Here is a 57,671-nt window from a genome sequence, read left to right as displayed (position 1 = left end):
CGGCATAGTAGGCTATACCGTCTAAGGCATAAGAGATAAGTAGTACCAAGTTAAGTAATACCGCGTTGGCAGCAACTACATTATCGCCCAAAGCGGCGCCTTTAAATGTCATAAATGTGAAGGTTAGCTGCAGGCATAGACTGCGAATAAAAATATCGCGGTTGAGGCCGAGCAACTGCCTATAACTATTGAAATTAAGGCTGCGATAAAGCCGATCTAAGTTAAATCCACCTTGTTTAGCGATGACGCGATACACCATAGTCGCTGCAACAAGAAAGCCAACGATATCGGCGATCACAGATGCCAATGCCGCTCCCTGAACGCCCCACTGCAAGCCAATAACAAACAGCAAATCGAGTCCGATATTGGTCAGATTGGCCGCAATTAACTGCCACATGGCTGCCTTAGGTTGCTGCCTGCCGAGCAGCCAGCCTAAAAGTGCAAGATTAAGCAGGGCAAATGGTGCCGACCAGATCCGAGTCTGAAAATAGACTAGACTGTAGTGTTGTACCTCTGTGCTGGCATCGGAGAGGTGACTAGCGAGCATCATAATTGGCGTTTGTAACAAAATAGCGAAGACGCCTAAGCACAGTGCTAGGCTCGCGGACTGCAGCAGTAATCGATATTGCTTTTGGATGTCGTTAGCGCCAAAGGCTTGAGCAACTAGTCCCGTGGTCGACATGCGCAGAAAGCCAAGTAACCAAAAAATAAGAGTAATTATCGTTGACCCGACGGCAACTCCCCCTAAATAATAAGCATTACTTAAATGTCCAATTACAGCGGTATCCACCAAGCCTAATAGTGGAACTGTGATGTTCGATAAAATCATTGGTAAAGCGAGCGCGAGTAACTGCCTGTTTTTTTGCTTATCGAACAGTAAATGGCGTGATGACATAGACTCTCAGAGGTTAATCAATATGTTGAAATCGGTTTTATTTACATTGCTGTGCTGTATGAGCCTATCGGCTCAAGCTGTGGTGATTTTACAATACCACCATGTTGCTGAAGATACACCCAAAGTGACCAGTGTTACGCCTGCGCAACTGAGCCAGCAGATGGCTTATTTGCACGATAATGACTTTAAGGTGATCCCGCTATCTGAAGTGGTTGAATCGATCAAACAGGGCAAGGCGTTGCCTCCTAAAACCGTAGCGATCACTTTCGATGATGGTTATAAAAGTATTGCTGAAAATGCTCAGCCAATTTTAAGTCAATATGGCTTCCCTTACACCATCTTTATCTCGGTAGAGCCGATTGAGCGTCATTTTCACAGTATCATGGATTGGCAGACACTGAATCGTCTAGTCGAAGGCGGGGCGGAATTAGCCAACCATAGTTGGGGGCATGAACATCTAATCCGTGTATTAGACGGTGAAACTGAGGAGCAATGGCTAGCGCGCATCGAGAAAAACTTATTGAGCACTGAAGCTGCAATTAAAAAGCAAACGGGGCAGAATCATAAGATGTTGGCTTACCCCTACGGTGAGTACAACGTGAAGCTAGAAGCCTTGTTGCAAAAACATGGCTTCGTTGGCTTTGGCCAACAGTCTGGAGCAGCGGGGCCTTACTCGTCTTTAACGGCATTACCTCGTTTCCCTGTGGCGGGTGCTTATGCGAATTTTTCCAGCCTGAAGGTGAAGATAAACAGTTTGAATATGCCTGTGCTTGAAATGTCTCCGCTTAACACTCAGCTTGCCATGGGAGAGTGGCGTCCCGAGATGAAAGTTAAATTAGATATGAGTGACATCAACGCCAGCGAAGTGACTTGTTATATTTTAGGCCAAGCGGTAAAACCCACTTGGATTAGTGCTGATGAATTTAGTGTGCAGGCCGATAAAGATTTACCTGCCGGGCGTTCACGTTATAACTGTACGGCGCGCAGTAAAAGTAAGGGGCAATATTATTGGTACTCTCAGGCTTGGGTTCGCACTAAAGACGACGGAAGTTGGATTAAAGAATAACTATCAGTCGGTAATCGTGTTGATAATAGGGGAGCGAGGTTAAATCGCTCCCTTTTTATTTGGGTCTAACCTTGTGCCTGATAGTAGTGGTTGAGCTTGTCGATATCGCCAACCAGATTGGTGATGGATATTTGCGGAATATCGCCTATCTGGCCCGCTTTAGGTTTAATCGTGGCGTAGCGATGACCCGCAGGGGAGATCAGTACCATAGACGCACTGTGATCCACTTGATAATTCTCTCCTTCTCCCACCATGGAATAGACCATTCCCAGTTGTCTAGTTAAAGGTAAAACTTGTTGGTGAGGCCCTGTTGCTGCGACAAATTCAGGGTTAAAAAAATTGATGTAATCCAACAGTTTTTGTTGGTTATCTCGGTCAGGGTCGACAGAAATAAATACCACTTGTAGATCGACTTTATGGTCTAACATTTTATAAGCCGAGGCCAACTTGGCCATGGTGGTTGGGCAGACATCGGGGCAGGAAGTATAGCCGATAAAAATCAGGCTCCATTTGCCTTGTAATCGTGCGTTATCGAAGCGATTACCATATTGATCGGTTAGTTCAAATGGTGCCAGACTACGCTGCTTTGGATAGAGAAAGCTAGTGGCCAACGTAGGAGGCTCAGAGGAGGAAGAATGATAGCCGATAGCGACCAAGCTGCCTAAAATGCCAAACAGTAGCATTGCTGCGACTAAAAGCTTTTTATTCATATAGCTCCCTTATCTTCTTTAATTGCATAACCTTCTCTAGTTCCATAAATAGTGGTCGAGCAACAATACAATAAACAGTGCCATTAGGTGATAAATAGAGAAGCGAAATACCTGCATTGCCAATCCGGGTTTATCACGATATTTCAGCTGCCACGCCTTATAAATAAAGCCACAGCTCAGCAGAGTGGAACCGACTAAATATAGCGGGCCGCACATTGCCACCAACACAGGATAGAGACAAGCAATACTCAGTAATATGGTGTAAAGCAAGATACAGGTTTTAGTAAATTCAACCCCATGGGTCACCGGAAGCATAGGCACATCGACTTTGGCATATTCGGTTTTTCTATGGATAGCCAGTGCCCAGAAGTGCGGTGGAGTCCAAGCGAAAATAATGATCACCAGTAGTAGGGCGTGGGGATGAAATTCTCCGGTGATTGACGTCCAGCCTAACAGTGGTGGCATGGCGCCGGCCAGCCCACCAACGACGATATTTTGCGGTGTTGCTCGTTTTAAATAGGCGGTATAGATCACCGCATAACCTATCAAGCTGGCAAAGGTTAACCAGGCTGTTAGCGGGTTTACAGCAGTATATAAGAGGACAAATCCGATAATTGCCATGCTGGTGGCAAATATCACCGCGCGAGTTAATGAAACGCGTCCCTTGGGGAGAGGGCGATTATAAGTGCGAGCCATTAATCCATCGATACGGCGATCGATAAGGTGATTATATGCCGCAGCGCTGCCAGCCATCATGCCAATCCCCACGAGTCCTGCCAATAAAGGCTGTAACGGCACCACGCCCGGTACGGCTAAGCACATGCCGACTAATACGGTTAATAACATCAGAGCGACGACTTTAGGTTTGGTCATCTCCAAATAGTCACGCCACAGCAAGCTACTGCTTTGTTCGGTCAAGATGAGAGGTTTTTCCATTGCCTTGTCCCGCCTATGCTTTTCGCCAAATGGCGTAATTGATGAAGACTAGGGTCAGCAGCAGTAGTGCGGCCCCTGCGTTGTGTGAAACGGCTATCCCCAAAGGTAAATTTAAAACAACATTACTGATCCCTAATGCGACCTGCGCGATGACTAAGCCAATCAGCAGCCAGGCACTGCGTTTCATGAGTCCCGATTGCGATAACATTAACATTCGATAGGCGAGCCAGAGCAATACCGTGGCAGTGATTATTGCGCCGAACCTATGACTGACGTGTATCGTCATCCGTGATGGATAATCCAATATGCCAAACTCATAACTGTCATCGCTGAGGTGTAGAGGATAAAAGGCATGGCTGGGTTGCAGATTGTTAATCCAGTCGCCTTCACAGAAAGGCAGCTCGGTACACGCCAATGCCGCATAGTTAGATGACGTCCAACCCCCAAGCATGATCTGTATAACAAGGACCCCAAGGCCGATTAATGCCAATGGTGCCAGCTTTCGTAGCTTAGGGTCACCGCCGGGTATGCGAAGTGGCTTAGTGCGCAAAAATAGTAATAACAGTAGTGAGATTAACGCCATGCCTCCAAGAAGATGCGACATTACTACGATGGGCATCAATTTCATTGTGACGGTCCACATACCGAGCGCCGCCTGAAATAGGATCAAGATGGCAATCGCGCTGGGGAGTTTCTTCGGCGCCTCTTGCTGCTTGAAACTGATAAATAGGATATAGACCACTAAGAGTCCGAGTGTTCCAGCAATATAGCGATGGATCATCTCTAACCAGGCTTTTTCAGGCTCGACCGTATGTTCTGGAAAGTGTGTCTGTGCATGGGAGAGTTCATGATGCTGAGTAGGAACCTTGATCATGCCGTAACAACCTGGCCAGTCGGGGCAACCTAGGCCTGCATCGGAAAGCCGAGTGTATGCCCCCATCAAAATGACACAGAGAGTAAAAACGATGGTGAGTTTTAGTAGTGGAGATAGTTGCATTAGCCGACCCTCGATAACTTCAACATTTTACGCAGGTCGGCGACCATGGCCTTGCCCAATAAAATTTGCTGTTGTTTATCATCCACTTGTTGATAACGCATCACTAAGGCGCCAAGAGGATCGACAATGATCAATTGTTGTTGTGCCATTAAGCCTGCCAGTTGAGGGCTAATATTGGCGGTGTTGAAATCGAATGAACCGAGCGCACTGATATCACTGTCTTGTTGCAGTAAGATAATAGGAATGACTCTGTCTTGATCTCGTCCAAGCGCAATATGACTCTGATGGAGGATATAGAGACGATTTTGACACTGACTATCGCACTGCTTGGGTAATAAATAGATGATTTGCCAAGATTTAGGTAGTGGATTAGTCATAGCAAGGCTTTGGTAGCTAGTGTTGGGATCTAACAGCTCCCCCTTATTTGTCGCCCCGCCATGATACAGGTTCATGCTGAGCACCACTTTGGCACCGATAACAGGTAATACAAAAACCAGTAACAGCAGTAATAGTGGTTTGGTATTTTTGTATTTCTGGGAGTTCATGCGCGCTCCTCTTATTGATCACTAACTTGCAACCTAGGGCTACAAATTGCCAACTTCCCGGAACGGCTAGGAAGCGTTAACTAACGTCTATTTTATCTGTGTTTAAACTTTAACCTACAAGGTCTGTTCTCTTTAAGCAACTGCTTACTATGGCCATATTTACTCCAATGTGTGTTTGTTTTTTATTTTAATTATCAAAAGGTAAATCATTAAAATTAGAAAGGCGCCTGCCATCGAAAACCATTGCACTGCATAGCCTTGATGTTTTTCTGCTGCCATGGGAATTGGCTGCCATGGCCGAGGTAATTGGTTTAAAACCTTGTCGCCAATACGTTGTGGTTGCAGCACTGCCGGAGCCAATGGACGCTGCAGTAATTGTGCTAGTTCAGTCAGATTGAGATTTTGAATTCGTAGTGGATTACCGGTTTCTGCCAATAGATGTTCGCTTAGAGGATTTATCGATTTTTGATATAAACGACCAGAGAGTTCTTGGGTACCCGTTAAGCCGTCGATGCGCGGCAGAATACGTCTATCTTGGGTGCCGGAGATAAAACCGAGTTCGATCAGCAGCCAGGGCTGATTTGCGGTGACCTCTACCGCTTGAAAGGCAAGATAGCCAACGACGCCCTGATAGACTTGGTTATCAAGCAGAATGATCCGTGGGTCTTTTGCGTTGACTTCGAGGGATAGTCGGTAACCAGTAAGGGGGTCTTGCGCCTTTGCCTTGAGCACTTGCTGATATCTTAGGGGCATGGTTTGTTGCCGAACGACCAGAGCTTGCTGTAACTGCTGCTTTTCGGTGGCTCTATCGAGCTGCCAAAAACCAAGCTTGACCAAGATGCTAAACACCAGCACAGTAATACAGACAAGTAACAACATGGTCCACGACAATCCCTTTTGAGGAGACTGTATGACAGGTCTACTGCTATTTAAGTCTGTGTTAGTACTGCTACTACTTTTCATTATTTTTAATTTAGGCCGCGCTTTAGTGGTGTTAGTAAAAGGAGACTCCAAAGCCCCCATGAGCCGTTATCTTGGGCGACGAGTGTTGTTCTCTGTGCTAGTAATTTTGCTGTTATTGCTGGCCTTAGGCTTAGGGTTAATGACTCCAAACCCAAGACCATATTGATGGTGTTAGAGTACGTAAACGAAGACGAATAAGCACAGCCATACCACATCTACAAAATGCCAATACCAGCTACCGGCTTGGAAGGCAAAATGCTTGTCTGCACTAAAATGACCCTTGAGCACCCTAAAAAATAGTACTAATAGGAAAATGGTTCCTAGGGTGACGTGCATACCGTGGAATCCGGTTAACAGGAAGAAGGTATTTCCATAAACCCCCGATGAGAGTGTCAGCCCCATTTCTTGATATGCGTGGGCATATTCTTCAACCTGCAAAAGTAGGAAGGACAAGCCTAATAAAATGGTAACGCCTAGCCACAATGTCAGTGCAGTTCGTTTACCTTTTTCCAGGCTGATATGAGCAAAATGCAGTGTTACTGAAGAGGTGAGTAATATGATGGTGTTATATAGGGGGAGCCCTGTCCAACCCATTGCCTCGGTTTTGCTGCCATCGGGAGTGGTAACTAAGGGCCAAACTGCCTCGAAACCCGGCCAAAGCACTTCATGGGTCATGGCATTATTTGAGGCTCCACCCAGCCAAGGTACGGCAATGGTGCGCGCGTATAATAGGGCGCCGAAGAAAGCAGCGAAAAACATCACTTCAGAGAAGATAAACCAGCTCATTCCCTGGCGAAACGATCGATCCATTTGTTTAGAGTAGAGTCCCGACATGGATTCATGGATAACGGTTCTAAACCAGCCAAACACCATATAGATGATAACGGCGATACCTGCGATAAGAATGTAGCCGCCGCTAGTATGTTCGGTTTCTAATTGTTGTACATAACTGCCGGCACCAAATGCGATTAGAAATAATCCTATAGCGCCTATGATGGGCCAAGCACTTTGTGCTGGCACATAATAGTGTTCATGTTTTGTAGTCATTTTGCTGCTCCTTGTTCAACAGCACCAACGTATCCCTTATCGGTGATATTGTAGAGAGTATAGGAAAGTGTCAGCGTCGATATCGATTCAGGTAGGTCGGGATCGACATAAAAGATTAACGGTAGCTGCGCATCGGCATTTGCTTCTAACAGCTGCTGGTTAAAGCAGAAACACTCAGTCTTGTGGAAATAAGCCGCACCTTGACCGGGGGAAACCGAGGGTATGGCTTGTCCGACAGTAAGGGCTAATGAGAGGTTCTTAGCATTGAAGTTAGTGCGGATTAATTCTCCGGGATGAACCTGGATTTGGTTCACTTCAGGAGTAAATTTCCACGGCATATTCTGTTGGGTTTGTGCTATGAACTCCACCGTCACTGTACGTGATGTGTCGATTGTCATAGGTTCATAAATGGTCGCCGTTGACTGGGTTTTGCCATTGATACCTAACTGCTGACACAGCACATCGTAGAGTGGTACCAAGGCAAAACCGAAGCCGAACATACCCACTGACCCCGAAATAAGCCACAAGATCAGTTTTCGATTCGATTTTACACTTGGTTGGTTCATTGCTATTTCACCTCGGGAGGCGTAGAGAATGAATGATAAGGTGCCGGGCTGGGGATGGTCCATTCCAGTCCCTCTGAGCCATCCCAAGGTTTGGCCGGCGCTTTTTCTCCACCTCTTATACATTTGATCACTACTGCCAAGAAGATTAGCTGTGATAGACCAAAAGCAAACCCGCCAATAGACACAATTTGATTTACATCGGCAAATTGAATCGCGTAGTCGGGAATACGTCTTGGCATACCAGCTAACCCCAAGAAATGCATAGGGAAAAATAGCACGTTGACGGAGATGACCGAGCACCAGAAGTGGATCTTACCGAGTTTCTCGTCATACATATGCCCCGTCCATTTAGGTAGCCAATAATAGGCCGCAGCCATAATCGAGAAGATGGCACCAGTCACTAATACATAATGGAAATGAGCCACCACGAAGTAAGTGTCGTGATATTGGAAATCCACAGGAGTGATGGCTAGCATCAAGCCAGAGAAGCCGCCTATAGTGAACAAGATAATAAATGCCAGTGCGAATAACATCGGCGTTTCAAAAGTGAGTGAACCACGCCAAAGTGTCGCGACCCAGTTAAATACTTTCACGCCGGTTGGAACAGCAATCAACATGGTGCAATACATGAAGAACAGCTCGGCAAATACTGGCATCCCTGTGGTAAACATGTGGTGAGCCCATACCAAGAATGACAAAATTGCGATACTCGCTGTTGCGTATACCATGGAGGCATAACCGAAGAGTGGTTTACGGCTAAATGCGGGAATAATTGCCGAAATGATACCGAATGAAGGCAATATCATGATGTAAACTTCGGGATGACCGAAGAACCAGAATATATGCTGGAACATCACAGGATCGCCACCGCCCGCGGCATCAAAGAAACTGGTGCCGAAGTATTTATCGGTTAATACCATAGTGACTGTACCAGCGAGTACGGGCATCACGGCAATTAGCAGGAATGCGGTGATTAGCCAAGTCCACACAAAGAGCGGCAGCTTCATCCAGGTCATTCCCGGCGCTCGCATATTGACTATGGTAACCACCACGTTGATTGCGCCCATGATTGAGCTGATCCCCATGATATGAATGGCAAAGACAAATAAGGCTGTACTGTCCGGGCTATAGGTTGTGGAGAGTGGGGCATAGAAAGTCCAACCAAAGTTAGGCCCACCACCCTCCATAAATAATGAGCTCAAGAGAATGGCGAAGGCAAAAGGTAAAATCCAAAAGCTCCAGTTGTTCATTCTTGGTAGCGCCATGTCCGGCGCGCCAATCATCATTGGGATTAACCAGTTTGCCAGCCCAGTAAAGGCTGGCATTACCGCACCAAAGACCATGATCAAACCATGCACTGTGGTCATCTGATTAAAGAAGTTCGGCTCTACCAGCTGTAATCCTGGCTGAAATAGCTCGGCGCGAATGACCATAGCCATCGCCCCGCCGATAAGGAACATAATGAAACTGAACCAAAGGTAGAGCGTGCCAATGTCTTTATGGTTTGTAGTAAATAGCCAGCGTTTTATGCCCGTTGGATGTGCCTCGTGGTGAGCATCAACTTGAGTGGCATCGATATTTTGTTCACGCGTTATTGCATTCATAATGCCTCCCTATTTTCCATGTTGATTCACATCGGCAGCTTGAACGGTATCGCCGGTATTGTTACCCCAAGCGTTACGCTCATAGGTAATAACAGCGGCGAGTTCTTGTGCACTTAATTGATTAGCGAAGGCTTGCATCGCAGTGCCAGCTGTGCCGTGAAGTACTATTTCCAAGTGGGCATCAATAGGACCTGTGGCAACCGGGCTGGCTTTTAGGGCGGGGAATACACCTTGCAGACCCATTCCATTTGGCTGGTGGCAAGCGGCGCATCTCGCCATATAAATTTGTTCGCCTTGTTGCATCAATTCTTCCATGGAAAGGGTTTGGCCGAGTGCTGCTTCTGCTTGAGCAGCGGCAGTATTGGCTTGTTGTTTTTGCTCTTCAACCCAGATATCAAAATCTGCTTCACTTAGTACTTCGACTACTATGGGCATAAAGCCATGATCTTTACCGCACAGTTCTGCGCATTGTCCGCGATAAGTTCCTGGTTTATCTATGCGTGTCCATGCCTCGTTGATAAAGCCAGGGTTAGCATCTTTCTTAACTGCGAAGGCGGGAACCCACCATGAATGGATCACATCTTCCGAGGTCATCAAGAAGCGGACTTTCTTATTTACTGGCAACACCAGCGGCTTATCGACCTCAAGTAAATAGTGTTCGCCTTTGCTCTCGGTACCTTCTATTTGTTCTCTTGGGGTGGTGAGTAAACTATAAAATTCGATGTCCTTATCGAAATAGCTGTAATGCCATTTCCATTGTGAGCCGGTAATTTTGATCGTGAGATCGGCATCGCTAGGGTCTTCCATGGCGATGAGGGTCTTAGTGGCGGGAATCGCCATAATAATTAAGATAACAAAGGGGATAATGGTCCAAGCTATTTCCACTTTGGTACTTTCGTGGAAATTGGAGGCGACGGCACCTTTTGAACGTCTGTGGTTAATGATGGAATAGATCATCACGCCAAACACAACGACACCGATGGCACAACAGATATAAAAGATCGTCATGTGCAGTCCAAACACTCTGCCGCTGATCTCTGTTACCCCTTTGGTCATATTTAGGGGCATATCGGTTGCTAACAGGTTCGGCGTGTACAATAACGCCAGCAAACAATACAACAATTGCTTCACTAGACTTCTCCTCTGTCAATTGCGAAGGCAACTACAAAGAAGAGCCACACAGTATGTCTCTGCTCTATGCAAACTCTTCAGTTCCCAAAAAAGCAACGATGACTTCAAAGTGCGCTGGTGGTGTATATATTGTTATTGCTACTGATGTCCACACTTGCACTTACGGCTGAATATATCAGGCGAATTTCAGCTTCGTTTGGCGAGGATGTACAGGTGTTCACCGTGAAAAGCCGACAACTAAATTGTTCGGATATAACAAATAATCGTTGATATCTGTTACTAACTTAATCTGTGTTCAAATATTGATCAAGATCACTTTAGTTAAATATCTACAAATAAAATAGTGACTAAAAAGCCCCTTACGGGGCTTTTGTATGGAAAGAGATGCGAGGATTAGTGATAAGCGCTGAAGTGTGTTGCTGGTGGTAAGTTCATCTCTTGTTGTAGGTGAGTCGCTATATGTGGCTTATCACCTTCGATAACTAAACCGAGTGCACGAGAACTTTTGGCGACCAGTTGTAAGCGGCGGTTATCTCTGGCATCAAGCGATTGAGTCCAGCTAATGACGGCGCTAGAGGTTCCACTGGTGAGCGCTTTTTCCATGGCCCACATAGCTTCCACTTCATCTTTAGTGTGTACCAAAAGAATACGATCCATGCGTACACCGGCATCGGCTAACATCTGTTTATAGCCAATATTCGGCGGGCTAATGAGAACCACCCATTGGCCTTGTTGGCTTAATCTGGCTAATTGTGGTGTCAGTGCCTGCAGCTCTTTCTTACCTTGCGTCGCACTGGATACACTAGTCACTGTATGTTGAGAAGCAGACTTGAGTTGATTGTCCATGTCTACCCATAAACCCGGATGACGCGGTGCATTACCGATTAAGTTGTTCATTGCCAATCTCCATTTCGAATTACACCAACAGCCAATCCTTCAATACTTAAGCTTTGGGTTGCGAGGTCAACGACGATAGGGGAATACTCTTCATTCTCTGCATGCAGATAGACAGTACTGCCTTTCTTTTCGAAACGCTTTACCGTGACATCATCTTCTACACGGGCAACAACAACTTGGCCATTTCGAGCCTGCTCCACTTTATGTACTGCGAGTAAGTCTCCTTCGAGGATGCCAATATCTTTCATACTGTCACCACGTACACGTAGAAGAAAATCCGCGCTGGGTCTGAACATGTTCGGGTCAACTTGGTAGTGTTGCTCTACATGCTCTTGGGCAAGGATAGGTTCTCCTGCGGCGACTTGGCCAATAAGCGGCAGGCCTAACTCTTCGACTTCATCTTCTTGAGTTAATTTGATGCCTCGAGAAGTGCCGGGCATGATTTCGATACAGCCTTTTTTTGCTAATGCCTTTAAATGTTCTTCGGCGGCATTTGCGCTTTTAAAACCTAAACGGCGAGCAATTTCGGCTCGAGTCGGCGGCATACCCGTTTCGGCAATGTTACGTTTGATGAGATCTAAAATCTCAGCTTGTCTTGGGGTTAAGGGTCTCATTACTTATCCTGTCTTTCCATACAGTAACTGTTAGTATATACAGTATTTTATGCAGTGCAAGTATTAACCAAGTTTTTGTCGCTCTGATAACGACTTTACTGATAAATATTTACCTAACCTATTGGTTAGTTTGAAGTTGTGTCAGTAATTGGTGATAGTCATCGATGGCAGGAAAGTCGGTAAAGGTTTTGTGGGATTTCTGGCTGTCAGGATTACTGATCCCTAACAGATAACCTACACCGGCTCTTTTGGCTGCATGTAAGATGGCTTCACTGTCATCGATAAATAGACAGCGACTGGGGATTATTTCAAAGCGACTAAAAAGCGCTAGCCAAAACTCTGGGTCCTCTTTGGCGAAACCCGTTTCATGGCTGGAGAGAATATGATCCAGACCCGTTTCCAGCTCAGTGTGTTCCAACTTGAGCGCTAAGCTTTTTGGATGAGCATTAGTGACTAAGATGCGAGATTTACCCACATCGCCCAGAGCTAACAGAAATGGCATGCTGTCTTGACGCATCTGAATTCTGTCAACAATAGTGCGATGCAGGGCGGTGATATCCAGTTGTAACTCTTCAGTCCAATAATCTAGGCAGTACCAGCTGAGGGTACCAAACACTTTTTCGTAGGCGGCTTCGACTCGATCATGTGCTTGCTGCAGCGGTATCCGTAATTGCTGGCTCAGGGTTTGTGGTACCACACTCAACCAGAAATGATTGTCGAAGTGTAAGTCGAGTAGTGTGCCGTCCATATCTAGCAGCACAGTATCTATGTTATTCCAAGGAAACATATAGGGTGTGAAAAAATTCCATAGTCGGAGTTGTGGATTAAGCACATCATAGTAAGATTGAGTGGTGAAGCAAATGCCATTTTTATCAGGGACATTCATGTCGGACAAGAAGCCAGAAATTTTACATACCGAAGTGGTTGCTCAGAGTCGTCTGTTTCAGATTGAACAAGTGCATCTGAAATTTTCAAATCAGGTTGAGCGTCAATATGAGCGTATGAAAGGCAATAATCGCGGTGCCGTTATGGTTGTACCCGTATTAGGCGATAATTTGCTTCTTGGCCGCGAGTATGCCGCGGGCACTCACAGTTACGAATTGGGCTTTCCTAAAGGCTTAGTCGATCCCGGTGAAACCGCGATCGAAGCCGCGAATCGAGAGCTACAAGAAGAGATAGGCTATGGTGCTAAAAAGTTAACTCATCTTATGGAGCTGAGTCTGGCACCGGGTTATTTTGCCAGTAAGATGCAGATTTTTGTCGCCGAAGATTTGTATGAAAGCCGCTTAGAAGGTGATGAACCTGAGCCAATAGAGTTGGTTAGCTGGCCCTTATCTCAATGGTTCGAGCTGCTATCTGAGCAAGATTTTTCTGAATCGAGAAGTGTTAGTGCCTTGTTTTTAGCTCAGAAACATCTAAAACTAAAGTAATAAATACAAGTTATTATATCGACATTGGCTGTTTTTAAGTTGTTGGAGTTGTGATGAACCCAGAAGATTATGTGGAGCAGGCTATCTCAATTGCCGTTGAAGCAGGCGTCGCGATTAAAGATATTTACCTCAAAGGCAGTTTTAAAAAAGAGGTTAAATCAGATAATACGCCTGTGACTTCTGCGGATCTCACCGCCCACAATATCATTACTTCAGCATTAAAAACGCTTACTCCTGATATCCCCATTCTTTCCGAAGAAGACGCCGATATTCCTTTCGAGCAGCGTAGCCAGTGGCAACGTTATTGGCTGGTCGACCCTTTAGACGGTACCGGAGAGTTTATTGCCGGAAGTGGTGATTTTTCGGTGATCATCGCCTTGGTTGAACATAATCGTCCGGTTATGGGAATTGTTTATGTGCCGATGACTGAGGTGATCTATTACGCCATTGCTGGGCTAGGAGCTTATAAACGTTCAGATAAAGGCGAGCTGAGGATCTGTAGCCGTCAGTTAACGCCGGATGATACGCCTTCACTGCGTTTAGCGGTCAGTCGTCGTCAAGATCCTCATTCAGTTTTAAAATTGTTTAATCGCAACAGCCATTGTGAACTGATTGTCTTAGGTGGGGCTGCATTAAAAAGTTGTCTGGTGGCCGAAGGTCGTGCCGATTGTTATGTACGTATTGGGCCGACAGGTGAGTGGGATACTGGCGCCGCGCAGATCATTATCGAAGAGGCTGGCGGTCAGGTGATGGATTTAGAGTTGCAGCCGCTGAGCTACAATGAGCGTGAAACTCTAGAAAACCCCAATTTTATCGTAGTGGGGTCACCTCAATTAGCTTGGGATGAGCTACTGATCAGTGAATAACCCTGGGGCAATAACCATTTGTGCTGTCGGTAAGCATCAGCTTGATGCCGTATATCGACTAGAGCAGCGCTGTTTTGGTGATCATTGTTACCCCGATTTCTTCTTTCGCCAGAGTTTCGATTGTTGGCCAAAAGGCTTTTGGGTGGCGCTCGATGGCGAGCAAATCGTGTTAGGTTATCTGTTAATGACCACAAGTGAGCAAAGCGATTGTGGCTGAATATTGTCTGTGGCAGTGGATTCTCAGTATCAAGGACAAGGGTTAGGTAAACGCTTAATCACAACTGCGCTTAATAATCTGCCGGACTCGGTCACTCAAGTAAAGCTGACGGTTGCACCGACTAATCCGGCTAAACAACTGTATTTGGCCTTAGGTTTTACCGAGCAGGATCTTGAGGCGGATTACTTTGGTGTTGGGGAGCCTCGGGTGCTGATGTGTTATGACCGAAAAAGCCAGTTAATAAATTCAGTGCTTAAATATTAACAATTGGAAATACACAGACGGACATGTTGTTAACCAGACGTTTTTTACCCTATTTCGTGACCCAATGTTTGGGCGCATTAAATGACAATATTTATAAGAATATATTGTTGCTTATGGTGACTTATAGTCAGGTTGAGTCTTTACCGATAGGCGTTAATCTGTTTGTGAATCTTGCTGCTGGGGTGTTTATTTTACCCTTCTTTTTGTTTTCCGCTCATGCGGGCTTGTTGGCCGATAACATGGATAAGGCCAGATTAATCCGCAATCTTAAACTGCTCGAAATGTTCATCATGTCCTGCGCGACGATAGCAATATTAAGCCAAAGCTATTTGGTGATGTTGCTGTTGTTATTTCTCATGGGTAGTCAGTCGGCATATTTCGGTCCGGTGAAGTATTCATTATTGCCACAGGCCTTATTCGAAGATGAGCTAGTTAAGGGTAATGCTTGGGTTGAGACTGGCACTTTTTTAGCAATTTTGCTGGGTACATTAATGGCTGGGTTACTGATTGCTAATCGAGACGGTGCAGTAGTAGCCGCGGCATTAGTCTGGTTATTATCATTTTTGGGTTATGTTGCAAGTCGCTATATTCCGTCGCTGCCGGCACAAGGGCTCGTGAGAAAACTTCCTTGGAAGCCTTTTTGGGGAACATGGCGCACGATTAAACAAGTGAGAACCAAGCCCAGTATTTGGATGGCGATTGTAGCTATTAGTTGGTTCTGGTTTCTTGGCGCGACATATTTGACTCAATTTCCCAACTTTGCCAAGTTGCATTTGCATGCCGATGCCAGTGTGGTGTCATTACTGCTGGCACTGTTTTCCATTGGGATTGCCATGGGCTCACTATTAAGCTCGCGTCTTTCCTGCGGTCATGTTGAGCTGGGATTACTGCCTTTCGGGCTGATGGGACTAGCGTTTTTTGGTCTTGATCTGGTTTGGGCTGTGCCCTCTGCGGTAGCCTCACCTGAATCAATTTATGGCATAGTTAGTTTTATTAGTGAGCCTCAACATTATCATTTGATGTTTGCTTTGCTGATGATAGGAGCCAGTGGTGGGCTGTTTATCGTTCCTTTATATGCCTTTATTCAGGCTCGGTCCCAAAGAGGAGAGTGTGCCCAAGCGATTGCTGCCAATAATATTGTTAATGCATTATCTATGGTGTGTTCGGCGTTATTAGCTATGGCGCTGCTGGAAGCCTTGGGCTGGAGTATTCTACAGTTATTTATCTTGTTAGCTCTGCTGAATCTGTTAGTTGGCCTGTTTTTATATTACAAGGTCGCTGAATTTAGGCTGCGATTCGTCAGTTATCTCCTGCGTCATAGCTTGTTTAAGTTAACGATTTCTGGGGAAGAAAAGCTGCCAAAGCTCGAGGCGGGCATCTTGGTTTGTCAATTTATGGGTTATCTATCGCCATTATTTGTTCTGGCAACCTCGAGTCGTAAAATCCGCTTCGTGTTGCGTCGTTCGCAGCTTAATCCGTCTTTGCTGCGATTACTTTTTTCTGAGACAGACCTCATTGTCGTCGATGATACCGCTGAAAATGAGTCAAGCCTCGAGTCGGCGTATCAGCAGATCCATCAAGCCTTAGCTAATAATGAATTAGTGTGCCTGTTTACCGATGAGGCCATCACAGAAGAACGCCCACAAATAAATGTTGAACGTTTATTGGCGAACGGTCCAGTTGCGGTTATCCCTATGCTACTGTGCCAAGCATCAGCTCAGAGAGCCGTCAAGACTGGGCGCCAGAGCCGTAATTTACGAACGAAAATAGTGCTCAGCATAGATGATGCTTTGATCGATCAAGCTATCGATGATGATATTGTGCAAGCAAAAATCAGCACTTTGCTACAGCAGCATTAATCTTGTGGCGGCTGGTTTATTGCTAAATCATCTAGCCATTGATGCATTGCCCGATGGTCGCCGCGAAACAGAATGCGCTCAGCTTTTTTATTGATCTGGTATTGATACATAGGGTCGTAATATTTGCACAATAACAGGCTAATCCATTCAAGGTGAGCATGGGTATCGCCGCGACTCTGCTGCGCTGATAATGCACTATCGATGAGAGATTGAATTTCATCGTGCTGTTTTCCGCCGAGACGTTTCTTAATGCCGTTGACGCTTTGACTTAAGTACTCGGCAAACGCGATAAAGCCTTGTTCATCACCTAGACGCTGGCGGAAACCTTTATCCATCTTGTGAACATACTCGTTCAGCAGTCTATCTAAACGGCTATCGAGAGTTTCTTCCAGCACGACAATATTAGCCATTTGCATGCCTTTATAGAAAGCTTGCGGCAAGGCAGAGCGTCCTATGAGGTAGCTTTCATCTTCGAGAAGTAAGTGTTTGGCATCAGTGTGTTGATGTTTCAGAAGCGCGACGGCCAAACTATTTTCGAAATTGATCTGAGTGGGTTGTGGTTCATGATAGCGCCCAAAACTGGAGCCTCTGTGGTGAGCTATGCCTTCAAGATCGACCGCTTCAGTTCGTTGCAAAAGAAACTCGGTTTTACCACTGCCGGTAATGCCACTGATAATCAGCATCGGCTTGACCTGTGGCGCGGTATCTATGGTGTCAATTAAGAATTGACGCATCGCTTTATATCCCCCTTCGATAAAGGGAATATCTAACCCAGCTTCGGCGAGCCATTGTTGGGTGAGTTTAGAGCGTAAGCCGCCGCGAAAACAATAAAGGTAAGCGTTGGGATTGGCTTTAATGTAATTCGCCCAGGCTTCGATGCGTTGTTGTTTAATACTGCCGCAGACTAAAGAGTGACCTAAAGCAATAGCTGCATCCTGGCCCTTTTGTTTGTAACAGGTGCCCACTAGACGCCGCTCTTCATCTTGCATCAGCGGATGATTATGGCTGGCTGGAAAGGCGCCTTTATTAAATTCTACCGGTGCGCGAACATCCATAATCGGATGATCGCTGATAAAGAGTCGCGCATAGTCACTTTTAGGAACAACTTGAGTCATGCCGCTTGTTAAAACCATTACAGTAGTTCCACAAGATGAGTCGTGCTAGATTGCGCCACCATTTGTCCAATGCTGATAGGGGCAATATCGTTCGCGCTGAGTAGTTCTATTAATTGCGCTTCGCCTGCAGGTGAAACGGCAATTAATAAACCGCCGCTGGTTTGCGGATCGCAAAGTAGCGCTTTTTGCTCATCATCGAGTTCGGCTAAATGCTCGCCGTAACTGTCATAATTACGATGAGTGCCACCGGGAATACAGCCCATTTGCAAATAAGACTTAGCTTTGTCGAGTAAGGGCAGGGCGTCAATATCGATTGTGGCCGCTAATTCTGCTCCCAGACACATCTCTATTAAGTGTCCGGCTAAACCAAATCCGGTGACATCTGTCATAGCGGTCACGCTAGGGATTTTGGCGATAGCGGGGCCGAGTTTATTTAACTGACACATGGCATCAGGGGCGATATTGAGATCGGCTTCTGCGAGCTTTTTTTGCTTCTGCGCTGTGGTGAGAATGCCTATACCAAGAGGTTTAGTGAGATAGAGTTTGTCACCCTCTTGCGCGGTATTGTTCTGTTTTAGTTCGGTGAGTGGTATTTGTCCTGTGACCGCTAGCCCAAAAATGGGTTCAGGGGCATCGATACTATGCCCGCCAGCTAGCATGATTCCGGCATCTTTACAGGCTTGACGTCCGCCGTCGACCACTTGTTGAGCGACCTCTGCAGGTAAACTATTTACTGGCCAGCCAAGGATCGCGATGGCCATCATGGGGGTTCCGCCCATTGCATAGATATCACTAATTGCATTGGTCGCGGCGATGCGGCCAAAAGTAAAAGGATCATCGACAATTGGCATAAAGAAATCTGTGGTGCTGATAATGCCTGTTTCGTCATTGAGTTTATATACGGCGGCATCGTCTCGGGTGCTATTGCCAACGATAATATTGGGATCATCAAATTGAGGTAGCTGTGAGGCTAGAATTGTGCCGAGGACTTTAGGTGAGATCTTACAGCCACAGCCTGCGCCATGACTATATTCGGTAAGCTTGATAGTAGAGTTTGACATCGACAGCTGGATTCTCAAATGGGATCAATAGCCGTCATAATAGACCTATCTATTAGGCACATCAATCGGCTCTACCAGTCTGTGTGATGGCGAAATTTATATATAGAAGCCTGATGTTTATCAAGCGAACGGCGGCCAAAGAAAAGGCCACTGTGATGTGGCCTTTAAATTTGCTAGCAGAGCTAGATTAATAATTGGCGGTCAACAACTTCCAATTTTTCTTACGCATAAGCAGATCTTGTTGTAGTTGTTCAACACGCGTCATCAACTGTTGAATACAAATCTGTTTACGGCGAGCCTCTATTAACTCTTTTTTGGCTTGATAGTATTCACCAATATGGGTTTTTAACAGTTCATATTCATGGTGCAGTTTTTCAAGCACTTCTTCATAATCGGCACGCTGTTGGATCTTGTGCTGGGTTTGCTTAAGTTGCATCTGCAATTTGGCGCTTTCGATACGCTCTTGTGGCGTTACGCGTCGCTGGCTGGCTAAGCCGGTCCATGCCATCGCATTGATTAACCATTTAGTTGGATCGTAATGCCACCATCTAATGCCGTTACGGTAGTCATTTTCGAAGATATGGTGGAAGTTATGATAACCCTCACCATAGGTAAACAGCGCCAAAATACCATTATCACGCGCGGTATTCTTATCTGTGTAAGGTTGCTTACCCCAAATATGTGCCAGTGAGTTAATAAAAAAGGTGCAGTGGTGAACTACAACTAATCGCAATAACCCTGCCATTAATAGCATCGCCCACACGTCACCATTTAACCAACCTAAAAACATCGGTAAGCCGATATTCATAATGATCAGCAAGGGCAGATAGTATTTATGCTGCCACATCACAATTTTTTCATTTTGTAGGTCACGTACGTTCTTATAATCGTGGTATCGCTGCGCTTGATACTCGCGAAGCATCCAGCCGATATGGCTATACCAGAAACCCATGTTCGCTGAATAGGGGTCTCGATCATTGTTATCAACATGCTTGTGATGCACACGATGATCTGACGACCAATGCAAGGCACTGTTTTGTAATGCTAAGGCGCCACCAAGGGCGAAAAGAAAGCGCATTGACCAATGTGCTTTATAGGTTCTATGGGACCATAATCTGTGATAGCCAGCAGTAATAGACAGGCCACTGGCAAAAGCTAAGCCGACAAAGGCAACCCATTCGGTTATTCCATAACCATAGGTAATTCCGTACCAAGGAACTAAGATGACAGCACCTAAAAAGGTGGTGGCAAACAGAGTAATATTGGTCCAGATGAGGGGTGGTTTTTTCATTATAATATCCAACAACTGAAATTGAGCGTACATCTGTACGCAAATTTACCTTGCTAGATCACATTGGTCAAGACAGGCTGCGTTTTTCGATCAAAGCAGGTATCATCTTGTGCATATGTTTATTTAGTGGATTCATAATGATGGGCATCAGAGCACAGCAAAAAGAAAAAACTCGGCGGGCATTAGTCGACGCCGCTTTTAATCAATTGAGTGCTGAGCGCAGTTTTTCTAGCCTGAGTTTGCGTGAAGTGGCCCGTGAAGCCAAAATTGCTCCGACTTCTTTTTATCGTCACTTTAAAGATATGAACGAGCTGGGCCTAACTATGGTCGATGAAGGCGGTTTAACGTTGCGGCAGATGATGCGTAAGGGACGTCAGCGTGCAGAAGCGGGCGGGAGTGTCATCCGTATTTCAGTCGATACTTTTATGGAAGTACTCGAATCGAACCCTAACGTATTTCGTATTTTGCTACATGAGCGTTCAGGCACTTCGGCACCGTTTCGTGCTGCAGTTGCCCGTGAAATAGAGCATTTTATTTCTGAGCTGGCTCATTACACCGAGGCGACAGCCAAGCGCACTCCAGAATTGGCTAGAGCGCAGGCCGAAGCGTTAGTCACATTAGTGTTTAATGCCGGTGCAGCAGCGTTAGACATGAAGCGGGTTGATAGAAAAATATTGGCCGATCACCTAGTGATCCAGCTGCGTATGGTCGCCAAAGGGGCTGAGTCACTGCAGCAAAAAATGGAAAAGCGTTAATTGTGACATTGATGAATTTATAGCAATAAAAAAGGGCCATTGGCCCTTTTTTACTTTTTGTAGATTATCCGAATACTGGTTTATCAGACTCGTTTTTCCAACAACACCCCAGACTCCATGTGGTCGGTAAAAGATTAGCTGATTCCAACGGTGTCCATTAACGTTCGTTACTGTTTGGTAACCAAATGATATATATGCACTATTTAAAATTTAGTGTCCATTAGCGTCTTTGGTTGTACAATAAAAACTGAAACGACGCCGTACCCCACGCCGTACCCAGAATGGAGAATCGCTTGTAATGAAAGACCGAATAAATAGTAATGCTACATTACAAGCGCTGCGTCCGCGTGAGAGAGAATATCTTGTCCCAGATAAAAAAATTGAGGGGTTGAATATTCGAGTTAGGAAAACAGGTACCATGACTTGGACATTTCGTTTTCAAATTGGAAAGAAACACGAAAAAATTTCAATGGGACGCTATGTTCAGATAAAACCTGAGACTGGGATGACATTAGAGCAGGCAAGAAAGGAGGCTGGCCGTTATCGTAGTTGGTTGGAAAATAATAAGAACCCCAAGCAGGAGCTTGAAAAAGAGAAGCGAGAAAAAGAAGAAGCTAAGACTTTTAATGACGCATTTAAGAGTTTTGATGAGAAACGATTATCTAAGCAGTTGCGTGGAGAACAGTCACGGAGTATCTACCACAGAGACATAAAGCCAGTGATTGGCGGTATTAAGTTAGTTGACTTAAACATAGCTGATCTTAATAAAGTATTTGATGCCAAAGTAGATAAAGAAGGGAGGCGCATGGCAGGTGCTATAGGTGTTTGCCATAGAATCATCAATCAAGTGATTAATCACGCGTTGGCGTTAAATATGTTGCAGGTTCACCCTGCGCCGCTGTTGAAGGCAAAAGATGTTGGCGGTGGTTCCAAAGTTTCTAAGCGAAACTTGAGTTTTTCTGAGCTGAAGATATTGCTATCCAGTTTGAATGATTGGCGTACCGATCCTATTTATATCCGTTTGATGCGTTTTTTATTAGGGTGTGGGCAACGGATTAGTGCTGTGCTTGAAATGCGCTGGAGCGAGTTAGATTTAGAGGAAGGGGTTTGGTTGTTACCGGCGAGTTCTGAAGAACGTCATACCAAGAGTCCTGAAAGTCGTAAAATTCCACTGAGTGATTATCTTGTAGAGTTATTAAAAGAGCAGCGAAAGAGCGTACCGACAAAGTGGAAATTAGTGTGGCCGCAAATTGGTTCTGATAAACCTCAAGAAGCCTCTGTGGTACGCACACTGATTAAACGAAATTTACCTGCAGGTGTTGAGCATTACTCGCCGCATGACCTACGTCGTACATTCATTAGCCGGTGTAATGAAATGAGGCTAGATATTGTTGCAATAGAAAAAGCTGTAGGCCACCAGCTGCCTGGTATGTTGAAGGTTTACAATCACCATGACTACTTTATCGAGCAGCGAGAAGTATTGCAGGAGTGGGGGCAGAAATTAAATGCTTTAGCTATTGAGAATGTCGTGCCCTTTGAGAGCGCAAAAAGTAGTTAACAAGAGGTTGTTCAAATTTCTCTGGGGCTTACCACATAGCTACCCTTGCTGGTTTTCTAGTTGAGTTAGCTTTGCCTTTATCTGTAGATAGATTTTTTTTTCTTTTTTATTTAAAAGAGATGACGCCCTTTGAATTAAGTTTAAGAGTTCATTATTCAGATTTTCTAGCTCACCAAGCCTTTTTTTTAACTCATTAATTTCTTTTTCTTTTTTGATTATTACGTTATTTAAATTTATGAGGCTGTAATTTTCTGGAGTATTTTGTTGATTTTTGTTGCTCTTCGGTAATTTTTCTTCCTGTAATTTGGAGTAATTGCCATCAATCAGAGATTCTAGCGTTTTATTTATCGGGGTACCTTTAGTAGATGCTAATTTTCTTAGCTGCCTATTGTGTGTTGAGCTAATCGAGTGGGTGATAGATACCCTGTTTTTGCTCAGGTTTGACTTTCTTTGAAGAACGCCACGCCAAGCATCTTTCATATTTCTAACTAATAGCAGCTCGTTACCATATGACGCTTTGTATATATCGAGCCCTTGTTGAAATGATGTTGAATTTAAAGGCTCCTGAATTAGGACCCCCTTCTCTAAAAAGTACTGTTTAGCCCATTTCACCATCTCTTTGTTAGCGAAATTTATCCAATCGAAGGGCCCTCTGGTTTTGCGTGTCATAGGTCGTCCAATTTTCATTAAAGTAAGTACTACTACTATGTATATTAACTTAAATCTGTGACTTAGCAATAAAGCTTAGGTGTGTTACTTAGTCACGTACTTTAATTAATACGTATTTATTGATATCTTAAATTTGATTTACTACCAACAGACTCAAAGTTATATGTACTTAAATGCCATCTGTATTGAGCTATCTTTGCCTAAAGAATGTCATCTTGTAAAAGGTGGTTATAAGGGGCGGTTTTTCGCAAAACCAGAGTTGAAATTTTTCTTTATTAGACTGATATACCGATATGAAATTAACGAAATTCGAGAGTTGAGTGTTAACGAGTTAGCGAATGGTTTAGGCGTATCGAAAAATACTGTTGTTGAGGGAATGTTATTGCTATGTCAGATAGGCTTCTACAGCAAGTCATTAGGCAAAGTTGATAGTTCTTATACTAAAGGTCGGCCAACATGTGTTTACATTCCTACGGATACATTGAAGGAGTTATTACAGCGAGAGACGTCAGAATGTTATTGGAAGGTGTTAATTGATGACTTGTTAGATGATTGTGGCAAAAAGAATGATGAATCGCGACGGCATTCATTAAAATTGGCAAACCGATTATTACTTGTCGTCCTGTTGTTCCATGCTGATAAAGGTGCGCAAGTGTGTAATCTTGGGTATTCACAATTGAATAAACTCACTGGTATGTCCAAGCAGCAATTGGCCTCACAACGGAAAACGTTAAGCCGTCTGGATTACATTAAAGGCTATGAGCCAGGTTCGTTAGAAAACACAGAGCAGAATTTCACACACCGTAAAAGCACGTATTCAATAAACACCGGTCTTACAAGATACCCTGCGATAACAAGAATGCCCCCAAAATCTTTATTTTTGAGACATTGGGAAGTGAATCCATTTATGTTACTTGAGTTAGCCGGGGCAATAGAGACAGCTAAGCGAAATGTAAGTCTGAGGCTTTGTGGCGATTCAACCATTTCCGAAAAGTCTTTAGCTAAAGTGGAGTATTTAGATATATGTTCTGAGTTTAGTAGTCTCATTGGCTACAAAAATGCATGGATGTGTTCTGGTTTTTATTATGAAAACTTCAGAGCTAAACAGAAATTTGAAGCCTTAAATTTGAAGCTAGTTTCTTATGCGTCTTTAATGCTCAAGCAGCATTGGAAGCAGTTTTCAAAGAGAAGTTTACAATGCAGCGAGCTCGCAATTGCGGATAATCTCAAGTACAAGATTAATGATGATTTCTTGTTGGGAAGTATGAGTGTGCCGCAAAAATTACAACCCCTAGATGTGAAGCTAAGTGGACAAGAAATGTCAGCTGTAATCTGTGAAACAGTTCTTTGCCTCAGTTTCGGGTTAGCAAGATTAGTTTATAAAGATTTAATAGAGTTTGCTGACTATAAACCGGAAGATACAATTAGTGTGCTAACGATTAGTCCTATGAAGTATCTTTCAGCAACAATGCACGCGCCAATAGAAGTGCAATTAGTTGAAAAATAGCAAATTCTATTAGCTATTGCTGATGGTTTAACTATCGAGTAACAATATTGCTTTTTGTATTGATATGATCGATAGGTTTTTTAAGTCTCTGTTTGGATTTTTATTGTTGAAATTGTCTGTTTGTTAATACTAATGCTATCTAATACTAAACTAATACTAATTAACTGGTTACGATTATCATACTCGTACATAGTTGTTTAGTCAGTAGGTTGTTATTCTCCTTCCTAAACTACATAGAGGGTTACCAGGTTAGAGTTATCAAGCCCTTAGGGCTCCTGAGTTAAAAATTACTCAGACCATATAGGTTATGAACAATAACCAATATGGAATATCGACATGTCAAAACGCCATTCATCAAACACTAACCTAACAGTTATCAGTGATGGTCAATATCAAGGTTTAACCGTTTATGCTAAGCCATTAAGCGCCCAATATTTGGATGCTTCTTTACGAACCATTCATGCTGCACTTAACGAGCATCCGAGAACCTTGATGGTGAGGTTTGATTTACATCTACCTCAGCTTAATTTTGATGATTCACCAATGTGGTACGATTCAGGTGTCATAGGTAAGTTCTTCAAATCTTTAAATGTTAAAATTCAGAATGATAGGGATATCAAGGCGCGTGAGGGTAAGCGAGTGCATCCGTGTTCCATGCGGTACGTATGGGCTAGGGAACGGGCTGATGCTGCTACGGACCATTATCATGTGGCCATCTTTCTCAATAACGATGCTTATAACCACTTAGGCCATTACAATTATGATGGACGCAACCTGAGTACTAAGATCGTCGAAGCATGGGCTAGTGCCTTAGGGCTCGATGATTTTGAGTGTCGACATTTAGTGCATTTTCCTGAGAGTAAACCTATGCACTACATCAATAAAAATGCCCTTGATTATCCTCAGATCTTCGCTCAAGCTTTTTATCGCCTGAGCTATTTAGCTAAGCTCGCGACTAAGCATTATGGTGATAGAGCCCGTTCATTCAGTCGTAGTCAATGTTGATTGTCTGTGGCTTAGGTCATCATCGAAAAGGTGAAAAAATAAAGAGGAATAGCAGGGGCCTCATGCCCCTGTCGTATGTTAAGACTTAATGACGTAACCAATACCAGAGATCTTTACCAACTTCCGCTGCTGCGATCATGCCATCACCAATGACTTTAGCTGGAGTGACAACCGTTGCTTTAACGGTGGTCTTGGCTGCACCTGTTACTAATGACGTTGCCGCTTTTCCATATTCACCATCACTAACATGTTCTGCTGAAGTACTTAAGGTGTCACCGGTGCCTTTGATCAGTGTTTCAAGGGGTTTAGCTATTAGGTCACCTGGTGTTCCGATAACCGTATTGATTGAGTCAGGTAGGCCGAGGTGTTCACCTGTCATCTTGGCTGCGGTAGAAACGAGTGCAACGTTAGCAGCTGTGCCTGTGGCCACCTTTGAAGCTGCGCGGCCCAGTAAGCCTGCTCTTGCACTGAGCTGCGCGGAAAGATGCAGGCTGTTACTCACCTGTTCAGATCTGTCAGTTTCATCGATACACCAGTTGACGAAATGCTCACAGTTACTGTTGAGTAGGTGATAGGGCTGGTATCCCAGTAGACTTTGAGCACGTGCAATAGCCGTTTCACGATCGTAGGCGATGGCTTTACGTCTGATGTGGCCACCTTCTGCAAACATCGCAATACTGATTTGCTCAATCACGCCATCTTTGCGTTGGTGGATCACCTGATCAGCGCCGACACATAGGCCATGATGTTCGGTAAGTCCTAAAGGGTCGATATTGACCACCAGATGATCACCGGCTTTAAATTTCTTCATAGTGAACTCCAAATAAAAAAGAGAGCCGGGCCCGACAAGGCAACGGCTCTCAAGTGGGGGATTTAGGGAAGGGATTAGATCTCTAGTTCAACAAAGTCCTTATCGATCTGCTGCTGAGTAATACCGATGTAGCGCAGGGTGACCGCTTCTGAGCCGTGTCTGAGCATGCGCATCACTCGGCCAATATCTTTGCAGGACTGATACAGGTGATAACCACGGGTTTTGCGCATCGAGTGGGTGCCTAATGCGACCTTGATGTCTTCACCTACAAAGGCAAAGGCTTTGGCCACTGCACGGCGACTGAGCGGCTTAGGGGTTGCATATTGCATTTGCCTGCTACGATGGGATTGAAACAGATAGATGTGACCTGGGTGACGCGCTTGGATCGTCTCAATCAACGCAAGGGTCTTATCGTTGAGCTTGATGCTGGCGGGTTTACCGGTCTTCTGCTCAGTGATGGTTAAGCGATCGCCCTGAATGTCACTGAACTTGATCGCCAGTAAGTCGGAGATCCGCAGCGCCAGGTTAAGGCCAATGTTCCACACATCGGCCATCTGTTGACCAAAGTGGCGCTGCAGCAGATAACTGATAAGCTTGATGGTGTCGCGGCTCTTCACCGCTTCGACTTCTTTCATCTGTGGTTCCCTCTTTTTGCTATAGCGTGAATATGGGAACCCGCCTTGCGTAAACCCGCATGGGGCCTAGCTTCGCTGCTTCCCACAATACCTTTTTGAGAACCGGATTTAGTCAACACTGACTTGCACCCGGTACACCTCCATGTCGACGTAACTACAGAAGTTCTCGATAAACTGGCGTATTAGGTGGTCGGCGTGGCTCAGGTAACAACGGCCAAAGAAGCTGTTGTAGACCTCCTGCTGGCGAAACTGCACATCCATCTCTTTTTCCAGCTCAGGGAAGGGACCCCCACAATAGGCAAAGTCGGTGAAGTAATTCAGCTGCCAACTGTCACCGTGTCGGTAGAGGTTGATCTCCACCGGGTGATAGCCACCTTCTTCGGCGCTGTAATCTGGATCGTGGAAGTTAAAGGTGACGATGTTAAATTCCTGAATGTTGATGGCTGCTAGTTGTCGTTCCAGTAGCTCATAGAAGGGCTCTGGTAATTGGATTGTGGTTTCGCGGTGTATGTTCATGGTGGACTCCAAAACAAAAAGCCCGCCAACGACAAGCGTTGCGGGCGAGGTTGAGGTAAGGGTTAGTTAAAGGTTGCTGTTAGCGGTTAAACAAAATTAGGTGTGACTGCTCCATTGTGGATGGGTATTGTCACCGTGGTTGTAGTAGCTGCCGTTTAAGATCATCCGCCACTCGCCATGGGGCATGCCGTACTTATCGCAGTCCCTGACAAAATGACAAAAGCCAATCTCTTTGGGCAAGTTATCCGCCATGTCATGGTTACTGACATACAGCTGAAGCTTACGCAATCGCTCTGGTGGACTGATCTCTGCCGGTCCGCAGATGTCGCCGCACTCATCTCTCGGACGGAGAAATATCGGCAGGGTTAATTCCAGGCTAAGGCGTTTGAGCAGATCGGGAAATGCGCTGCAGGCTTCTGCCACTGCGGCCTGAGAAAAGCTGTCAGTAAATTCAATCATGAAGGTCTCCAAAATAAATAGGGCTGCTAACAAGGCAGCCCTTTATGCCGGTATGACTTGGGTAAGGTTTTGCTGTCAGAGCCAGCCACGTTCGGCGAATGACACGCAGGTATCGCCGACGACGATATGGTCCAACACTGGGACATCGATGGTGCTAAGCGCTGACACCAATCGCTCGGTGATCAGCCTGTCTGCTGCCGAGGGTTCTGCACAGCCTGAAGGATGGTTATGGGCCAAGATCACCGCTGCGGCATTACATAGCAGTACCGCCTTAACGACTTCGCGGGGATAGACGCTGGCCGCATCAATCGTGCCAAAGAACATCTCATTGAACTCAATCAAACGGTGCTGATTGTCGAGCATCATCACGGCAAACACTTCCCTTTGATGCTGGTGGAGCTTAAAGCGTAGAAAGTCGCGGGTAGCGTTGGGATTACAAAAAGCATCACCGCGCACGAAACGCTCGGCGACGATACCTGCTGCGGTTTCGAGAATTTGCGATGAGGTTTGTGACCAGCTGTCGCTGGGTAGGGTTATGACCTTGTGCATAGCGCCTCCTAAGGTTGCTAATCGGTATATGCACAGGGGTGATATATATCTGTAAAAGATTGGAAATGGAGAAAAAGTTAAAAATTACTCGGAAGGCATATGTGATGAGTCAATAACGAAGGACACTCATCATGAAACTATTACGATTAAATCAGGTGATGGAACGCACTGGGCTTGGACGTTCATCTATTTATAATTACATGAGTACCGGAGAGTTTCCAAAGCCAGTTAAGATTGGTCCACGAGTGTCGGCTTGGGTTGAAAGCGAAGTGGAAGATTGGATAATGGAGCGGATTGAAGAAAGAGATGTGGTAAATGTAGAAGAAATGGCGGAATAGACCCGTAATCAGGAGAAAATGTCTCCTTCATAAATATTAACCTGATTGCAGCGACTGTTAACTGATATCTTTCAGTGTATTGGATCTCGCATAGGAATTGGTTAAATTTTGAGGTGAGGTAATGAAAAATGCTAGAAGAGGTTCGATTTGTAGTGCTGTTTGTTTTGAAGTAAAATCAATGACTAACGCTGTATATTTGATAGTTTAAGAACCGTATGACTGACAAAAGCATCAACAAAGAGATCCAGCAGGAACTTGAATACCTGGTAACAACGGAACTTACTGTAGAAAGCCCAAGAGTACAGGCTTGGATGGAGAAAACGGCCAACCATCTACGAAAGGATCAGCTGCTTCCAGGTCAAAAGTTCGTGGTCGATAAAGACACCTGTTTATTAAAAAAAGTGTTTATGAATTAGGGAGTGCCATGCCTATCAATTTTGATATACCTAGCGTCAACAGAGCTGAAGCGAAGCGGTTCCTAGAATCCAACCCTTATCAGTGTTCATTATCGAATTTCGCTTGTTCTGGTGAGCTAACATTGCTTGCATCAAAAACAGATGACACCGAAGTAATCAACCTCATTTCCAATACCGATGACCCAGAAATAACAGAGGTGTTATATCAGGTAAAATCGCAGAAGGTGTTAGGTTTGAACGGCTTTGATAACTGCGTGGAGATCAGTGTTTGGAGAGGTGTCACGGATAATTACGATGAGATCCGTAGTCGTTTTATCAGGGCGTACCTTGAACAGGTTTTAGAGTCATGCAGCATTGTCATTTCGCAGGAACAAACAAAAGGGACTGAAACATTTTGGGTAAGACGTATGAGCGCGGCTATTCTCAATCCAAAACATCAGATATTCATTTCCGATAAAGGGACTGGGAATACTCAATCAATTAGTGACCATGACGAATTGATCACGGCTTGGCACTCAGGTCAGCATACGTTTGTGATATCTCGAATTTAGCAGTTCAATCTTCATCTTCTTCGATATCTTTAGTGTTGTACCAAAAAACAAAAAGCGAAGCGGCGATACCAAAAACCATGATGAGTATCGATGTTATTTGAACAGTATTCATAACGCCTCCGTTGTGAAATACACCTTCTGCGGCTTGTCCTGTAGAGAGCGAAGCATTAAGCCATCAGACTCCACTGCTCGATAATTTTTATCCACCATATCAGTATCGTCTAAATGTGAAATTAGCGCCTTAATCGCGTCCTTGTATTTCTCTGGAACACGTATCACAACAGTGTTTTCGTACTTGGTTTTACGTCCAGCACCAGCACGAGCGCCACCATGTTTTTTTGTACTTGAATCTGCCATAATTAATAGTCACCTTGAAAAAGTTACAAAATCAAGATTGAAAGGTAAAGAAATGACTAGAACTAGCTTACAATCCCTTATAGAAAAAGGGCTATCAAAGGAGGACGTATGAGTACAGTACAATGGATTGCTTTAGGTCTTACCTTTACTGCTTTTGCAATTCTTTTTTACGCTGGTTGGTTGATTGTGGATGACATCAAAAAGCACCCTTAATTTGGAGGACGTATGAGTACAGTACAATTGATTGCTTTAGGTCTTCTCTTCAGTCTTTTTGCAATTCTTTTTTGCACTGGTTGGTTGATTGTTTATGACATCAAAAAGCATCCTTAATTTTGAGGGGTATGGGATATGAGTACAGTACAAATCCTTGGTTTGTGTCTCACTTTCACTGGTTTTTCAATTCTTTTTTACACAGGCTGGATGATTGTGGATGACATTAAAAAACATCCTTAATTTGGAGGTCGTATGAACACAGTTCAAATCATTGGTGTGAGTTTAGCGATTTTTACCCTTGCAGGGTTGGAGTATACGTTCTGGATGATGTTGAGACAGGAAATAAATAATCACCATCAAGACCCCAAATAAACAGTTCCCACTTGCAATCGGCCATGCCCCAAGTCTTGGCTCATCACGGCTCTATCCTTTCCGCATTTAATTAGTGGTTTCTTATATTTGGTTTTACCACTGCATGATTACCTCCAATAGTCCATTCAATCGTCCTGCAGCATCCTGATACTGCTCCGGCACTCAAACATTTCGTTATATATTGCTTTCAACGTGTATGGCATCTGTTTTAAATAAATGATAATTAAAAATTATAGCTAATATGAGTGAGGAGGGGACTTTCCAAAGCCAGTTAGATTGGCCCAAAAGTTGTCGCTTAGGTTGAAAGTAAAGTGGAAGACAGGATTATAGTGCGAATTGGGGTGTAGGAATCACGAGTGATGGAAGAATTTTTATTGTCATTCTAAAACCACCTCCTATGGAGGTGGTGAACGTCTGATTTAGGCTATGCCTGAAGGTTGCTCATGCTAAATACTAACTTTGTTTGTAACCAGCAAATAAAGAGAGGTAAATAGCATGAGCAGATATGAATCAGCTTNCGAAGAAATAATTAGGCGATATGTGCGACATCAAGACAAACAAGAGAAGGAAGAAGCCGAGCGTCAATTACAATTGAACGTTGATTAATGAATAAGCCCCCTTATAGGGGGCCAATCAAAGCCACCTTCTATGAAGGTGGATTTTTACTTTAATAAACAATAACTCATTACGACCTATTTGATAGGTAAATCACACTTTTAATTGTATTTTAATTTCAGATTATGTTCAGCACTAACTAGGTGATAGGTTTAGGGACAAAACAATAAAATCATCAATAAAGAATGGAGGCACTTATGTCAAAGGTTGTGGTTGTATTTAGCGGTGGGCAAGATTCTACAACATGTCTAGTCCAAGCATTAAGCTTATATGAGGAGGTCCATGCGATTACATTTGATTATGGGCAGAGGCATAAGCAAGAAATTGAAGTTGCTAAGGCCCTAGCAACAAAGCTGAATGTTGCTAGTCATAAAGTCTTGGATGTAACAATGCTAAACGAGTTAGCGGTATCAGCTTTGACTCGAGATGATATCCCTGTTTCGCATGTGCTAATGGAAAATGGGTTACCAAATACATTTGTTCCAGGTCGAAATATTTTATTTTTAACTCTTGCTGGGATTTATGCATATCAAGTTGGTGCTGATACCGTTATCACGGGGGTATGTGAGACTGACTTTTCGGGCTATCCAGATTGTAGAGATGAATTTGTTAAATCTATGCAAGAGGCTTTATGTAAAGGGATGGATAGGGATATTGCTATCTCTACTCCTCTGATGTGGTTAAATAAGGCTGAAACATGGGCACTTGCTGATAAATACCAAAGTTTAGAGCTGATCCGTAATGAAACCTTAACCTGTTACAACGGCGTTATAGGTAATGGATGCGGTGATTGTCCATCTTGCTTACTGAGGAAACGTGGTTTAGATGAGTACTTGAACAGCACCGATACAACATCGGAATTATAAGTCGAATTTAGTTCGGTGTGATAAGCTACCCCCGATACCACATATTACGGTTAAATTGGTGATTTTATGGAGAAATTAACGGTTGGCGTTTTAGTTGTTGCTTCCAACGTTTTCAAAGGAATAGGCAAGGTTAAGTCTATCGATTCAAACTCGATGACCGCAGGCGTAGGCTTTTTTTGTTCTCCCTTGACTCCGTATGCAAATCTTATTGACGTAGCTTTATGCGACCTGGAGGTCGTTACATCTTTGGGGGTTAGAGCAGAGGTATTCGTTCAGTTTTCCAATTCGCAAACATGGAAAATTGGTCACTATGATGGTGAAAGGCCAGGTAATCAGGCATTGATCACCTTCTCCAGCAACCTGCGCGATGTTTTCGACTTTACTGAGTTGTTTGTCCCAAATGCTCACCCTAAAAATGAATACAATCCATATGCATACCTCAAAGGAAAAGCGACCTCATCTCCTTATATTTGCGATGCATTATCAGCATTCTATCAAGCCTATTATGAGCAAAGACGATCTTGTCGTTCCATCTCTTCGCTGATTTCTAGTTCTGTGGAGTTAGAGAAGCATCAACTTGCGGTTGTCTATGAAGTACTCAAAGACACAGAGAAAAAGTACTTGTTGTGTGATGAGGTTGGCTTAGGGAAAACAATCGAAGCCGGTTTTATCGTTCGTCAACATGTTCTTGAGCGTGGGCATGACAGTCGAGTATTGATTTTGGTCCCCCCGCCCCTAGTTGACCAATGGCATACAGAATTATCAATTCGTTTCCATCTTGGTGATCTGCTAAGTACGAATCCTGACAACACAGATCCTAAGGTCCATATTTGCTCTTATACCGAAGCACTTATGTACTCTGATGCCCCTTCGATGGTTGTGGTGGATGAAGCCCACCAAATTTCAAGCTTCCCTTTCAGTAGTAGGTTTAAGGAAACTGCACTGTTTGGTACGATTGCCGAACTTTCGAATCAATCTGAAATCACCCTGTTATTGACTGGAACGCCAATGACTGGTCACAAATCAGCTTATTTTGCTCTTCTACATTTACTTAATCAGCAACATTTTCCGCTTAACGACCAAGCAATAGAAATATTTAATCAGACCCTACCACAGCAGGGCCGACTCAGGGAAATTTACCGTCTGTTCAAACCAGAAAACGTTGATGGTTTGATAGATGGTGCTCTGGATGATCTCGAACATTTTGATTTACAAGATGATGAGTTGCAGCAACTGATTGATCTTTTGAGACCGCTAGTAGATATGTTCGCTGACGAAGTCGATTCAGTTGCACGTGACCAAGTCATCAAGGCTCTTGCTAATCATCTGGGAAGTAAATACCTCTACGATTACAAAATGTTGCGAAATTCACGCGCAACAGGCTTCGAGACAGACCAAAACAGTGAAATAGAGGCTCTCTTCCCAGGATTGAATCCATCAGAGTTGATTCATTGGCGCGCGCCGGAAGAGGGACCTTATCTGGATGAACTTTTCGAGCAATACCGCAGTGAAGCCATTTTTGACCACGGGTCATTTCTCGCACTGCCCATCTCTGACTTTAAACAATGGTCAGAAGCCTTGTTAACAAGCCCATTGTGCTTCGCTAGCAAAATTAAAGAGTATCTGGCAAAAAATAAGTTATCAGAGATTGAAACTAAACACTGGCAGCACATGCTGGCACAGGCCGATGATGAGCAAATCAACAAAAATGCCGCGCTCAGTGCGGCATTAGAAGGCTGGTTAATAGCGAATGAAAACGGTAAAGCGGTTATTTTCTGTGGCGAAAAACAGACTGCGGACGACGTTTACCAGTATCTATCAACGCAGTTAGATGTAGGTGTAGAGCGTCATGGTGACAAAGATGCTATTGCGTTCAATTCAGATGTTCAAATACGAGTTTTAGTGTGTGATGAGAAAGGGGAAGATGGTTTAAACCTACAAGGTAAAAAACGTTTGTCAGTTCACTACGGCATGCCAATTTTGCTTAGCCGACTAGAACAGCGAAATGGTCGCTTAAATCGATACAGCGCTTTATCTACAGGTGTTAGCCCCATTGATACCTTTATTCTGGCACCAGAACGAGACACTTTTTATAGTAAGTGGATTGAAGTGTTGAAAGAAGGCGTAGGCTGCTTTGAATACTATCGTGCCAATATCCAAGATGAGATAGACCAGAAATTAGAGCGGCAGGTCTGGCCGGATATTCGTGAGAAAGGCTATGCAGCCTTAAAGGATGCAATTGGTGACTTACAATTATGCACAAAAGAGATCTACCGAAATAGAGAGATAATCGCGAAATTGGCAACGGTTGATCTTGATGCTGAAAAAGCAGAAAAAATCTTAACCCAACTGCGCGAATCTGACGAAGTCTTTGAAGAGTCGAGTGCACTAAGTCAATGGATTACTGCGGGAATTCTCTTTGACAGACTAAAAGAAGGTGAAGATTTGTACCGTTTTCGCTTCCAGTCAGGAAGAACCAAGTTGCGCTCATCTACCCTGCTAAGTAAGTGTATTGTCGGCATAGACTTTGACTCTTCATGTTACAAAGCACCCGTAACTCGCGCATTGTCGTTTTCGAGAAGGCGCAGTGTTGAGAATGGCAGTTACCCTCTAAGGTATGGTCAACCATTTGTGGATGCCATTGCTGATGTTTCTAAATCATCTCCTTTTGGCAATAGCAGTGCGATAATCCGCCAGATTAGCGGAAATATTGAGCCAAAGTTATTTTTCGTCCCTCAATGGTTAGTTGAATCAGAAACTTTATCGAAATCAGAGCAAATTGCATTGGACTCTGTTGCCCCCCCTGCTGCGTATTCTGCCGTGTATACAGAAAATGGTCAGGTAGAATCAACTCCTATTATCAACACGCTAATTACCGCCCCATACAGCAAGAGAGGGTCTCGCATGTATCATGGGGAGCAACCAGTCAATTATAAAGACACCAATATTACAATTGCAGGTGAACTGGAATTGGTGGATATTTGGCATTTAGTCGAAAACCAGATAGATAAAACACGCTTTAATGCTGCTTTGGATTCGGCTTATGAATCCAGTAAAGCAGATGCAGTTCAAGCATTTTACGAAGGCGCAGAGTTGACTGAAAATATTACTCCGAAAGTCACGCTTTTAACGATCAAATATGTACTCCTATTTGGAGGACTTGCGTAATGCTCTTTTGGGATTTTTACCCGCAAGATAAAAAATCTGAACTTCTTTACAATATAGCTGTGTTTTATGAGACGCAGTTTAAGAGCCGTTTAGTGCGTGCTCTAGACTCTCCAAATTTGAATCTTAATGAATTTTGGTATTTGGTTAAAGATTTGCTCGCTGGCGATAATAAGGGTAACGAATCCAGCCTTTTTCTTGGGTTAATACCGACCGCAGAGCAGTTTCAGATTGCTTTGAATTGTGGGTTGAAGTTTGATGCAGCATCAACATCAGTAGTACTAGATCATGAGGTTCTGTCAGAGTATATAAAGCCAGTATATGCACTGAACAAAAAGCGCTACTCCGTAGAACCGCCTCATGATCCAGTTCTGAAAAGTTTAAACTTGCCTTATTCGACCTATACCAGCCAGGCTCAACAGGAAGCTGTAAGAACGGCGCTTTCATCAAAAGCTGATGCGACAGTTATCATTAATCTGCCAACAGGGTGTGGAAAGACCCTTGTTGCAGAGACGTTGACGGCATTTTCACAAACGGATGAGCTAAGCATAGTTATTGTACCTACAACAGCACTTGCGCTAGATCAGGCTCGTAGAATGAAAACTTTTATCCAAGATTTGGGTTTTTCTGCCGCGCCAGAATATGCCTGGCGTGGTGATTTGAAGCCTGATGTTAAAGTACGTATAAAAGCGGACATTTTGTCGGGTCAACAAAGGGTGTTGTTTGTCTCTCCAGAATCAATGGTAGGCAGTCTTCTGCCAACCCTATTTAAAGTAACAAAGTCGCTAAAACTAAAAAATGTGATTTTTGATGAAGCCCACCTGATTGATACATGGGGAGAGTCATTTCGCCCTGAGTTTCAAAAGGTAGGCGCCTTTCTTAATTCGCTAAGAGATATTGGAGGGGTATTTAGAACAGTTTTCCTATCAGCGACATTCTCAGAACAAACATTGACGACCATCAACACACTCTATGGCCGACCAGAGAAACATCCTGTTTTCGTTAATGGCGCATTTTTACGCCCAGAGTTGATTACGCGAAAGACTAAAGTGACAGAGGACACCTATTTTGACGAAATCACTGGCAGGATATTATCTAGCCCTAAACCTCTGATTGTTTATGGGGCAACAAAAGCAGATTGTAGAGCCCTTTACCAACGCTTAACTGGACTAGACATTGTGAGGGTTAGTCTGTTTACAGGTGACACAGTAGATGATGACAGAAAACGAGTCATTCGTAATTGGAGTGAAAATACTGTCGACATTATAGTGGCGACATCAGCCTTTGGTGTCGGTATGGACAAAAGTGATGTGCGTACGGTTATCCACGCCGGCATCAGTGAAAATATCGATTCGTTCTATCAAGAAATCGGTCGTAGTGGGCGTGATGGTAAAGCGGCTTATTGTGAAGTGATATACCACGCGAAGCAGTTGGACCGCCAAAGCCAAAATAAAAAAATCAGTACAGAAGTTGGTTTTTCCCGTTGGCTGTCTATGTGGAAGCGCAGAAAAGAAGTATCAGAAGGCATCTACCAGGTTTTTGTCAATACACAGGCGAATCATATCGAGCGGAACACAGATGCCAATGAAACTTGGAACTGGAAAACACTATTAATGATGCAGCGTGCTGGTTTAATTAGGCTTTCTTATCCAGATGTATCAAGTATACCGAGTGAAAAAGAAGAGCAAGCTTCTTTTTGGGAAGATTATTCAGGTAGAGTTTTAGTAGAAACTTTGCACGATCGGCATGTAGTGGAAGACACTTGGGAGAGCATTGTAGAGTCCCATCGCAAGCAGGAAATTGCTATTGAACGACAGCGAGTGGAAAACTTATTAAGTTGGATAAATGGCCAGACTAAACTTTGCAGCATTTTGCAACAAAGTTATCAACTAAACGGGTACATGCCTATCAATGCATGTGCAACCTGTGATGTATTAAACAATACCCCCGGACGACATTCTCTCGTAGGTCAGAGAGTTCGCGTAACAAAATCAACTGAAGACTTCCCTGAGAACCGTTTGTTCTATTTTGACTCTTCGAATAAGACAGTAGAAGACATTATTAAGGCATTCAGACGAGCACTACTTGATGAGAGAGTTACTATGCTTGTATGTTCTGAAAGTTTTCTTAAAGGTGCAGAGCCTTATTTAAAAAAAATCAAGCACCAAGTCTGGTTCTATGCTCCTCTTTCAGACTATTTAAACGACAAATATGTGCTTAACGATTACTCCAAATTTATTATCCAAGACGATATTAATGGCCTTGAAGTTCTCAAGTTACCAGATGATTGGCAAGAGAAACACTCGAATATTTTTGTGGCTAGCGCTCAACTTGGCGACCCAAAACATCCTCACCGTAAATGGTGGGAATCGGACAACTCCATACAACCATTATCATTTATAGTGAATTCATAATTATGGCAATTATAAATAATGCAAATCGAGGCAGTCATATCCCAACACTGCTACTTATCGATGAATTGCTGATGAAATATCGTGCTAAAAACCTAGGAAAATACTTTCCACGTTCGCAATTACTGACCGCTACAATGCCAGAGTCTCTCTATTTGAGAAATGTGAAGGATGATTCAGGAACTTACAGCATAAATACCAATGCAAAAGATAAAATGTCTGAGTCTTTGGATTTCTGGTCTGAATATGGCCTGTGGGATTCTGAAATTGATGATAATGGTGAAAAAGGTTACCGCAGCAATGATCTTACGGCCACACACCGGAACTTGCCTAAGCGGGTGTTGGATGTGATATCTAGCCATTACTACCCTGATGGAAATCTGCGCATAACCCTGGATGAGTTTAGAAATAACGCGGAACTCTCACGGGATTTCAGTACTTTTGTTTTTGCCATGTGCTTTTTCTTATATCAAGAAGAGTCTAACTTTCAAAACCAGAATTTTCTTATCCAAAGTAAAGCTCGCGAAATGATGTCAGGTGCAGTTCAAAGTGGCGATATCAGAATTACTTTCAACAAATCAGAAGAAGTTGGTGTTATGGACTACGGCCATCTTCTCGGTTTTTTTGAGGTAGTTGGAAAAGATACTTATATTGTTGATCCAACAAGATTTGTAATGTGGTACTTGAATGACATCTTTAAAAACCAATCTGCATTGTCAATTCAGGAATTTCTGGACAAGTTAAACCACATACTTCCAATATTTGATACTGGGCCTTATCAAGAAGCGCTTCCTAAGTATCTGAACACAACTCGACCTTCTATGAACTTTAACGATGGAAACGTGTTAATGTCGTCTGCGTTGAGCCTAGCCTTATTCCGGCTTGAAAATCTGAAACTACTTCGGCTGGAAGTGCGTTCAGACAGTACTGTACGCTTTGATTTAAGTCTCCCGACATCTGCAGTAAAGCAAGTGACACACATTCAATTTGTTGGTGAGGTGGCGTAATGAGTATTCAAGCTTATTGGCCGACCGAAGCCAATGTTCACGATTGTATCCTTAGTGAAGCTGAGCGTCTGAGCGATAAACTCCTAGTTGCTGTTCACCATCCAACAAAATTAATTGCAACTGACTATGCAACCCAAACACCTGAAGTGAAAACTCAGCAAGATTTGTTAGAGAGATTGCTTCGCACGAACGACATCATTCCGCTTTTGGGAGAGTCTGGCAGTGGTAAGTCACACCTTATTCGTTGGCTTCATGCTGTAGCGAAGACGCACCCGAAGGCCATCGAAGAAAACTGGCACATTATTCGTGTACCCAAAAATGCCAGCCTCTCTCAAGTGCTGAATATCATGTTGAAAGGGCTAGAAGGCGAGGTTTTCGAGCAAGCCCGTGAGCGTATAGGTCAGGTGAGTAACTCACTAAGCGAGGAAGCTACCCGGGACTTACTATTTACGCACATCAATGAGGCATTAAAAGCTCAACCTGAACTACTTAAAAATGAAGGGCGTTCACTTCAGACAGAAGGGAAGTTAACGCCTGAAAAGAGGACCCAAATCCGGGATCAAATTAATTTTGCGACGCAACTTGATCATTTTTTTGCTGATCCACATATTAAGGCGAAGTTTTCAGGGCCTAAGTCTGTTATCAATAATCGAGTTTCGCGATTAATCGAAAGTAAGAGTTATGCAGATATTCTTAACGAACATTTTGACTTGTCTGAAAACGACTTTTTGTTTTCTTCCAGTGAAGAAGTCTCGGTTCACCTTGGTAGTCAGGCAAAAAATGCGTACGCGAATCTTCAGTTAGAGTCTGATGAGTCTAAACGCAAAATGGCGGCGGTTGTTACTAATCAGGCGATTGAACGGGCATGTAAGCTTATGTTTAATCGCTTGTTCCAGTTTAGTACCGGTAACTTCCAGGACTTGTTTAAAGAGATCCGTAAGCACCTCTTGGCTGAAAATAAAACCTTAGTTGTGTTGGTAGAAGACCTTGCTGCGATTTCTGCAATTGATGACGTTTTGATTGAGAGTTTGTTGGAGCAAGATCAAAACGACGGCGAACAGGTTCTATGCCGTATGAAGTCTGTTATCGCAGCAACAGATGGTCTGGAAAGCTATCAAAGTCATAGAAGTACGATTTGGACGCGGGGAACCTATGAATGGCGCTTACCGTCAGATAATGACATTCGGCAATTTCCGCAACTGACTTTTACCGGTGACGATGTTCTGGATTTTTGTGCACGATATATCAACGCAGCTCGTCATGGTTTAGCTGGTATTGCAAAGTTTGCCGATGAAACGAAAGTAAATGAAGGTATTCCTTTTTGGAATCAAGAACTAAATGATTCTGACGAAAAAAATCTTATAGAATTTGGATGTTCACCAAGTGGTATTTCGTTATTTCCTTACAATAGACAGGCTATTTTAAAACTGGCGCAAAAACATGTTTTTAGTGGCGGACGTCATCGCTTCAATCCACGCGTCGCGATCCAACACGTTTTGCTGGCCATACTTCGTGATCACAACAAGAGTTTCCAAAAAGGAGATTATCCGAGTGCCTGGTTTGAAAGCCAATTGAATGAGTTTCGTCATGACGAAACAGCGCAAAAAATCTTACGTGATGTTGCAAATTCAGAGATGGCGAAGAGACTCGTCGGTTTTATGTCTTTATATACGGATGCGGACTCCGCAGAGGATAACTTTGCTCAAATAAGCAAAGGACAAGCTCAAATATTTGGTCTTGATACGTCAATGTTTGAAGAAGATGCTACCGTGGAGTCCACAGGGACAATCACGGTCGTCGAACCATCCCCAACGCCTGTTACGTCTAGACATCAAAATCCGGGGACACTCCAAAAAGCGGAATCCAAGCCTACCCAAGCACAAGATCCCTTAAAGAAAAAAGTGGAAGAGTGGTTTGCGGGTACAGCACTGTTAGATCAGCGGGTGAGTAATCAGTTGCGACAAGGCCTGTACCAAATGCTGGAACTGCATAAAGGTCTAGCTGACTATTCCGTTGATAAATCGAACAAGTGGGGGGCACAAGAGAATAAGAGCTTGCTTGAATTTGTTCTAAAAGAGCGCTCGATTATTAATATTGGTGTTCCGGGGTCAGCTACCAATAATTCCAACAAGAAGGTAGTGAATGCCTTCGAAGCAAGTGAACTGTCCGTCTCGCTTGAGTCATTGGATTTGAAAAGGCAGATGTTGGCCATTTTACGCTTTACAGAAAACAATCCGACGGAAAAGTCTAAAGCAGGTCAAGCAAAAGGTTGGGGCTACCCAGAAGGTTTTGAGGATTACATTCATTACCAGGAGTTTGCGCGTAAATGGCTACCGTCGGCAATGCAAACTTGCCTCAGAGTTGCTAAACAATCGGGTGTTGGGCCTTTAGAGCAACAAATTGCACTAGCAAAAAATTTAGGCGTTGATTTATCGGCTAAGTCTCAGAGGCTCAGTAACCTCTTACTTAGCTCTGAGCATATAAGGGATAGACTAGCCGATCCGATCAACGACAGACACAAAGAGGTGCTAGACAGGTGGCTTCAAGGCTGGGATAGCAACCGTGCCAAGTGGCTACGTACTGTTTCAGTAGGGACGAATAATGCGATTCACCCGATTGATTTCCAAGGTGCCTTCAAGCAAGTAAATGAAGTACCGAGTAGCACTTCCGAACTACTGCCTATCATTCGCGAGTTGAGAACAGAAACGCAACTGTTTGCTCAGTATCTAGATGGAACTGAGACCAAAGCGCAGTTAACGGAACTGCTGGAGTCGTTAGATTTGATTTACAAGCAGATCCCGGACGAGATGAGACCCAACTACCATGTTCAACTAGCAACAGTTCGCAACAGAGTTAAAGGGTTACAAAAAGTCGTAAGCTCGGAGACACCTAAATCTGTTTTGGGGCTTGAAAACACTAATGACCCGTTGAAGTTATTGCACAAAATAAGTGGTCAAGAACTGAAAAAGTGGAAAGAGGTGCTCGAAGATTGGCAAGCAATCTTCCCTCTAGTTATCAGAATGATTAAGAAATTTAATCACGAGAATGGCTCAACCAAGGTTGAACAATATAAACAAGCGATCAATAGTCGATTGACGGTGCTAGAAGCAAGTCTAGCGGCATTGGGAGGTCAGCATGAGTCTTAAAGAGCAACTCGCACAATTGCAGCAAGAGATTGTTTATTACAGAGATGCAGCCAATTTAGAACAAATAAAAGACTCAATGAAGACAATTTCAGAGCGAATTGATGGAGCCGTCGGAGGGGTAGAAACTGAAGTCAAAAAAAACGAGTGTCTAAAAAACATCCAAGATGTTGACTTGGTCGTTGAAGGCGGAGTAGATGTCTTACAACAAGCGACTGAGAATCTGAAGGCCTTCAAACCGCTCTGGGCGGAAGTTGAACACGAAAGCGTATCGGATGAGAAAAACACACTCTATTTGTTAACCGAGGCGCTCAAGCAAACAGCGAAATTGTATTCGGATACTCACCAACAAATATGGCGTGATTGGTCTGAAGAGAAAATAAGCCTTGCACAGGTAGATCAGTTCATTCTGGAACAGCAGAAAAAAGTGCACGGCAACGTTGCTCTCTATGACCGGTATGTCAAGGCAAAAAAAGAATTTGATGAGCAAGTCAATTGTTTCAACTTCGACAATGTTCGATTGCTTCGTATTCAGCAACTTGCACAAAAGTGCGCTGAATTAAAAGGCGAAATGAACACCGAAGATTTGCCTGAAGGTGTGAAGAAACTTTTTGATGAGCTGAACCGGATCGGTGGTGTAGCGCTTGTTTCCTTGTTGACTCCTGAAGTCATGCAATGGCTAGCCGATAATAATAAATTGAATAGCTTAGTGATAAAGCAGCGTTAATGAGTTACCTAATGGATATACAAAAACTGATTGAAGCGCTTGATCGGATTGAGAATAAGGAATCTGAACTTTTAGCTTGGGGGGATATCGATGTTTCTTCAATTGAATCTGAAGTTAGGGAAAGTATCCGAGATTGCGGTATCAATGATATTTTTATCGATGAGTATTTTGATGCCTTGAAAAGTCGTTGCTTTATATTTGAAGTCGACTCTGGGAAATACCGCTCAAGAATGGCTGAAACCGTTCGACTACAGGTACTTTCACGACAGTGGTTTAGAAATAAAGGTCCGGAGGACACCAAACCTCTGATCTCTGACTTTCGCTTCTTAAAACGGGCGCGTAAATATCCAAAGCGAGATCACCATGCTAAAACGCTGATTGATAATTGGGAACAAAACCGATTATTTAACACAGCAGATGAGAAGGTCATACTTAGTAATCTTCTAAAAAATGGAGATGACTGGTTTAAGTTGTCTGGTTTTCAGGTGCGCTCAACTGAGCGTATTCTGGAAAAATTTGATAAGCATAAATATAAGAATACATTGGAAGCCAGTGCAACAATCGTTTGTGCCGGAACGGGTAGCGGTAAAACACTCTCCTTCTACCTCCCTGCTATGACCAAGTTGGCAGCAAATCTGCTCCAAGATGCTCAGCATCGAGTTAGAATTCTAGCGATTTATCCTAGAAAGGAATTGCTGAAAGATCAGTTTTCTGAGACCTACAAAGAAGCGCGCAAACTGGATGACTATTTACTTTCGAAAGGCAAACGCAAGATATCGATAGGCACCTTCTACGGCGATACTTTTTCTGAAAACTTTGCGAAAGATGGCGATGAGTTTAAGGTCATGGTGTGCCCGCAAAAACCAAATGGAAAACATTGTGGTAGCACACTTAGTTTCCGCAAAGGCACTAAACAGGTTGTTTGCGACTCCTGCAACACAGTATTGGCCGAAGATGAAATTCTGGCTACAAGAGAGCGCGTGAGAAAGTCACCACCTGATATCCTCTTTACAACGACAGAAATGCTCAATCAGCGTCTTAGTGACGGTTACTTCAATCATCTTTTCGGTGTCACCCGAGAGCAAAAATCGATACCTTTGGTGTTGCTAGATGAAGTGCATACCTATGCAGGGAGTACGGGAGCACAAACATCGTATCTTCTAAAGCGCTGGATGAAGTTCAGTGGTATCAAACCGCATTTTGTCGGCTTATCAGCAACCTTGGCAGACGCGAAGAACTTTTTTGCAGATTTGACAGGCACTAAATCCCATTTCACCGAGTTGGTAGAGTCATTCGACCATGAATTAGAGGAAGAAGGCGCTGAATATATGTTAGCGCTACGGGGGGATCCTGCATCTCAAACAGGGTTGTTATCAGCCACGATTCAGGCAACCATGCTGGGAAGTCGTATGCTAGATAGGCACCAAGGCCTAGATAAGAACATATCTCAAGGTATCTTTGGGCAGAAAGCATTTGTGTTTACTGATGACCTTGATGTAATTAATCGCCTTTATAACGACTATCTCGATGCAGAAGGCAAGAAAGATTTCTACGGTGAATTAAGACCCAGAGATGGGGACGATTCGCCACTTGCTTGGCTGCGTTCATCTCGCCACCCAAACTATGACCAAGAACTTCAAAAGTTGTTAGGCCTGGATTGGTCTTCTGCTGAAGAGATTGGCCATAATTTGTCTGAATCAACACTGGTAGAAAGAACATCTAGCCAAGACAGTGGGGTTAATCAAGCTGCCAACGTGGTGGTTGCAACAGCCTCTCTTGAAGTGGGATATAACGACCCTGATGTAGGCCTTGTCATTCAGCATAAAGCACCGCGTAACGTTGCTTCTTATTTACAACGTAAGGGGCGGTCTGGTAGACGCCGTGGTATGCGTCCGTGGATGTATACCATATTGTCAGATTTTGGCAGAGACCGAATTGCATTTCAGCAGTACGAGCAATTAATTGATCCAAAGGTAAAAACGACAAAGTTGCCAATTGAAAACTCTCATATACATAAAATGCATGCTGCGCTCGCTACGCTTGAGTGGCTAGTGAAAGAGTACCGATTGGAGCGCATAAATGTTTGGTCAGTGCTAAGAGAGCCAAACCGAATCGACAGAGAAGGTAAACTTGCGCATGAGAATAGCCTTCAGCAAATTAAGAATGCCGTTACAGATGTAATGGCATCACAGGTGAAAATAGGCCAGTTGACGAGCTATCTACAAGACACGCTTGCCCTAAGTGATGAACAGGCCAAAGTGGTCATGTGGTCTCCGCCTCGTTCAATAATGATGTCCTTTTTGCCTGAACTTCGGCAGAACTTGCAGTTTAAGTGGGGGGCTAAAGGGAAACGTTGGGATGGTTTAGTCGAGAAGCAGTCTGGCCCTATGCCGAAGTATATTTCTTCGCAGTTGTTTTCCGCACTGGATACGCAATCACTAACTATTGCATTGGATCGCTCAACCAAAAGTGAACCGCGCACAAGCAGCGAGTCAATGGCTTTTTTCCAAGCATTAAAAGAGTTTGCGCCAGGCCGAATGTCTAAGCGCTATACGGTGAAAGCTTGGAATGTACCGGACTGGCTAATTCCGGCAGACTTTAATAAAGTGCCAGATACGACGTTGGATGTTGAGTTCAATATCGAAGAAGCATTTGGCAGTATTAGTAAACAGGTTCACCAGGAAGATATTCTGTTTGATGGTGAGTTGATCCCGGTATATCAGCCGAGGTTTATTCGAACTCAGCGCTCAACTAATCCGGCGCTTGGTAACAAAAGCAGTAGTGTTCTGCAATGGCATTTTGATATATCAGAACCTAATTCACATAGTCGCATTGAAGTACCAGAAAATACTGAGTGGCACAATGTTCTGCGCGGTATCGAGTTTTTCACTCACGACCACTCGACTCCTCTGGAGATCGTGCGCTACTGCACAGGCGCAAAGGCGAGTATTCCATTCACTAATGGTGATAATGCTAACGTCAATTTCAAATGGACGCTTGAAGGAAAGCCTGCAGCCATTGGTACCAAGTTATGGGTAGATAGCGTCAAGTTTTCGTTCAGATTTACAGAGGAAGATATAAAGAGTCTTCTTCTTCACGAACATAATAAAAAAGCCGTATATTACCAATACCTTCAGTATGAGTTCGTTAATTCAGAGGCCTACAAGGATAACTATTTCTTTGCAAACTGGGTTTTCGAGTGCCTGATATGTTCTTTGCTTGTTTTGAGTGAACAGAAAGGGCTGTCGTTAGGTATGACCTTTGAGTTCCTCTATTCTCAAGATGGAAAGCAAGTTGCTAACGGTGTTATTAACGGGCTTTTCCAGAGGAGGGAAACCGCGGATGGCAACGATGAAGAACAAGATCTTCACAGACGGCTAACCGAGTACTTTGCCGAAGAAAACAACCTGCATGTGATGAAAGGAGCATTAAGACTTGAGCCTGATTATGCAGAGAAAGCTGCTTATTACACCTGGGCTAAAGAGTTGCTAGGGCAAACCTTGTGCGGTGGTATTAATGCTATGTTCCTGAAGCTAGTATCAGACGTATCTGAACAGTCGTTTTGCATGGATCATCGTTGGGATGGCGATGTACTCAACGTCTGGGTCAACGAAAATGAAGTTGGTGGAATTGGCTATATCACTAAGTTTCGAGAGGTGTTTAAGGAAGACCCACTTCGCACGCTTGGTCATTTGACACATGCTTTTGAAATAGGTGAATACGAGCAAGTGAATTTCGATCTGCAGTATTTTCTAAATGAGTTGAAAGGTAACGTTTCACTTCGTAACAGCCTTAAACAGGTGCGTAGCGCGCAATCATTGGCTGAACGTTTTGAAAACACCAAAAGATTAAAGCAGGAGATCGCTAAACTCGGCATATTACCCACTCACACTTGGGAGAGCGTTTTATATTCGAGAGTATTAAAAAGTGGTGCGAATAAACAATCAGATCAGCTACTGGTTGAACTCCTTAAGCAATGGACTGACTATGAGGAACAAAGTGAACTGGAAATCCCACTGCATATCGCTTCCTACTTACTTGCGGCCAAGCAGGGTGGGACTTATAGCGATATTTTCCGTGAGAAAAATCGTATTCAGTCTCGCATGTGGCAACGGGGAGCAATGATCCGTGAGCAAGAATTGGGCTTCTATAACCAGTTCAATGCCGTCAAAAATAAAACTGAGCGACTATTGCTATCGAAAGTTATTACAAATATAGAAACATTGGTGAACTACGATGAGAGCGGTGGTTGGCAAGATACATTGTCAAATGCCTTGCAAGATAAGGGAAAAGGTACCTTGGTGTTTACTGATAAGCAAAGAGGTTCTGTGAAGGCTGTAGTTAGCCTGTTAAATGTTAGTATGCTGGAGTACAACAAAATGCTGTTCTACCCACGTATAACTAAATTGCAATCGCAATTCTCTTCGATTCATATGACCGTAGAAGTGAGAGACATTTTACAATGATAGTGCAAGATGAACGCTCGATCGAAACTAAAGAGGCAGTTGGCCGAGCACATATAAAGGATCTTCTTTCGTCTTTGCTGGTGGCGGAATCAATAAATCCTGGTGTGATCTATATATTAAGCCCTTGGATTTCCAATTTTCCGGTTCTAGATAACACGACAGGAAACTTCGACGCCGTTAACCCGAAATGGGGACACCGACATGTATATTTCTTCGAACTTCTTCAAAACTGTGTTGAGGCTGGCGCTACGCTGAAATTAGCGATTAGAGAGAATAGAGAAAAGATGAGTCAGCTAGAGCAAAATCTTTGCAATTATCCTTCTCGGTTTAAAGTGGTGGAGCTGAAAGATCTACACGAAAAAGGGCTGTTGACTGACTGCGCTCTGATCCGCGGCTCAATGAACTTCACTTATTTTGGAGCGACGGTAAATTACGAGTGTATTACGTATACCACTAATCCCGCCCAAATTGCTGAAAAAAGAAATACCTATGAGGATCTGTACTTTAAGGAAGTACTGTCGAAGGAAACAAGTGTGGAGGACGATGATGACTGGTATTGAGTCAATTCTGCTCGGTTTTTTTCAAGGTAATAACAAGATTACTCCTGACAGCAAATATCACGATAAAGTCGAGCAAGCGAAATCAGTTCTTCTTAAGCCTGGTAAGATTAAGTATCTCATTGGTTACCCACAAGGTGGAGAGCCTGCCTTTTATGTGGTATGTGAAACAGATGCGTTGATGGAACACGCCAAAGATTGGATTAACTGCGCATTGCCAAGGTTTTGCTGCAAGTACGCACGACCGTGTAAATCTCCTGAGTATCCATTCGAGTCAGTGTTATTTGAACAATGGCCACATGGCTTCTTGAAGGTTGCAATATGGAGCCGACAACACACTCAATTCGACAAAGAGAAATACTGGAATTTTATTCCGTATGCCTTTGAACAAATGCAATCAGCACTAGAGGAAATGATCACTCGTTTCGAGAGTTCGCCTGTAATTAAGCATGACTCAGAAAAATCGGTAGGAATGCTGATTAAGGGGTTTATCCAAGCTTACAAAGATAGTGATTTAGACCTGATGGACTCTCACTATCGTGAAATTATGTCTAGAGAGGAACTTGAACGGCGTAACAAAGATACATTGAAGTTCATGTTCCTTGAAAAAGAGAGTAAGTGGTCAACTATCGTTCGATTTGCTCATGAGCGGAACGTGATGTCCCAAGTGATTTCCAGTGGTGTGGTGACTGCCATTATGAATGCCCTAGTTTATCAGTCGTGCGAAGATGAAGAAGCCCTAAAATGCTTTGAGATTGATTGGCCTGCTCTTTATGTTAGTGCACAAGAGTTTTCCCCTTTGTTAACTATGCCCCCCTCTTTTGAGGCTGAATTAGACTGGTATCTATGGGCTGTTTTGGCATACACTTTAAATATCGAAGGCTTTATGGAAAAGCTTGGTAACTATGTTGACAAGACTTGGTTAAGTAGCCTACTTGAGCAAGACAATAGCATCAATGCACAGAAAATCACGCTGGTAGAAGTTTTAGATGTCAGCGATTTGGAACACCAAGAACATACTGTTAGTAGAGTGCTGAATTATGCACAAACTTGCCATGAGTTGGAGTTGATGAGTTTGTATGAATGGCTTGAGGCATCGCCTGTCAAAATTAAGCTTTCAATAAAAGCGCAAGTACCATTGCGAAAACTTTGGCAACAGGTGGAGTCAAATGTAGCTAACTATTTAATAACTGAATCGCCAGTGATTTCCTAGACACCTTTTAGTTAGATACTGGAGTGGCGAAACTAAGAAAGGTAAAATATGCATAATCCAATTGATACTCCATTTAATTTTAGACATATATGTTGGTTTTGTGGGGAACCATCAGGTGAGGCAGTTTGCTTCCCTTCTGATGAAATTGATTTCGAAAGTATTTCACATGATCCAATCTCTATCCCTTCTTGTACTGAATGTTACCAAATATCATTAAAAATTAATGCTCTGTCAGTAGATGAATTACGAAGGGAGGTTAAGGATAAAATTATTCTAAAGTACCAAAAAGAACTGGGTATTGGTGCTAATTGGACTGAAATTGAACTTCAAGAATCTGATTTTGATTGCGCTGCGTTATCTGGTTTTAGACAAAGTGCCTGGAGTATGTATTTAATAGCTAAAGAGAGGGTCAACTTTTCTGGTTGGGAATTATGCATTGATAGTTTGCCTCTAGACTTTCAATATGAGACTAATTCTTTTGAATTTGATGGTTTACAATTTAAAGATGTATCATCTGCAATCATTCACTATGTAAAGATATTCTCATTAGATAAACAATTGCTTACTGAATCTGTGGATATATTAGGTGTAGATAAGTTTGCTCAAGCGGTAAAGTTCTGTAGGTTAAATCCTGTAGAATCAAATCGAGAAAGGAACGCATTAATCGAGGATTTACTCTTTTCAATAGAGGATGAGCATGATAATAGGAAACTATAATTACTATTTTTTGAATCGCCAGTCGTTTACCTGAAGGTTAACTCTAGTTTGACTGTTGAAGAGAGCGATTAGTATATTATTTATCAGAAATATTATGCCTTAGGCGTTAAGATTAATCATCGTTACGTAAGTAACGATGATTAATCTTAACCATAAGCTGTAAAATGTAAAAATACTTATTATATTATACGTTGATATAACTGTGCGTGCTAACCCCAAACTTCAGTTCGATATTTTCTAAGTAGATAATTGGTTAAAATTTGAATATCTTTGCTAATATTTTGAAGCTGATTCCACTTGACTTTTTGGTCAGTTCCAAAGTCCCAATAGCCATTGGTCCACTTACAATATTGGCTAAGTTGCCCTAAATCTGCTTTGAAGTGGCTATAAGATGTGACATCTTCACGCTCTTCACTATGATATCTTTCTGAAATAGCGTCCATTAGATGGCCCATTGCGGTGATACCTGCACCATGCATGAGTCGCGAATTTTTTGGGTTAACTCCCCAAGCATCTGGGAATACATCAGCAACGGCCTCCCAGAAGTTGCAGATAAGATCGAGCATCTTATCAACATCGCCCTTTCCCGTTTCAGGATCTCTAAAGCGATAAAGGGCTCCCTCACTTAGACTACTTTCTATCAACTTTAGAATAGAGTTATCTTTTATAAATCCGCTAGGGTTTGTTGCTGTTTTAATCATTCCTTTCATTGGAGATTCTTCTCCATGATTAAGTCTATCTAGCAGTTGAGCCGGGAACCTTTTCTTTTGCAAAGCAACGGCTAATTTTGTCTCTGTGTATGGTAATAATTCGTAAATGAGGCCTTTAGGAAGCGGCTTTGTTGAGTTAACTAAAATAAACTGTTCACGCTGTTCTTGCGCATCATTAGTAATAAATGCACTCACTGGCATTTGAAAATCACCAATTTCAGCTTCTCTCAAAGCGGCAGCCCTTTGCTGACCATCAACGACCCAGCCTGGCTTATCTTCATCATTTACTGCAATGGGTATAACTAAATATCCAAACTCATTATTACCATTGTTGATAGGCTCGAATTTAACTCTATCATCAAATGCAATAACGAGAGCATTTGGAATCATAGGATTATCTGATTCCAAGTATCTTTTTATTTCGCGAATATGCGTAGATACCTCTGGTCGTTGATACCCAACTAATTCATTCTCATGCCTTTTCACTCTTGATATTGCAGCGATAGATTCTATATCTTTGCCTTTTACCGAAAAGCTAAATAGTTCTCGTCCTGGCCCTTGCTTAATTTTTAGCGCGGGAACTCGTAATTCGGTCATTGAATATTCCTATTTCATTAGGGAAAGCTGATGTTGAAGTTTTTGATATGCTATATACAAATTGTGAAAACCTCTTCGCCTGTTTCGTGCAGCTCCTCTTTTGAGGATGACATGGATACCAATATCTTTGCATATATCGCAATTACAATTTTTCCATGGCTGATCTGTTAAAGCTTTTTCCATTGCTTCGCGACGTGATTTTTTAGTGTTATACAACTTTTCATATTCACATAAGGTATCTAAGACTGATTTTTGCTCTACCTCACCCTTAGCAAAACTAATAAGAGCTTTTAAACAAGCTTTTTCTAATCTTTTGGCTTCATCGTGATCAACGGTACCTGAAGAAACCAATTTGCGCATTGAATTATTTGCTTCAACTTGTGGGACTGAAATTGATGTATAGTCATCAGCATGAGTATGGTAATTAAATTTATCATCTTTAAGGCCCTGCATTAAGGGGGCCGTAGAGTCAAAACTACTAACTCCTAGAGAAGAAAACTCTTGAATATGATTTAATCTATTGATGCCAAGAAGATGAAATTGTGTATCTGCTTTTTTGATTTCAGCTGTCTTCTCGAGTATAGACAGAATGTCTTGAGTCTTGAGTGGAATCATGCCACCGAGAGCAATTCTTTTGTAACCCATGGATTGTAAATCGCTAACAGAATCAGCATAGGATTCAGGATTCCAACCGTGAGCAACTCCGTATGCTTCATATGATTGTGACTGACTTTCGTTGTAGAATTCATGTGCAAGATCTAATGTTATTTCTTTCCTTCTTTTAAATTCAGTTAACTGTTCGGGGCTGAACTTTTTTTGTGATTCAGTTATTGATTTTGCAAAGTCAAATATAATGTGATCAAGTGAAATACCATTAGTAAATCCTGCATTTACATAAAACTCTACTACATCATGAATGGAGTACGGTGGAACTTCTTCATTTGCATAGCTGAAGGCACCACAATCGCCGATTGTTGAATACGATTTTGGTAGTCTGAAGAAGCGATAGATACCTTCTCTAAAAAAGCGCTGTCTTTGTGCTACAGAATACTTGCCCTTTACACCACTAATTCCATCTACGACCGCTTTAGATACTAGGATTCCATCATAAACAGGTCGAGAAAAAATTTCGTGAGCATATTTGTCATCTCGTTGGATAACTCTATGTTCATTATTAGTTTCATTTTCAAAGTCAAAAGTTGGATCTACGTAATCATGACTATCAGGGAAGTAAAATTTAACTTTGTTCACTTACAACTCTCTTGTGTGTTTAAAGATTTTTCCAAATCTTTTTTGTTCGCAGGCATAGCCTTCATTTCTAAATTCAGCTAATAAGGTTGTTGCTGAAGGCTTCGCAGATGCGGACTTAAGTTTTTCATTGATATAGTTACTAACCTCATTATCAGACATTTTTTTGCGGTCAAATTTTTTAGCAGGTTGTGATATCTGTTTTAATTTTAGATATTCGTTTTTTGCTTGTTTGCTAAATTCATTACTTGTTTTAATTTTTTCGAGCAAATACCTAGCTAGTCGAATGTTAAGAGATACTCTACTTCCCTGAAGTTGCTCACAAAAATCCTCGGTAGAGAGTATGTGAAATGGCTTTAATTTCTGAGGCAATTCAATCTTACTAGAAATGATAATTGTGTTTTCTGCTGTTATGTGCATATCTTCAGCTAATGTTAAAAGTTCTGGCAAGATTACTTTCAAATACTGTGGTGAAGCAGAAATACAGAAAAAATCATGTTTGTGCTTTTTAACCATGGAACTTAGATCATATTGGTATTTACATTCTCTATTGGCGTGAAGATGATTCCACCAAGTAATATTGTCGCTAAGATTGTTAGTGGTGTTTGCAAAACGACTTACTGAATTTGTTACACCAGTACTAAATGTAGCGTCATAGGAACAGATTTCGTCTTGAGAAGAGATAAAACCAAATCCAGCAGATAACACCCAGACAGGAATATCTTTCGAGTGTAGGTCTCTAACAACTTTCCAATGGTCCCCTGCATATGTATTTATTGCCAAATCTCTGCTTTGATTATTTGCAGTTGCTTGAACCCAGTCTTGGACATCTGGCGCCTCTTTATTCAAAATATCACTAAAGGATATTTTGTTATCAAGATGGTTTCGTTTGTTATTGGTGCAGTTAGTGATTAAATGAACTTTCAAGATTATTTACCTCGATAAACAACACCGCTTGTACATGTTTCCATTAGTTCAATTGCACTTAGCTGTGGTAAATTTTTAACTAGTCGATCCCATATCCAAACAGCTATGACTTCTGCTGTAGGGTTTTCTAGTCCTTCGATGTCATTGAGATACCTGTGATCCAGTTGCTCATATATAGGTTTAAAGATTTTTTTTAAATCGCCAAAATCAATGAACCAACCAAGTTGCTCATTCGGTTCACCAGTTAGGTGTATTCTTACTCTGTATGAGTGACCATGTAATCTTCCACACTTATGGTCTGCAGGTACATTTGGAAGTTTATGTGCAGATTCAAAGGTAAATTCTTTATAGATTTCTATGGTCATAATTCTCAGTAAGCCTTTAGAAGTAATTTGCTGATAGGCATTATATACCAGAAATTGTGCGCTAGCTACTGATGCTCTCGGGTAGATTGAGAGCGATATAGTCGAAAAGTTAGTGAATTTTAATTGTATCAGAGTTAACTTTCACTTTTCGATGACAATTTGTATTGAGTAAATCGATAATTTCTGTAATGTGCTATCTTCACTCTTATGCATAATCAGTAGATTAGGTAGGAATATCGACATGGATAGATCAGCGCAAGAAACTCTAGTAAAAATAATTGTTACTTTAGAAAATGACCATCATGGTTGTAAAGATGAAGCTATAAACCTTGCTAAAAGTGCTTTGGGGATTGATATTGAGCATAATGCTATTCGTGAAATGATAAATCACCTCGATGAAGAAAGAGTTCAAAAAATACTATCTACACTAGAGGTGTAGATAGTATTTGTTTGAATTTGATTCATAAAGTATTTTTTATTCAATATTTACTGTATCAAGTGTCTAATAAGTCTCAGGCCTTTCCTATTTTACAATGCTGAGTAGCTTGCTTAACGATTGTAACTTTATATCTTAGGGATTTTCATACTTTTAGTTTCCCGTACCCCGATCCGTACCCAGGTGTTATTTTGCAGGCCTCATTATGCTGCTAATTTATTGTTATCTAAGCTCTAAAAGTACGCCAGACTCCATGTGGTCGGTGTAAGGGAATTGATCGAACAAAGCAAAGCGGGTGATTTTATGCGTCTTGTCTAACACCTTCAGATTGTCGATTAGGGTGCTTGGATTACAGGATATATACAAAATGCGCTGGTAGCCTTGCACCATAGCCAAGGTATTATCATCCAGACCCGCACGTGGTGGGTCGACGAAAATGGTATTGCAGTTGTAGCTGTCTAAGTCGATACCTTCGAGACGTCGATAGCTACGTTTCTTCGCGAGTGCATCGGTGAAGTCTTCGGCCGACATACGGATAATTTGCAGATTCTCTATTTGATTAGCCTGAATATTATATTGCGCAGAATCTACTGATGGTTTGGCAAGCTCAGTGGCTAAAACTCTCTCGAAATTAGGCGCTAATGCGATAGAGAAGTTGCCATTGCCACAATACAACTCTAATAGATCGCCACGGCTCTGCTTGGTGATATCGATCGCCCATTCAAGCATCTTGATGCAGACTTTGCCGTTAGGCTGAGTAAAGCTGTTTTCTACCTGTTGGTAGGTCAAGGTTTTGCCATCGACGGGTAATGACTCAACCACATAATCTTTATCTAAAACGATTTTCTGCTTGCGGGCCCGGCCAATAATATTGACATTAAACTGCGTGGATAATCGCTGTTTAAGAGCAATGGCTTCATCTTGCCATTGGCTATCTAATGGCTTGTGATACAGCAAGGAGATCAATATCTCACCGCTGAGTGTAGAGAGAAAATCGACTTGGAATAGCTTGTGTCTTAGCACTGAATTAGGGCGAAGTTCATCCATTAGGACTGGCATCATTTGATTAATCAACTGACTTGCTGGTAAAAACTGTTCGCAGCGGACCTTTTGATTGAGTGCCTTATCAAACATATAGTAGTAAAGATCTTCATCCTGATGCCAAACGCGAAACTCGGCGCGCATACGATAATGCTCTGGCTCTGAGGCGAAGATTTCCAACGATGGGGTGTCAAATTCGGCAAATAGTTGTGCTAATTTCTCACGTTTAGCATTAAGTTGCTGCTCGTATTGGTTAGGATCCATTGCTTCTAAATTCATTTTTAAACACCGTTACTATCATTGGGGCGCAAATAGTATACTACCCAGCGTTGATGTCCAGTATCAGACTTTTTGATTTGGCTCTGGCGAGGAAAAACTCCCGTACTTGTTTAATTCGGCTTATGGAGAACAGAGTTTGTCGGCAAATATTTTAGTATTCGATTCCGGTGTGGGTGGCCTCTCTATCTTGTCAGAGATAAAGCAAACTCTGCCTAACGAAAACTATATCTATTTGTTCGATAATGCGCGATTGCCTTATGGCGAACTGGCTGAAAAGCATTTAATCGAGGGGTGTGTTGATATTATTGGCCGAGCGGTACAGCAACTTGGGGCTGATATCGTCGTTGTGGCCTGTAATACGGCCAGCACATTAATCTTACCTGCTTTACGTGACATTCTGGATGTGCCTGTGGTTGGTGTGGTACCGGCTATCAAACCCGCCGCGGCAATATCTAAAAATAAACGCATTGGATTGTTAGCCACACCTGGAACCGTTAATCGAGATTATACTCATCAGCTTATCAAGCAGTTTGCTGCGGACTGTAAGGTCACTTGTTTCGGCTCGTCAGAATTAGTCATGATGGCCGAAGCAAAAATGGCGCAAAAAGAAATTGATTGGCAACGACTAGAACAGATATTGCAACCGATTAAACAAACCGGCGTCGATACCTTAGTACTGGGCTGTACTCATTTCCCAATCTTAAAGGCGGAGTTGCAAAGTTATTTAGGTGAGGAGCTTGTCTTATTAGATTCGGCGAGTGCAATAGCGTCGAGAGTGAAGAACCTATTAGCCGAGCTGCCAATTAAGAATAGACAGAAAAGGGGATCAAAAGCGCTTTACACGACAAATAGTATTTGCAGCGGGTTGGAAAGAACATTAGCCGAATATGGATTGACTCACACAAGCCCATTAGGAAGTATGGGCTAAATCGACTAATGCTCTTTTATATCAAATAAGGATGAAACGACTTAAATTATTCCTTATCCGATTTTTCAGCATCCTGAGATTTGGCTTCACGAACTTTTAAAGTGCGTTCTTGGAAGTCAAATTCATTAAGCTTGTTCATGGCTTTTTTCGCACCAGCTTCAGACATCTCAATAAATCCGAAACCTTTACGACGCCCGGTCTTACGATCGCGAACTAAGCGAACGGAATTAACCGGTCCATATTTACCAAATAACTCTTTAACTTCGCCTTCATGAACACGGTAAGGCAAATTCCCAACGTATAACGTCATGGTTGGGCCTTTATATTGTGCATTAGAGTTTGAGGCTGAGTTAGAAGATTGAAGGGTGAAAATAACGCTCGCAATAATAGCACCAGTGAAAAATGCGATTGCAGAATACAAGTCTGGCGTGAACTGAGATATTGCCAATGCGCCAATAATGGCGACAATCAAAACAGTAAGAAATGGCTTTTGCATATATATGTTCTCTGAAGAATTGATAATTAACTGTTAACAGCTCGTATATGGTAATGAATTATTTGAAATTACACTAGTGTATTGATGAAAAAACGAACTTAGATCATGGCTAATGTAACTATTAATTCAATCGCATTGACTGAAAAAACCTCATAACGCCCCAAAAAACAGCACAATGATTAAAAGATCGGCTAGCGATCGCCGATCTTTTAAAAAGCCCTTGCGCCCTTTTTAGAACACCCTATAATGCGCATCCACTGACACGGCACAGCATCAAACATGAAGCTGAAAGCATGATGTAGCCTAGGTTACAAATTGTCTGGCATCGAAAGATGCCGCATCAAAAAGTTTGCAAAAACTGCTTGACGCGACCACGGGAATGCGTAGAATACGCAGCCCTAGCCACTCGGAAAGACGAGATGGGCTAACGCTCTTTAACAATTTATCAAGTAATCTGTGTGGACACTCACAGGTATTGAGTTAATCGAAAACGATTTATTTCTCAATGCAATTTGTCACTAGCAATAGTGAAGAGTGTTCATAGCAATATGTCTTATGCTCATGTTTTACAAGAGTGTAAGTATCGAGTTTACTGCTTCTTTATGAACGNGGACACTCACAGGTATTGAGTTAATCGAAAACGATTTATTTCTCAATGCAATTTGTCACTAGCAATAGTGAAGAGTGTTCATAGCAATATGTCTTATGCTCATGTTTTACAAGAGTGTAAGTATCGAGTTTACTGCTTCTTTATGAACGCAGTGAATGAGAAACAGTAGAATTCATTGAGTCGTTCTAAACTCTTAACGGGGTTTGGAGCACAAAAACTTTAATTGAAGAGTTTGATCATGGCTCAGATTGAACGCTGGCGGCAGGCCTAACACATGCAAGTCGAGCGGTAACAGGAAGTAGCTTGCTACTTTGCTGACGAGCGGCGGACGGGTGAGTAATGCCTAGGGAACTGCCCAGTCG

Annotated in this window: 52 protein-coding genes, 1 rRNA gene and 3 pseudogenes (1 of these 56 running past the window's edge); 27 read left to right on the top strand and 29 right to left on the bottom strand. The window is 42.9% G+C overall.

Translation table 11 applies throughout. From position 1 onward, the window contains the following. Positions 1-895, bottom strand: the 5' portion of a protein-coding gene (dinF, locus tag L1D21_RS14020; RefSeq protein ID WP_239845894.1) for an MATE family efflux transporter DinF. 443 nt of this gene lie to the left of the window's left edge; the window shows 895 of its 1,338 coding nt (coding positions 1-895); the start codon lies at positions 893-895; the stop codon falls past the left edge of the window. Between the two features lie 22 nt (positions 896-917). On the opposite strand from dinF, the gene L1D21_RS14015 reads away from it, so the two are divergent. After that, complete coding sequence (locus tag L1D21_RS14015; protein WP_239845893.1) at positions 918-1,961, top strand: polysaccharide deacetylase family protein; 1,044 nt, start codon at positions 918-920, stop codon at positions 1,959-1,961. Positions 1,962-2,026: 65 nt separating this feature from the next. Here the strand turns inward: L1D21_RS14015 and L1D21_RS14010 are convergent, their stop codons facing one another. The 5 genes from L1D21_RS14010 to L1D21_RS13990 form a co-directional block, all read right to left on the bottom strand. After that, a complete protein-coding gene (locus tag L1D21_RS14010) occupies positions 2,027-2,671 on the bottom strand; it encodes an SCO family protein (RefSeq protein WP_239845892.1) in 645 nt (214 codons plus the stop codon). Between the two features lie 36 nt (positions 2,672-2,707). Beyond that, a complete protein-coding gene (cyoE, locus tag L1D21_RS14005; protein ID WP_239845891.1) occupies positions 2,708-3,607 on the bottom strand; it encodes a heme o synthase in 900 nt (299 codons plus the stop codon). Positions 3,608-3,620: 13 nt separating this feature from the next. Then, positions 3,621-4,604: a COX15/CtaA family protein gene (locus tag L1D21_RS14000; protein ID WP_239845890.1), complete on the bottom strand. Its 984-nt coding sequence runs from the start codon at positions 4,602-4,604 to the stop codon at positions 3,621-3,623. Beyond that, entirely contained in the window at positions 4,604-5,149 is a 546-nt protein-coding gene (locus L1D21_RS13995) for a hypothetical protein (RefSeq protein WP_239845889.1), read from the bottom strand. Before L1D21_RS13995 ends, L1D21_RS14000 begins: the two co-directional genes overlap by 1 nt. Positions 5,150-5,308: 159 nt before the next feature. After that, the gene (locus L1D21_RS13990; protein ID WP_239845888.1) at positions 5,309-6,028 is read right to left on the bottom strand and encodes an SURF1 family protein; all 720 of its coding nucleotides are present in this window, start codon (positions 6,026-6,028) and stop codon (positions 5,309-5,311) included. Positions 6,029-6,059: 31 nt separating this feature from the next. Between L1D21_RS13990 and L1D21_RS13985 the strand changes: the two genes are divergently transcribed. Further along, complete coding sequence (locus L1D21_RS13985; protein WP_239845887.1) at positions 6,060-6,278, top strand: DUF2909 family protein; 219 nt, start codon at positions 6,060-6,062, stop codon at positions 6,276-6,278. Between the two features lie 5 nt (positions 6,279-6,283). On the opposite strand, the gene L1D21_RS13980 is transcribed toward L1D21_RS13985, so the two are convergent. The 7 genes and pseudogenes from L1D21_RS13980 to yrfG all read right to left on the bottom strand — a co-directional run bounded on the left by L1D21_RS13980 (position 6,284) and on the right by yrfG (position 12,758). Further along, positions 6,284-7,159, bottom strand: a complete 876-nt coding sequence (locus L1D21_RS13980) for a cytochrome c oxidase subunit 3 (protein ID WP_239845886.1) — start codon at positions 7,157-7,159, stop codon at positions 6,284-6,286. Further along, positions 7,156-7,725, bottom strand: coding sequence for a cytochrome c oxidase assembly protein (locus tag L1D21_RS13975; RefSeq protein ID WP_239845885.1), 570 nt, complete (start codon positions 7,723-7,725; stop codon positions 7,156-7,158). The genes L1D21_RS13980 and L1D21_RS13975 overlap by 4 nt, the downstream gene beginning before the upstream one ends. A gap of 2 nt (positions 7,726-7,727) precedes the next feature. Then, positions 7,728-9,329 carry a cytochrome c oxidase subunit I gene (gene ctaD / locus L1D21_RS13970; RefSeq protein WP_239845884.1) on the bottom strand — a complete coding sequence of 534 codons (1,602 nt, stop codon included), beginning with the start codon at positions 9,327-9,329 and terminating at the stop codon, positions 7,728-7,730. A gap of 18 nt (positions 9,330-9,347) precedes the next feature. Next, positions 9,348-10,460, bottom strand: a pseudogene (coxB, locus tag L1D21_RS13965) (cytochrome c oxidase subunit II); the annotation flags it as partial. Positions 10,461-10,853: 393 nt separating this feature from the next. Further along, the gene (locus tag L1D21_RS13960) at positions 10,854-11,357 is read right to left on the bottom strand and encodes a SulA-like leucine-rich domain-containing protein (RefSeq protein ID WP_239845883.1); all 504 of its coding nucleotides are present in this window, start codon (positions 11,355-11,357) and stop codon (positions 10,854-10,856) included. Continuing rightward, a complete protein-coding gene (lexA, locus tag L1D21_RS13955; protein WP_239845882.1) occupies positions 11,354-11,971 on the bottom strand; it encodes a transcriptional repressor LexA in 618 nt (205 codons plus the stop codon). The genes L1D21_RS13960 and lexA overlap by 4 nt, the downstream gene beginning before the upstream one ends. Positions 11,972-12,089: 118 nt before the next feature. Continuing rightward, positions 12,090-12,758 carry a GMP/IMP nucleotidase gene (gene yrfG / locus L1D21_RS13950; RefSeq protein ID WP_239846005.1) on the bottom strand — a complete coding sequence of 223 codons (669 nt, stop codon included), beginning with the start codon at positions 12,756-12,758 and terminating at the stop codon, positions 12,090-12,092. Between the two features lie 97 nt (positions 12,759-12,855). On the opposite strand from yrfG, the gene nudE reads away from it, so the two are divergent. The 4 genes and pseudogenes from nudE (at position 12,856) to L1D21_RS13930 (ending at position 16,607) form a co-directional block, all read left to right on the top strand. Then, complete coding sequence (gene nudE, locus L1D21_RS13945) at positions 12,856-13,401, top strand: ADP compounds hydrolase NudE (protein ID WP_239845881.1); 546 nt, start codon at positions 12,856-12,858, stop codon at positions 13,399-13,401. A gap of 53 nt (positions 13,402-13,454) precedes the next feature. Further along, positions 13,455-14,267 carry a 3'(2'),5'-bisphosphate nucleotidase CysQ gene (gene cysQ / locus L1D21_RS13940; protein ID WP_239845880.1) on the top strand — a complete coding sequence of 271 codons (813 nt, stop codon included), beginning with the start codon at positions 13,455-13,457 and terminating at the stop codon, positions 14,265-14,267. Then, a pseudogene (locus L1D21_RS13935) lies at positions 14,260-14,748 on the top strand (N-acetyltransferase). The gene cysQ and the pseudogene L1D21_RS13935 overlap by 8 nt, the downstream one beginning before the upstream one ends. A gap of 23 nt (positions 14,749-14,771) precedes the next feature. After that, positions 14,772-16,607 (top strand): MFS transporter, encoded by a 1,836-nt coding sequence (locus L1D21_RS13930; RefSeq protein WP_239845879.1) that lies wholly within the window; start codon positions 14,772-14,774, stop codon positions 16,605-16,607. Here L1D21_RS13930 and mnmH read toward each other — a convergent pair. The 3 genes from mnmH to L1D21_RS13915 all read right to left on the bottom strand — a co-directional run bounded on the left by mnmH (position 16,604) and on the right by L1D21_RS13915 (position 20,074). After that, positions 16,604-17,722, bottom strand: a complete 1,119-nt coding sequence (mnmH, locus tag L1D21_RS13925) for a tRNA 2-selenouridine(34) synthase MnmH (protein ID WP_239846004.1) — start codon at positions 17,720-17,722, stop codon at positions 16,604-16,606. The two genes, L1D21_RS13930 and mnmH, sit on opposite strands and share 4 nt — an antisense overlap. 17 nt (positions 17,723-17,739) lie before the next feature. Next, positions 17,740-18,783, bottom strand: coding sequence for a selenide, water dikinase SelD (selD, locus tag L1D21_RS13920; RefSeq protein WP_239845878.1), 1,044 nt, complete (start codon positions 18,781-18,783; stop codon positions 17,740-17,742). A gap of 187 nt (positions 18,784-18,970) precedes the next feature. Then, a complete protein-coding gene (locus L1D21_RS13915; protein WP_239845877.1) occupies positions 18,971-20,074 on the bottom strand; it encodes a fatty acid desaturase in 1,104 nt (367 codons plus the stop codon). Between the two features lie 140 nt (positions 20,075-20,214). Here L1D21_RS13915 and fabR point away from each other — a divergent pair, with 140 nt between their 5' ends. Beyond that, the gene (gene fabR / locus L1D21_RS13910) at positions 20,215-20,829 is read left to right on the top strand and encodes an HTH-type transcriptional repressor FabR (RefSeq protein ID WP_239846003.1); all 615 of its coding nucleotides are present in this window, start codon (positions 20,215-20,217) and stop codon (positions 20,827-20,829) included. 298 nt (positions 20,830-21,127) lie between these two features. Beyond that, positions 21,128-22,387 (top strand): site-specific integrase, encoded by a 1,260-nt coding sequence (locus tag L1D21_RS13905; RefSeq protein WP_239845876.1) that lies wholly within the window; start codon positions 21,128-21,130, stop codon positions 22,385-22,387. Positions 22,388-22,426: 39 nt separating this feature from the next. Here L1D21_RS13905 and L1D21_RS13900 read toward each other — a convergent pair whose 3' ends face one another. Continuing rightward, positions 22,427-23,056, bottom strand: a complete 630-nt coding sequence (locus L1D21_RS13900; RefSeq protein ID WP_239845875.1) for a hypothetical protein — start codon at positions 23,054-23,056, stop codon at positions 22,427-22,429. A gap of 196 nt (positions 23,057-23,252) precedes the next feature. Here L1D21_RS13900 and L1D21_RS13895 point away from each other — a divergent pair, with 196 nt between their 5' ends. Continuing rightward, positions 23,253-24,563, top strand: a complete 1,311-nt coding sequence (locus tag L1D21_RS13895; RefSeq protein WP_239845874.1) for a hypothetical protein — start codon at positions 23,253-23,255, stop codon at positions 24,561-24,563. Positions 24,564-24,899: 336 nt separating this feature from the next. Continuing rightward, positions 24,900-25,568 (top strand): inovirus Gp2 family protein, encoded by a 669-nt coding sequence (locus L1D21_RS13890; RefSeq protein WP_239845873.1) that lies wholly within the window; start codon positions 24,900-24,902, stop codon positions 25,566-25,568. Positions 25,569-25,653: 85 nt separating this feature from the next. Here L1D21_RS13890 and L1D21_RS13885 read toward each other — a convergent pair whose 3' ends face one another. The 5 genes from L1D21_RS13885 to radC form a co-directional block, all read right to left on the bottom strand. After that, complete coding sequence (locus tag L1D21_RS13885; protein WP_239845872.1) at positions 25,654-26,379, bottom strand: lecithin retinol acyltransferase family protein; 726 nt, start codon at positions 26,377-26,379, stop codon at positions 25,654-25,656. A 74-nt stretch (positions 26,380-26,453) separates the two neighbouring features. After that, the gene (locus L1D21_RS13880; RefSeq protein WP_239845871.1) at positions 26,454-27,014 is read right to left on the bottom strand and encodes a site-specific integrase; all 561 of its coding nucleotides are present in this window, start codon (positions 27,012-27,014) and stop codon (positions 26,454-26,456) included. A 108-nt stretch (positions 27,015-27,122) separates the two neighbouring features. Beyond that, positions 27,123-27,530 (bottom strand): DUF2787 domain-containing protein, encoded by a 408-nt coding sequence (locus L1D21_RS13875; RefSeq protein ID WP_239845870.1) that lies wholly within the window; start codon positions 27,528-27,530, stop codon positions 27,123-27,125. A 96-nt stretch (positions 27,531-27,626) separates the two neighbouring features. Continuing rightward, positions 27,627-27,989, bottom strand: coding sequence for a hypothetical protein (locus tag L1D21_RS13870; RefSeq protein WP_239845869.1), 363 nt, complete (start codon positions 27,987-27,989; stop codon positions 27,627-27,629). A 75-nt stretch (positions 27,990-28,064) separates the two neighbouring features. After that, complete coding sequence (radC, locus tag L1D21_RS13865; protein ID WP_239845868.1) at positions 28,065-28,538, bottom strand: DNA repair protein RadC; 474 nt, start codon at positions 28,536-28,538, stop codon at positions 28,065-28,067. Positions 28,539-28,669: 131 nt separating this feature from the next. Between radC and L1D21_RS13860 the strand changes: the two genes are divergently transcribed. The 3 genes from L1D21_RS13860 to L1D21_RS13850 all read left to right on the top strand — a co-directional run bounded on the left by L1D21_RS13860 (position 28,670) and on the right by L1D21_RS13850 (position 29,843). Beyond that, a complete protein-coding gene (locus tag L1D21_RS13860; RefSeq protein ID WP_239845867.1) occupies positions 28,670-28,876 on the top strand; it encodes an AlpA family transcriptional regulator in 207 nt (68 codons plus the stop codon). A gap of 215 nt (positions 28,877-29,091) precedes the next feature. Then, positions 29,092-29,292, top strand: a complete 201-nt coding sequence (locus tag L1D21_RS13855; protein ID WP_239845866.1) for a hypothetical protein — start codon at positions 29,092-29,094, stop codon at positions 29,290-29,292. An 8-nt stretch (positions 29,293-29,300) separates the two neighbouring features. Next, positions 29,301-29,843 (top strand): hypothetical protein, encoded by a 543-nt coding sequence (locus tag L1D21_RS13850; protein WP_239845865.1) that lies wholly within the window; start codon positions 29,301-29,303, stop codon positions 29,841-29,843. A 108-nt stretch (positions 29,844-29,951) separates the two neighbouring features. On the opposite strand, the gene L1D21_RS13845 is transcribed toward L1D21_RS13850, so the two are convergent. After that, on the bottom strand, positions 29,952-30,200 hold the full coding sequence (locus L1D21_RS13845; protein ID WP_239845864.1) for a hypothetical protein: 249 nt from the start codon (positions 30,198-30,200) through the stop codon (positions 29,952-29,954). A gap of 1,104 nt (positions 30,201-31,304) precedes the next feature. On the opposite strand from L1D21_RS13845, the pseudogene L1D21_RS13840 reads away from it, so the two are divergent. The 11 genes and pseudogenes from L1D21_RS13840 to L1D21_RS13790 form a co-directional block, all read left to right on the top strand. Then, positions 31,305-31,391 (top strand): annotated as a pseudogene (locus L1D21_RS13840) (IS200/IS605 family transposase); the annotation flags it as partial. 206 nt (positions 31,392-31,597) lie between these two features. Beyond that, positions 31,598-32,266, top strand: a complete 669-nt coding sequence (queC, locus tag L1D21_RS13835; RefSeq protein ID WP_239845863.1) for a 7-cyano-7-deazaguanine synthase QueC — start codon at positions 31,598-31,600, stop codon at positions 32,264-32,266. Positions 32,267-32,332: 66 nt separating this feature from the next. Beyond that, the gene (gene dpdE / locus L1D21_RS13830; protein WP_239845862.1) at positions 32,333-35,434 is read left to right on the top strand and encodes a protein DpdE; all 3,102 of its coding nucleotides are present in this window, start codon (positions 32,333-32,335) and stop codon (positions 35,432-35,434) included. After that, complete coding sequence (gene dpdF, locus L1D21_RS13825; RefSeq protein WP_239845861.1) at positions 35,434-37,845, top strand: protein DpdF; 2,412 nt, start codon at positions 35,434-35,436, stop codon at positions 37,843-37,845. Before dpdE ends, dpdF begins: the two co-directional genes overlap by 1 nt. A gap of 2 nt (positions 37,846-37,847) precedes the next feature. Next, positions 37,848-38,849 (top strand): protein DpdG, encoded by a 1,002-nt coding sequence (gene dpdG / locus L1D21_RS13820; protein WP_239845860.1) that lies wholly within the window; start codon positions 37,848-37,850, stop codon positions 38,847-38,849. Further along, positions 38,849-41,995: a protein DpdH gene (gene dpdH / locus L1D21_RS13815; protein WP_239845859.1), complete on the top strand. Its 3,147-nt coding sequence runs from the start codon at positions 38,849-38,851 to the stop codon at positions 41,993-41,995. The genes dpdG and dpdH overlap by 1 nt, the downstream gene beginning before the upstream one ends. Next, positions 41,985-42,719, top strand: coding sequence for a protein DpdI (dpdI, locus tag L1D21_RS13810; RefSeq protein ID WP_239845858.1), 735 nt, complete (start codon positions 41,985-41,987; stop codon positions 42,717-42,719). The genes dpdH and dpdI overlap by 11 nt, the downstream gene beginning before the upstream one ends. A gap of 11 nt (positions 42,720-42,730) precedes the next feature. Further along, entirely contained in the window at positions 42,731-47,185 is a 4,455-nt protein-coding gene (gene dpdJ, locus L1D21_RS13805) for a protein DpdJ (protein WP_239845857.1), read from the top strand. After that, on the top strand, positions 47,182-47,745 hold the full coding sequence (gene dpdK / locus L1D21_RS13800) for a phospholipase D-like domain-containing protein DpdK (protein ID WP_239845856.1): 564 nt from the start codon (positions 47,182-47,184) through the stop codon (positions 47,743-47,745). Before dpdJ ends, dpdK begins: the two co-directional genes overlap by 4 nt. Beyond that, on the top strand, positions 47,732-48,955 hold the full coding sequence (locus L1D21_RS13795) for a hypothetical protein (protein WP_239845855.1): 1,224 nt from the start codon (positions 47,732-47,734) through the stop codon (positions 48,953-48,955). Before dpdK ends, L1D21_RS13795 begins: the two co-directional genes overlap by 14 nt. Before the next feature lie 48 nt (positions 48,956-49,003). Then, complete coding sequence (locus tag L1D21_RS13790) at positions 49,004-49,672, top strand: hypothetical protein (RefSeq protein ID WP_239845854.1); 669 nt, start codon at positions 49,004-49,006, stop codon at positions 49,670-49,672. Positions 49,673-49,881: 209 nt separating this feature from the next. On the opposite strand, the gene dbpB is transcribed toward L1D21_RS13790, so the two are convergent. Genes dbpB through queD form a run of 4 tightly spaced genes read right to left on the bottom strand, consistent with a single transcriptional unit; the run spans position 49,882 to position 53,519 of the window. Then, the gene (gene dbpB, locus L1D21_RS13785; RefSeq protein ID WP_239845852.1) at positions 49,882-50,979 is read right to left on the bottom strand and encodes a DGQHR domain-containing protein DpdB; all 1,098 of its coding nucleotides are present in this window, start codon (positions 50,977-50,979) and stop codon (positions 49,882-49,884) included. Positions 50,980-50,988: 9 nt separating this feature from the next. Continuing rightward, a complete protein-coding gene (gene dpdA / locus L1D21_RS13780) occupies positions 50,989-52,230 on the bottom strand; it encodes a tRNA-guanine transglycosylase DpdA (protein WP_239845851.1) in 1,242 nt (413 codons plus the stop codon). Then, entirely contained in the window at positions 52,231-53,154 is a 924-nt protein-coding gene (locus L1D21_RS13775; protein ID WP_239845850.1) for a hypothetical protein, read from the bottom strand. A 2-nt stretch (positions 53,155-53,156) separates the two neighbouring features. Continuing rightward, positions 53,157-53,519, bottom strand: coding sequence for a 6-carboxytetrahydropterin synthase QueD (gene queD / locus L1D21_RS13770; protein ID WP_239845849.1), 363 nt, complete (start codon positions 53,517-53,519; stop codon positions 53,157-53,159). Positions 53,520-53,760: 241 nt separating this feature from the next. Here queD and L1D21_RS13765 point away from each other — a divergent pair, with 241 nt between their 5' ends. Continuing rightward, complete coding sequence (locus L1D21_RS13765; RefSeq protein ID WP_239845848.1) at positions 53,761-53,958, top strand: hypothetical protein; 198 nt, start codon at positions 53,761-53,763, stop codon at positions 53,956-53,958. A 219-nt stretch (positions 53,959-54,177) separates the two neighbouring features. Here the strand turns inward: L1D21_RS13765 and trmA are convergent, their stop codons facing one another. Then, a complete protein-coding gene (gene trmA, locus L1D21_RS13760; RefSeq protein WP_239845847.1) occupies positions 54,178-55,275 on the bottom strand; it encodes a tRNA (uridine(54)-C5)-methyltransferase TrmA in 1,098 nt (365 codons plus the stop codon). A gap of 136 nt (positions 55,276-55,411) precedes the next feature. Here trmA and murI point away from each other — a divergent pair, with 136 nt between their 5' ends. Then, positions 55,412-56,203 (top strand): glutamate racemase, encoded by a 792-nt coding sequence (murI, locus tag L1D21_RS13755; protein WP_239845846.1) that lies wholly within the window; start codon positions 55,412-55,414, stop codon positions 56,201-56,203. Positions 56,204-56,249: 46 nt separating this feature from the next. On the opposite strand, the gene L1D21_RS13750 is transcribed toward murI, so the two are convergent. After that, complete coding sequence (locus L1D21_RS13750) at positions 56,250-56,699, bottom strand: RNA-binding protein (protein ID WP_239845845.1); 450 nt, start codon at positions 56,697-56,699, stop codon at positions 56,250-56,252. Between the two features lie 830 nt (positions 56,700-57,529). Here L1D21_RS13750 and L1D21_RS13745 point away from each other — a divergent pair. Further along, a 16S ribosomal RNA gene (locus L1D21_RS13745) occupies positions 57,530-57,671 on the top strand; the annotation flags it as partial.

The sequence above is a fragment of the Shewanella sp. Isolate11 genome (assembly GCF_022398315.1).
Taxonomy (GTDB): Bacteria; Pseudomonadota; Gammaproteobacteria; order Enterobacterales; family Shewanellaceae; genus Shewanella.
The sequence above is the reverse complement of the archived record's forward strand: the minus strand, read 5'-3'. Positions and strand labels throughout refer to the sequence as shown.

Coding starts and splice junctions, on each gene's coding strand:
- L1D21_RS14015 (WP_239845893.1), top strand. CDS start 918: ATGTTGAAATCGGTTTTATTTACATTGCTGTGCTGTATGAGCCTATCG.
- L1D21_RS14010 (WP_239845892.1), bottom strand. CDS start 2,671: ATGAATAAAAAGCTTTTAGTCGCAGCAATGCTACTGTTTGGCATTTTA.
- cyoE (WP_239845891.1), bottom strand. CDS start 3,607: ATGGAAAAACCTCTCATCTTGACCGAACAAAGCAGTAGCTTGCTGTGG.
- L1D21_RS14000 (WP_239845890.1), bottom strand. CDS start 4,604: ATGCAACTATCTCCACTACTAAAACTCACCATCGTTTTTACTCTCTGT.
- L1D21_RS13995 (WP_239845889.1), bottom strand. CDS start 5,149: ATGAACTCCCAGAAATACAAAAATACCAAACCACTATTACTGCTGTTA.
- L1D21_RS13990 (WP_239845888.1), bottom strand. CDS start 6,028: ATGTTGTTACTTGTCTGTATTACTGTGCTGGTGTTTAGCATCTTGGTC.
- L1D21_RS13985 (WP_239845887.1), top strand. CDS start 6,060: ATGACAGGTCTACTGCTATTTAAGTCTGTGTTAGTACTGCTACTACTT.
- L1D21_RS13980 (WP_239845886.1), bottom strand. CDS start 7,159: ATGACTACAAAACATGAACACTATTATGTGCCAGCACAAAGTGCTTGG.
- L1D21_RS13975 (WP_239845885.1), bottom strand. CDS start 7,725: ATGAACCAACCAAGTGTAAAATCGAATCGAAAACTGATCTTGTGGCTT.
- ctaD (WP_239845884.1), bottom strand. CDS start 9,329: ATGAATGCAATAACGCGTGAACAAAATATCGATGCCACTCAAGTTGAT.
- L1D21_RS13960 (WP_239845883.1), bottom strand. CDS start 11,357: ATGAACAACTTAATCGGTAATGCACCGCGTCATCCGGGTTTATGGGTA.
- lexA (WP_239845882.1), bottom strand. CDS start 11,971: ATGAGACCCTTAACCCCAAGACAAGCTGAGATTTTAGATCTCATCAAA.
- yrfG (WP_239846005.1), bottom strand. CDS start 12,758: ATGTTTCCTTGGAATAACATAGATACTGTGCTGCTAGATATGGACGGC.
- nudE (WP_239845881.1), top strand. CDS start 12,856: ATGTCGGACAAGAAGCCAGAAATTTTACATACCGAAGTGGTTGCTCAG.
- cysQ (WP_239845880.1), top strand. CDS start 13,455: ATGAACCCAGAAGATTATGTGGAGCAGGCTATCTCAATTGCCGTTGAA.
- L1D21_RS13930 (WP_239845879.1), top strand. CDS start 14,772: ATGTTGTTAACCAGACGTTTTTTACCCTATTTCGTGACCCAATGTTTG.
- mnmH (WP_239846004.1), bottom strand. CDS start 17,722: ATGACTCAAGTTGTTCCTAAAAGTGACTATGCGCGACTCTTTATCAGC.
- selD (WP_239845878.1), bottom strand. CDS start 18,783: ATGTCAAACTCTACTATCAAGCTTACCGAATATAGTCATGGCGCAGGC.
- L1D21_RS13915 (WP_239845877.1), bottom strand. CDS start 20,074: ATGAAAAAACCACCCCTCATCTGGACCAATATTACTCTGTTTGCCACC.
- fabR (WP_239846003.1), top strand. CDS start 20,215: ATGGGCATCAGAGCACAGCAAAAAGAAAAAACTCGGCGGGCATTAGTC.
- L1D21_RS13905 (WP_239845876.1), top strand. CDS start 21,128: ATGAAAGACCGAATAAATAGTAATGCTACATTACAAGCGCTGCGTCCG.
- L1D21_RS13900 (WP_239845875.1), bottom strand. CDS start 23,056: ATGACACGCAAAACCAGAGGGCCCTTCGATTGGATAAATTTCGCTAAC.
- L1D21_RS13890 (WP_239845873.1), top strand. CDS start 24,900: ATGTCAAAACGCCATTCATCAAACACTAACCTAACAGTTATCAGTGAT.
- L1D21_RS13885 (WP_239845872.1), bottom strand. CDS start 26,379: ATGAAGAAATTTAAAGCCGGTGATCATCTGGTGGTCAATATCGACCCT.
- L1D21_RS13880 (WP_239845871.1), bottom strand. CDS start 27,014: ATGAAAGAAGTCGAAGCGGTGAAGAGCCGCGACACCATCAAGCTTATC.
- L1D21_RS13875 (WP_239845870.1), bottom strand. CDS start 27,530: ATGAACATACACCGCGAAACCACAATCCAATTACCAGAGCCCTTCTAT.
- L1D21_RS13870 (WP_239845869.1), bottom strand. CDS start 27,989: ATGATTGAATTTACTGACAGCTTTTCTCAGGCCGCAGTGGCAGAAGCC.
- radC (WP_239845868.1), bottom strand. CDS start 28,538: ATGCACAAGGTCATAACCCTACCCAGCGACAGCTGGTCACAAACCTCA.
- L1D21_RS13860 (WP_239845867.1), top strand. CDS start 28,670: ATGAAACTATTACGATTAAATCAGGTGATGGAACGCACTGGGCTTGGA.
- L1D21_RS13855 (WP_239845866.1), top strand. CDS start 29,092: ATGACTGACAAAAGCATCAACAAAGAGATCCAGCAGGAACTTGAATAC.
- L1D21_RS13850 (WP_239845865.1), top strand. CDS start 29,301: ATGCCTATCAATTTTGATATACCTAGCGTCAACAGAGCTGAAGCGAAG.
- L1D21_RS13845 (WP_239845864.1), bottom strand. CDS start 30,200: ATGGCAGATTCAAGTACAAAAAAACATGGTGGCGCTCGTGCTGGTGCT.
- queC (WP_239845863.1), top strand. CDS start 31,598: ATGTCAAAGGTTGTGGTTGTATTTAGCGGTGGGCAAGATTCTACAACA.
- dpdE (WP_239845862.1), top strand. CDS start 32,333: ATGGAGAAATTAACGGTTGGCGTTTTAGTTGTTGCTTCCAACGTTTTC.
- dpdF (WP_239845861.1), top strand. CDS start 35,434: ATGCTCTTTTGGGATTTTTACCCGCAAGATAAAAAATCTGAACTTCTT.
- dpdG (WP_239845860.1), top strand. CDS start 37,848: ATGGCAATTATAAATAATGCAAATCGAGGCAGTCATATCCCAACACTG.
- dpdH (WP_239845859.1), top strand. CDS start 38,849: ATGAGTATTCAAGCTTATTGGCCGACCGAAGCCAATGTTCACGATTGT.
- dpdI (WP_239845858.1), top strand. CDS start 41,985: ATGAGTCTTAAAGAGCAACTCGCACAATTGCAGCAAGAGATTGTTTAT.
- dpdJ (WP_239845857.1), top strand. CDS start 42,731: ATGGATATACAAAAACTGATTGAAGCGCTTGATCGGATTGAGAATAAG.
- dpdK (WP_239845856.1), top strand. CDS start 47,182: ATGATAGTGCAAGATGAACGCTCGATCGAAACTAAAGAGGCAGTTGGC.
- L1D21_RS13795 (WP_239845855.1), top strand. CDS start 47,732: ATGACTGGTATTGAGTCAATTCTGCTCGGTTTTTTTCAAGGTAATAAC.
- L1D21_RS13790 (WP_239845854.1), top strand. CDS start 49,004: ATGCATAATCCAATTGATACTCCATTTAATTTTAGACATATATGTTGG.
- dbpB (WP_239845852.1), bottom strand. CDS start 50,979: ATGACCGAATTACGAGTTCCCGCGCTAAAAATTAAGCAAGGGCCAGGA.
- queD (WP_239845849.1), bottom strand. CDS start 53,519: ATGACCATAGAAATCTATAAAGAATTTACCTTTGAATCTGCACATAAA.
- L1D21_RS13765 (WP_239845848.1), top strand. CDS start 53,761: ATGGATAGATCAGCGCAAGAAACTCTAGTAAAAATAATTGTTACTTTA.
- trmA (WP_239845847.1), bottom strand. CDS start 55,275: ATGAATTTAGAAGCAATGGATCCTAACCAATACGAGCAGCAACTTAAT.
- L1D21_RS13750 (WP_239845845.1), bottom strand. CDS start 56,699: ATGCAAAAGCCATTTCTTACTGTTTTGATTGTCGCCATTATTGGCGCA.